Origin of the sequence: uncultured Eubacterium sp. (genome assembly GCF_945980375.1) — a bacterium.
Classification (GTDB): domain Bacteria; phylum Bacillota; class Clostridia; order Oscillospirales; family Acutalibacteraceae; genus Eubacterium_R.
On record NZ_CAMFQO010000001.1, the window covers coordinates 115,343 to 171,739 of the forward strand.

Annotated in this window: 61 protein-coding genes, 2 tRNA genes and 1 other annotated feature (1 of these 64 running past the window's edge); of the genes, 21 read left to right on the forward strand and 42 right to left on the reverse strand. The window is 42.8% G+C overall.

The window, feature by feature from the left end; translation table 11 throughout:
* Positions 1-511, reverse strand: the 5' portion of a protein-coding gene (locus Q0P34_RS00500) for a leucine-rich repeat protein (protein ID WP_294951416.1). 3,194 nt of this gene lie to the left of the window's left edge; only the first 511 of its 3,705 coding nucleotides appear in the window; its start codon is at positions 509-511; its stop codon lies off the left edge, out of view.
* 332 nt (positions 512-843) lie between these two features.
* Between Q0P34_RS00500 and Q0P34_RS00505 the strand changes: the two genes are divergently transcribed.
* On the forward strand, positions 844-2,478 hold the full coding sequence (locus Q0P34_RS00505) for a right-handed parallel beta-helix repeat-containing protein (RefSeq protein WP_294951418.1): 1,635 nt from the start codon (positions 844-846) through the stop codon (positions 2,476-2,478).
* Positions 2,479-2,519: 41 nt separating this feature from the next.
* Here the strand turns inward: Q0P34_RS00505 and Q0P34_RS00510 are convergent, their stop codons facing one another.
* From Q0P34_RS00510 to Q0P34_RS00525, 4 genes are all read right to left on the reverse strand, one after another.
* The gene (locus Q0P34_RS00510; RefSeq protein WP_294951420.1) at positions 2,520-2,723 is read right to left on the reverse strand and encodes a hypothetical protein; all 204 of its coding nucleotides are present in this window, start codon (positions 2,721-2,723) and stop codon (positions 2,520-2,522) included.
* Between the two features lie 344 nt (positions 2,724-3,067).
* Positions 3,068-3,733: a prolipoprotein diacylglyceryl transferase family protein gene (locus tag Q0P34_RS00515; protein ID WP_294951422.1), complete on the reverse strand. Its 666-nt coding sequence runs from the start codon at positions 3,731-3,733 to the stop codon at positions 3,068-3,070.
* A gap of 1 nt (position 3,734) precedes the next feature.
* Positions 3,735-4,322 carry a hypothetical protein gene (locus Q0P34_RS00520; RefSeq protein WP_294951424.1) on the reverse strand — a complete coding sequence of 196 codons (588 nt, stop codon included), beginning with the start codon at positions 4,320-4,322 and terminating at the stop codon, positions 3,735-3,737.
* 36 nt (positions 4,323-4,358) lie between these two features.
* Complete coding sequence (locus Q0P34_RS00525) at positions 4,359-5,564, reverse strand: DUF2130 domain-containing protein (RefSeq protein WP_294951426.1); 1,206 nt, start codon at positions 5,562-5,564, stop codon at positions 4,359-4,361.
* A 301-nt stretch (positions 5,565-5,865) separates the two neighbouring features.
* On the opposite strand from Q0P34_RS00525, the gene Q0P34_RS00530 reads away from it, so the two are divergent.
* From Q0P34_RS00530 to Q0P34_RS00545, 4 genes are read left to right on the forward strand one after another with little or no spacing between them, the layout of a single operon-like run.
* Positions 5,866-8,283, forward strand: coding sequence for a CDP-glycerol glycerophosphotransferase family protein (locus Q0P34_RS00530; RefSeq protein WP_294951428.1), 2,418 nt, complete (start codon positions 5,866-5,868; stop codon positions 8,281-8,283).
* Between the two features lie 15 nt (positions 8,284-8,298).
* Complete coding sequence (gene ispD, locus Q0P34_RS00535; RefSeq protein ID WP_294951430.1) at positions 8,299-9,012, forward strand: 2-C-methyl-D-erythritol 4-phosphate cytidylyltransferase; 714 nt, start codon at positions 8,299-8,301, stop codon at positions 9,010-9,012.
* Complete coding sequence (locus Q0P34_RS00540) at positions 9,005-10,030, forward strand: alcohol dehydrogenase catalytic domain-containing protein (RefSeq protein WP_294951432.1); 1,026 nt, start codon at positions 9,005-9,007, stop codon at positions 10,028-10,030. Before ispD ends, Q0P34_RS00540 begins: the two co-directional genes overlap by 8 nt.
* Before the next feature lie 3 nt (positions 10,031-10,033).
* Positions 10,034-10,192, forward strand: a complete 159-nt coding sequence (locus tag Q0P34_RS00545) for a hypothetical protein (RefSeq protein ID WP_294951434.1) — start codon at positions 10,034-10,036, stop codon at positions 10,190-10,192.
* 116 nt (positions 10,193-10,308) lie between these two features.
* On the opposite strand, the gene Q0P34_RS00550 is transcribed toward Q0P34_RS00545, so the two are convergent.
* The 12 genes from Q0P34_RS00550 to rpmG all read right to left on the reverse strand — a co-directional run bounded on the left by Q0P34_RS00550 (position 10,309) and on the right by rpmG (position 20,135).
* On the reverse strand, positions 10,309-12,678 hold the full coding sequence (locus Q0P34_RS00550; protein ID WP_294951436.1) for a HAMP domain-containing sensor histidine kinase: 2,370 nt from the start codon (positions 12,676-12,678) through the stop codon (positions 10,309-10,311).
* A complete protein-coding gene (locus Q0P34_RS00555) occupies positions 12,653-13,342 on the reverse strand; it encodes a response regulator transcription factor (RefSeq protein ID WP_294951438.1) in 690 nt (229 codons plus the stop codon). Before Q0P34_RS00555 ends, Q0P34_RS00550 begins: the two co-directional genes overlap by 26 nt.
* A 71-nt stretch (positions 13,343-13,413) precedes the next feature.
* Positions 13,414-14,769, reverse strand: coding sequence for an MATE family efflux transporter (locus Q0P34_RS00560; RefSeq protein ID WP_294951440.1), 1,356 nt, complete (start codon positions 14,767-14,769; stop codon positions 13,414-13,416).
* A 119-nt stretch (positions 14,770-14,888) separates the two neighbouring features.
* Complete coding sequence (locus tag Q0P34_RS00565; RefSeq protein WP_294951441.1) at positions 14,889-15,812, reverse strand: SPFH domain-containing protein; 924 nt, start codon at positions 15,810-15,812, stop codon at positions 14,889-14,891.
* A gap of 36 nt (positions 15,813-15,848) precedes the next feature.
* Positions 15,849-16,286, reverse strand: a complete 438-nt coding sequence (locus Q0P34_RS00570; protein ID WP_294951443.1) for an NfeD family protein — start codon at positions 16,284-16,286, stop codon at positions 15,849-15,851.
* Between the two features lie 238 nt (positions 16,287-16,524).
* On the reverse strand, positions 16,525-16,902 hold the full coding sequence (gene rplL / locus Q0P34_RS00575) for a 50S ribosomal protein L7/L12 (protein ID WP_178669402.1): 378 nt from the start codon (positions 16,900-16,902) through the stop codon (positions 16,525-16,527).
* 39 nt (positions 16,903-16,941) lie between these two features.
* Complete coding sequence (gene rplJ / locus Q0P34_RS00580; protein ID WP_294951445.1) at positions 16,942-17,550, reverse strand: 50S ribosomal protein L10; 609 nt, start codon at positions 17,548-17,550, stop codon at positions 16,942-16,944.
* Between the two features lie 53 nt (positions 17,551-17,603).
* Positions 17,604-17,755, reverse strand: a sequence feature (ribosomal protein L10 leader region).
* Between the two features lie 34 nt (positions 17,756-17,789).
* Positions 17,790-18,497 carry a 50S ribosomal protein L1 gene (gene rplA / locus Q0P34_RS00585; RefSeq protein ID WP_294951447.1) on the reverse strand — a complete coding sequence of 236 codons (708 nt, stop codon included), beginning with the start codon at positions 18,495-18,497 and terminating at the stop codon, positions 17,790-17,792.
* Positions 18,498-18,546: 49 nt separating this feature from the next.
* Positions 18,547-18,972, reverse strand: a complete 426-nt coding sequence (gene rplK / locus Q0P34_RS00590; protein WP_178669408.1) for a 50S ribosomal protein L11 — start codon at positions 18,970-18,972, stop codon at positions 18,547-18,549.
* 118 nt (positions 18,973-19,090) lie between these two features.
* The gene (nusG, locus tag Q0P34_RS00595; protein ID WP_178669410.1) at positions 19,091-19,618 is read right to left on the reverse strand and encodes a transcription termination/antitermination protein NusG; all 528 of its coding nucleotides are present in this window, start codon (positions 19,616-19,618) and stop codon (positions 19,091-19,093) included.
* Between the two features lie 12 nt (positions 19,619-19,630).
* On the reverse strand, positions 19,631-19,972 hold the full coding sequence (gene secE, locus Q0P34_RS00600) for a preprotein translocase subunit SecE (protein ID WP_294951451.1): 342 nt from the start codon (positions 19,970-19,972) through the stop codon (positions 19,631-19,633).
* 13 nt (positions 19,973-19,985) lie between these two features.
* Complete coding sequence (gene rpmG / locus Q0P34_RS00605) at positions 19,986-20,135, reverse strand: 50S ribosomal protein L33 (RefSeq protein ID WP_022194415.1); 150 nt, start codon at positions 20,133-20,135, stop codon at positions 19,986-19,988.
* Between the two features lie 244 nt (positions 20,136-20,379).
* Between rpmG and Q0P34_RS00610 the strand changes: the two genes are divergently transcribed.
* From Q0P34_RS00610 to Q0P34_RS00620, 3 genes are read left to right on the forward strand one after another with little or no spacing between them, the layout of a single operon-like run.
* On the forward strand, positions 20,380-21,495 hold the full coding sequence (locus tag Q0P34_RS00610; RefSeq protein WP_294951456.1) for an aminoacetone oxidase family FAD-binding enzyme: 1,116 nt from the start codon (positions 20,380-20,382) through the stop codon (positions 21,493-21,495).
* A 1-nt stretch (position 21,496) separates the two neighbouring features.
* A complete protein-coding gene (locus tag Q0P34_RS00615) occupies positions 21,497-23,104 on the forward strand; it encodes an FAD-dependent protein (RefSeq protein ID WP_294951458.1) in 1,608 nt (535 codons plus the stop codon).
* Between the two features lie 55 nt (positions 23,105-23,159).
* The gene (locus tag Q0P34_RS00620; RefSeq protein ID WP_178669418.1) at positions 23,160-24,542 is read left to right on the forward strand and encodes a glycine--tRNA ligase; all 1,383 of its coding nucleotides are present in this window, start codon (positions 23,160-23,162) and stop codon (positions 24,540-24,542) included.
* A 52-nt stretch (positions 24,543-24,594) separates the two neighbouring features.
* Here the strand turns inward: Q0P34_RS00620 and Q0P34_RS00625 are convergent, their stop codons facing one another.
* From Q0P34_RS00625 to rpsO, 3 genes are all read right to left on the reverse strand, one after another.
* Complete coding sequence (locus tag Q0P34_RS00625; RefSeq protein WP_294951461.1) at positions 24,595-26,445, reverse strand: CvpA family protein; 1,851 nt, start codon at positions 26,443-26,445, stop codon at positions 24,595-24,597.
* Between the two features lie 165 nt (positions 26,446-26,610).
* Positions 26,611-28,797 (reverse strand): polyribonucleotide nucleotidyltransferase, encoded by a 2,187-nt coding sequence (locus Q0P34_RS00630; protein WP_294951463.1) that lies wholly within the window; start codon positions 28,795-28,797, stop codon positions 26,611-26,613.
* A gap of 179 nt (positions 28,798-28,976) precedes the next feature.
* The gene (gene rpsO / locus Q0P34_RS00635) at positions 28,977-29,273 is read right to left on the reverse strand and encodes a 30S ribosomal protein S15 (protein ID WP_294951465.1); all 297 of its coding nucleotides are present in this window, start codon (positions 29,271-29,273) and stop codon (positions 28,977-28,979) included.
* Positions 29,274-29,597: 324 nt separating this feature from the next.
* Here rpsO and rplU point away from each other — a divergent pair, with 324 nt between their 5' ends.
* From rplU to Q0P34_RS00665, 6 genes are all read left to right on the forward strand, one after another.
* Positions 29,598-29,906, forward strand: coding sequence for a 50S ribosomal protein L21 (gene rplU, locus Q0P34_RS00640; protein WP_178666645.1), 309 nt, complete (start codon positions 29,598-29,600; stop codon positions 29,904-29,906).
* Between the two features lie 15 nt (positions 29,907-29,921).
* Complete coding sequence (locus Q0P34_RS00645; protein WP_294951468.1) at positions 29,922-30,236, forward strand: ribosomal-processing cysteine protease Prp; 315 nt, start codon at positions 29,922-29,924, stop codon at positions 30,234-30,236.
* A gap of 2 nt (positions 30,237-30,238) precedes the next feature.
* Positions 30,239-30,523, forward strand: a complete 285-nt coding sequence (gene rpmA / locus Q0P34_RS00650) for a 50S ribosomal protein L27 (RefSeq protein ID WP_178666639.1) — start codon at positions 30,239-30,241, stop codon at positions 30,521-30,523.
* 106 nt (positions 30,524-30,629) lie between these two features.
* Positions 30,630-30,706, forward strand: a tRNA-Arg gene (locus tag Q0P34_RS00655).
* Positions 30,707-31,037: 331 nt separating this feature from the next.
* Positions 31,038-32,312, forward strand: a complete 1,275-nt coding sequence (gene obgE / locus Q0P34_RS00660; protein ID WP_294951470.1) for a GTPase ObgE — start codon at positions 31,038-31,040, stop codon at positions 32,310-32,312.
* Entirely contained in the window at positions 32,312-32,710 is a 399-nt protein-coding gene (locus Q0P34_RS00665; RefSeq protein ID WP_294951472.1) for a ribonuclease III domain-containing protein, read from the forward strand. The genes obgE and Q0P34_RS00665 overlap by 1 nt, the downstream gene beginning before the upstream one ends.
* Before the next feature lie 273 nt (positions 32,711-32,983).
* Here the strand turns inward: Q0P34_RS00665 and Q0P34_RS00670 are convergent.
* Positions 32,984-33,059: transfer RNA gene (locus tag Q0P34_RS00670), tRNA-Val, on the reverse strand.
* Positions 33,060-33,186: 127 nt separating this feature from the next.
* Between Q0P34_RS00670 and Q0P34_RS00675 the strand changes: the two genes are divergently transcribed.
* The 4 genes from Q0P34_RS00675 to Q0P34_RS00690 are packed head-to-tail and all read left to right on the forward strand — an operon-like array spanning position 33,187 to position 35,760.
* On the forward strand, positions 33,187-33,945 hold the full coding sequence (locus Q0P34_RS00675; RefSeq protein WP_294951474.1) for a type III pantothenate kinase: 759 nt from the start codon (positions 33,187-33,189) through the stop codon (positions 33,943-33,945).
* 11 nt (positions 33,946-33,956) lie between these two features.
* Positions 33,957-35,225, forward strand: coding sequence for an O-acetylhomoserine aminocarboxypropyltransferase/cysteine synthase family protein (locus tag Q0P34_RS00680; RefSeq protein WP_294951475.1), 1,269 nt, complete (start codon positions 33,957-33,959; stop codon positions 35,223-35,225).
* A gap of 17 nt (positions 35,226-35,242) precedes the next feature.
* Positions 35,243-35,494 carry a kinase to dihydroxyacetone kinase gene (locus Q0P34_RS00685; protein ID WP_294951477.1) on the forward strand — a complete coding sequence of 84 codons (252 nt, stop codon included), beginning with the start codon at positions 35,243-35,245 and terminating at the stop codon, positions 35,492-35,494.
* Positions 35,494-35,760: a PqqD family protein gene (locus tag Q0P34_RS00690; RefSeq protein ID WP_294951479.1), complete on the forward strand. Its 267-nt coding sequence runs from the start codon at positions 35,494-35,496 to the stop codon at positions 35,758-35,760. Before Q0P34_RS00685 ends, Q0P34_RS00690 begins: the two co-directional genes overlap by 1 nt.
* Before the next feature lie 40 nt (positions 35,761-35,800).
* Here the strand turns inward: Q0P34_RS00690 and Q0P34_RS00695 are convergent, their stop codons facing one another.
* From Q0P34_RS00695 to Q0P34_RS00755, 13 genes are all read right to left on the reverse strand, one after another.
* Positions 35,801-36,421, reverse strand: coding sequence for a CHAP domain-containing protein (locus Q0P34_RS00695; RefSeq protein ID WP_294951481.1), 621 nt, complete (start codon positions 36,419-36,421; stop codon positions 35,801-35,803).
* Positions 36,411-36,620, reverse strand: a complete 210-nt coding sequence (locus Q0P34_RS00700) for a hypothetical protein (protein ID WP_178667993.1) — start codon at positions 36,618-36,620, stop codon at positions 36,411-36,413. The genes Q0P34_RS00695 and Q0P34_RS00700 overlap by 11 nt, the downstream gene beginning before the upstream one ends.
* Positions 36,621-36,631: 11 nt before the next feature.
* Positions 36,632-36,934 (reverse strand): branched-chain amino acid ABC transporter permease, encoded by a 303-nt coding sequence (locus Q0P34_RS00705; RefSeq protein WP_294951484.1) that lies wholly within the window; start codon positions 36,932-36,934, stop codon positions 36,632-36,634.
* A gap of 183 nt (positions 36,935-37,117) precedes the next feature.
* Positions 37,118-38,263 (reverse strand): molecular chaperone DnaJ, encoded by a 1,146-nt coding sequence (dnaJ, locus tag Q0P34_RS00710; protein ID WP_294951485.1) that lies wholly within the window; start codon positions 38,261-38,263, stop codon positions 37,118-37,120.
* A gap of 65 nt (positions 38,264-38,328) precedes the next feature.
* A complete protein-coding gene (dnaK, locus tag Q0P34_RS00715) occupies positions 38,329-40,167 on the reverse strand; it encodes a molecular chaperone DnaK (protein ID WP_294951487.1) in 1,839 nt (612 codons plus the stop codon).
* 39 nt (positions 40,168-40,206) lie between these two features.
* Entirely contained in the window at positions 40,207-40,734 is a 528-nt protein-coding gene (gene grpE / locus Q0P34_RS00720) for a nucleotide exchange factor GrpE (protein WP_294951489.1), read from the reverse strand.
* Positions 40,735-40,774: 40 nt separating this feature from the next.
* Positions 40,775-41,794, reverse strand: coding sequence for a heat-inducible transcriptional repressor HrcA (hrcA, locus tag Q0P34_RS00725; RefSeq protein WP_294951491.1), 1,020 nt, complete (start codon positions 41,792-41,794; stop codon positions 40,775-40,777).
* 183 nt (positions 41,795-41,977) lie between these two features.
* Positions 41,978-42,691, reverse strand: a complete 714-nt coding sequence (gene pflA / locus Q0P34_RS00730; protein ID WP_294951493.1) for a pyruvate formate-lyase-activating protein — start codon at positions 42,689-42,691, stop codon at positions 41,978-41,980.
* Positions 42,684-43,244, reverse strand: coding sequence for a prolyl-tRNA synthetase associated domain-containing protein (locus Q0P34_RS00735; protein WP_294951495.1), 561 nt, complete (start codon positions 43,242-43,244; stop codon positions 42,684-42,686). Before Q0P34_RS00735 ends, pflA begins: the two co-directional genes overlap by 8 nt.
* 90 nt (positions 43,245-43,334) lie before the next feature.
* Complete coding sequence (pflB, locus tag Q0P34_RS00740; protein WP_294951496.1) at positions 43,335-45,566, reverse strand: formate C-acetyltransferase; 2,232 nt, start codon at positions 45,564-45,566, stop codon at positions 43,335-43,337.
* A 28-nt stretch (positions 45,567-45,594) separates the two neighbouring features.
* Positions 45,595-45,975, reverse strand: coding sequence for a DUF134 domain-containing protein (locus tag Q0P34_RS00745; protein WP_294951498.1), 381 nt, complete (start codon positions 45,973-45,975; stop codon positions 45,595-45,597).
* A gap of 160 nt (positions 45,976-46,135) precedes the next feature.
* Positions 46,136-46,738 carry an AAA family ATPase gene (locus tag Q0P34_RS00750; protein ID WP_294951500.1) on the reverse strand — a complete coding sequence of 201 codons (603 nt, stop codon included), beginning with the start codon at positions 46,736-46,738 and terminating at the stop codon, positions 46,136-46,138.
* A 16-nt stretch (positions 46,739-46,754) separates the two neighbouring features.
* Positions 46,755-47,336, reverse strand: a complete 582-nt coding sequence (locus tag Q0P34_RS00755; protein ID WP_294951502.1) for a TIGR00730 family Rossman fold protein — start codon at positions 47,334-47,336, stop codon at positions 46,755-46,757.
* 174 nt (positions 47,337-47,510) lie between these two features.
* Between Q0P34_RS00755 and galT the strand changes: the two genes are divergently transcribed.
* Genes galT through Q0P34_RS00770 form a run of 3 tightly spaced genes read left to right on the forward strand, consistent with a single transcriptional unit; the run spans position 47,511 to position 51,065 of the window.
* On the forward strand, positions 47,511-49,007 hold the full coding sequence (gene galT / locus Q0P34_RS00760; RefSeq protein WP_294951504.1) for a UDP-glucose--hexose-1-phosphate uridylyltransferase: 1,497 nt from the start codon (positions 47,511-47,513) through the stop codon (positions 49,005-49,007).
* On the forward strand, positions 49,007-49,807 hold the full coding sequence (locus Q0P34_RS00765; protein ID WP_294951506.1) for a histidinol-phosphatase: 801 nt from the start codon (positions 49,007-49,009) through the stop codon (positions 49,805-49,807). Before galT ends, Q0P34_RS00765 begins: the two co-directional genes overlap by 1 nt.
* Positions 49,794-51,065, forward strand: a complete 1,272-nt coding sequence (locus Q0P34_RS00770) for a glycoside hydrolase family 27 protein (RefSeq protein WP_294951508.1) — start codon at positions 49,794-49,796, stop codon at positions 51,063-51,065. Before Q0P34_RS00765 ends, Q0P34_RS00770 begins: the two co-directional genes overlap by 14 nt.
* A 47-nt stretch (positions 51,066-51,112) precedes the next feature.
* Here the strand turns inward: Q0P34_RS00770 and Q0P34_RS00775 are convergent, their stop codons facing one another.
* The 8 genes from Q0P34_RS00775 to Q0P34_RS00810 form a co-directional block, all read right to left on the reverse strand.
* On the reverse strand, positions 51,113-52,456 hold the full coding sequence (locus Q0P34_RS00775) for a M28 family peptidase (protein ID WP_294951510.1): 1,344 nt from the start codon (positions 52,454-52,456) through the stop codon (positions 51,113-51,115).
* A gap of 170 nt (positions 52,457-52,626) precedes the next feature.
* Positions 52,627-53,100, reverse strand: a complete 474-nt coding sequence (locus tag Q0P34_RS00780) for a hypothetical protein (protein ID WP_294951512.1) — start codon at positions 53,098-53,100, stop codon at positions 52,627-52,629.
* Between the two features lie 4 nt (positions 53,101-53,104).
* Positions 53,105-53,518: a hypothetical protein gene (locus Q0P34_RS00785; RefSeq protein WP_294951514.1), complete on the reverse strand. Its 414-nt coding sequence runs from the start codon at positions 53,516-53,518 to the stop codon at positions 53,105-53,107.
* A complete protein-coding gene (locus Q0P34_RS00790) occupies positions 53,502-54,272 on the reverse strand; it encodes a baseplate J/gp47 family protein (protein ID WP_294951516.1) in 771 nt (256 codons plus the stop codon). Before Q0P34_RS00790 ends, Q0P34_RS00785 begins: the two co-directional genes overlap by 17 nt.
* A 16-nt stretch (positions 54,273-54,288) precedes the next feature.
* Complete coding sequence (locus Q0P34_RS00795) at positions 54,289-54,567, reverse strand: hypothetical protein (protein ID WP_294951517.1); 279 nt, start codon at positions 54,565-54,567, stop codon at positions 54,289-54,291.
* The gene (locus Q0P34_RS00800) at positions 54,560-54,907 is read right to left on the reverse strand and encodes a hypothetical protein (protein ID WP_294951519.1); all 348 of its coding nucleotides are present in this window, start codon (positions 54,905-54,907) and stop codon (positions 54,560-54,562) included. Before Q0P34_RS00800 ends, Q0P34_RS00795 begins: the two co-directional genes overlap by 8 nt.
* A complete protein-coding gene (locus tag Q0P34_RS00805) occupies positions 54,900-55,853 on the reverse strand; it encodes a hypothetical protein (protein WP_294951521.1) in 954 nt (317 codons plus the stop codon). The genes Q0P34_RS00800 and Q0P34_RS00805 overlap by 8 nt, the downstream gene beginning before the upstream one ends.
* Complete coding sequence (locus Q0P34_RS00810; RefSeq protein ID WP_294951523.1) at positions 55,841-56,356, reverse strand: LysM domain-containing protein; 516 nt, start codon at positions 56,354-56,356, stop codon at positions 55,841-55,843. The genes Q0P34_RS00805 and Q0P34_RS00810 overlap by 13 nt, the downstream gene beginning before the upstream one ends.
* Between the last annotated feature and the right edge of the window lie 41 nt (positions 56,357-56,397).

Genomic DNA, 56,397 nt, shown 5'->3' on the forward strand with positions numbered 1-56,397 from the left:
TTTCACTGCCTGAATTCTTTGTGATTTCAAGCTTGAAATATTTGTACTCAACATTTGTCATGTCACAGGCAAATGAAAATGTTGTTTTATTTTCACTTTGAAGAACTGTATCGCCGATAACCTTATGGATTACATCCCATTTACCTGCCTTTGTTTCGGCATTATAGTCGTTACTGCCGTAAAGAACCCAATCCTTAGGATTTCTTGATGGCTCTGATGCTGTATCGTTACCGGTAGACATTTGGTAACCGCTGACCTTAACGGCACTTGAAGCCTCAATAACCACGTAAGCCGATGAAAAACTTGTAACACACCATTTTGTGTTCAAATCACTGTCAAAAAGCTTATCGTAGTTTTCCGTTCCACCGGCAGTGCTTGCACCGCGTGTTCCGTCAATTGCCTTAAAGGTTACACCTTCGTATGCAGATGCGGTGATAGGACACACCGACACAAGCATAAGAACGCTTAACAATACGCACAACATTTTTTTGATTCCTGATTTTTGTTGCATATTATCGTCCTCCTTTGTAATTGTGCAACATCATATATACCAAAGGTACACACTGCAACTATACAATAGCCAAAATAAAATTGCAATAGACTTGGCGTAAAACGACATTAAAACGGCGTGAAACGACATAAGCAACACCAAAATAGAATATACACGGCTACCCTTGAGGTAAGAGGAGCTGTTGAGCGAAGCAAAACTGAGGGGATAAAAAAGATTGAACATCAAGTCTAATCCGCTTTTGGTGATTTTATAAATAATCGAGCAATATTCCTTAACAAATCACGTTGTTATATGCTATAATAGACTACAAAGCTTAAAAGAGGGGTTAAAATATGAAAGCTATTTACGCAAGGGATTTTGGCATTTGCACAGATGAGGATGTAACAAAAAAGCTGATAGGGCTTTTTGATTATTTGAAAACCGTTGATGATGAAAAAACAGTTATATTTGATAAAGGCACATATTACATAGACAGTGAAAAATGCAAAAAATATATGCTTTACATCACTAATACCGTTGGCGATGATGAGTTTTCAAAGGACGAAACACCACATCTCAACGCAGTTCCCTTTTACCTTAACGGTATTGACAACATCACTGTTGACGGCTGTGATTCAGTTTTTGTAATTGACGGCAAGGTGACAAATATTGCAATTGAAAACTGTAAAAACATTACCCTCAAGAACATTGAAATTCGCCACAGCCACCCCGACATGCACGAATTTAAGGTTGTGCGCAAGGGATTGTTCGGCGTTGATTTTGAAATTGACAAAGATACACAGCTTGAATTTGTTGACGGTAAAGCCTATATCTTTTCAAAGGATTACCGCTACGCTATTGACCATAAAGCAAAAAACGCATGGTGGATAGGACAAATCAGAAAGAATACACCCGATAAAATAAAAAGAGTTTGTCATCCGCTTCTTGCCGCAGGTAAGATACAAGATTTGGGGAACAGAAAAATTCGTGTTACGTACCCTAATACCTTTAGATTCAAAACGGGTGACTGCTACTATGTTTTTGATGTTCGCCGTCAGTTTGCGGGAATATTTGTTAACAAATGCAAAAATGTAATGCTTGAAAATATTAAGCAAAGGTTTAGTTACTCGCTTGCCCTCGTTGCACAGGACAGCGAGGACATAACCGTTGAAGGCGTTGAATTTGCACCCGAAAAGGACTCGGCAAGGAAGGTAGCATCGGTTGCCGATTTTATACAAATCTGTATGTGCAGAGGAAACGTATCAATTAAAAACAGTTATTTTGACGGTGCTGGTGACGACAGCCTGAATGTCCACGGCGTTCATTTTAAGATTACGGATATTAACGACAATCAGCTAACCGTTCGCTTTATGCACCCGCAATCGCACGGATACAATCCTTTAAGAGAGGGCGACACCATCGCATACATCAACACCGACACCTTGCTTGAGGAGGGCACGGCGGTTATTGAAAAATCGGAGCTTGTTGATGAGTATAACATCAGGCTCACCGTCAGCAATACGGACAAAGCAAAGGTGGGCAATGTTATTGAAGACATAAGTGCCTGTCCTGACCTCGATTTTGAAAATAATTATATGACAAGGATTATCACAAGAGGTCTGCTGATTACCACAAGAGGCAGGGTGAATGTTAAGAACAATCATTTCGTCAGCACAACTATGAGCGGTATTCTGCTGTCCGACGATGCAAAAAGCTGGTACGAAAGCGGAATGTGCAGAGATGTTACGATAGAAAACAACACCTTTGATTACTGCGGTCAAACGCCTATTTTGATAAAGCCCGAAAACAAGGTGTATGCAGGTGCGGTGCACAGGAACATTAAGATAATCGGCAACACCTTTAGGAATTACAGCGGTTATTGTATAAGCGCAAAGGATACCGACGGAGTTTTAATCAAGAATAACAATTTTTCAGGAAAGAAAATCAAAACTAAAAACTGTAACAATATTTCTTGGGAACAATTATAAAAAACACATTGCCTGCAATCATAGGCAATGTGTTTTTATGTTTATTTCAGTATAACCAAATATGCAATTTGTTCGGGGTTATTTATATGAAGCTTGTTGTTCTTAATTGGAATTTCTCTGATATATTCATTTCCGTTTTCGGTAATTCTGTATATTTCGGCTGTTGATTTATCGGCTTCAAAAATATCCCAATCACGACAGTCACCGTTTTTGCTGTATGCAATATAGGTGCTTTCATTATGCACAAACGGAAGAAACAGAGCATAAAGCACCGTGCAGATTGCTTTGATTATCTCAACGACAAGGGCTTTATTATGTCCTCGGAGGAGCCGGCAATGTAGCTTCTAAATCACCTTGCACTTGTTCATAACGGACCTTTTACACTGCGACCGCAGGAAAACGGTCAGGCACGAATTTTTAGGCTCATACCGCCGTCAGAAAGCCATATATTCCGACGGCACAACAGTTACTGTTGATTTAGACAGAAGCACATACGAAATCGGTAATAATTCGAGTTATCACAATTAAGACAGCTGTACCGAAAATAATAAGCATTAAGTCTATCAGCATAAAAACACCGCTTGCAAGCTCATCGGCTTACAAACGGTGTTTTATTGTTAGGTCTATTTTTATTCTTACCGTATACAAGCAAAAATACAGAAATAATAACACAGAAAAGGCACAGCCATTGGTGACTGCCAAACGGATTGCCTACGGATTCCTGCCTTAAATAGTACAACATGCCCTTTATAATTGCACAGGCAAGCACCTCTGAATATATGTAATTAACAGTGACCTGTCTTGTTTTGTAAAAATAATAAAACAGCATAAACACAAGCAAAAACGACACAGCCTCTAAAAGCTGAACCGGAACCGTTGTACCGTTTATTGCAATACCCTTACAGCATCCTGCGATAAAGCAACCTATTTTCCCTACCCCATAAACAAGAGGGACGGGCATTAACGACACAATAAGGATTTGCCGTGCAGGAACAGATGTCAGCTTAATGAACAAAAGCGTGCTGACAATAATACCGATAAGCCCACCGTAAGAGGAAAATCCTGTTTTCAACACATCCAACGAATGCTCCTGTGCCATTGCCAAAAGCTTTGCCCCAAGCAAAACAAATGCAAAATCCATTACTATCAATATAACAGATTTATACATCTCCATTCTGTATTTTCTTGCTTGCAAAAACACAAACAAAAAATACAAAAGCAAGCCCGACAGCAGAAAGAATGCATACCAATTCATATCAGCCGCAATCCTCGCACATCTTGATAAAAGCAAACATAAACACTATTACCGCAACAACAGCAATTAAGAACAGCACAATATCCACCGTAAATATTGTGGACAGGGTTTTGTTGTTTGGATATTTAACCTTGCCAATTATGGCAATAGCATGCTTTGCCAGCGCAAGCACACTGGCAACGCTGTTAACTATGTAAGATATTATTGATAAAAGAGTTCCTGAAAAGGCGAAATTACCGCCGAGATACTCTATGATAAGCATTGGAAATCTTCCTACTCCTGCAAAAAGAATAGGCATTATTAAGCAGATAACATAAGCCTTTACAAGCTTATCCGCTTCCTTTTGCTCTTGGTTATCATAATTATAATACGGAAAGTCCTGCCAATCTTGGTTGTAATACTGATTATCGTTAGGATTCCCCGGCTGATAGTACTGACCGTCCTGCTGATAATACTGATTATCCTGCGCAACATTTTGATTATTAGGTTGGTAATATTGGTTTTCCTGCGGAATATTCTGGTTATCAGGTTGATAATACTGATTATTCTGCTGATTTTCAAAATTAAAATTCTGATTGAAATCGTCCATAAGAACCTCCCGGTGTAACGGTAATAATTCGTTGTCTTAACCGTTTTTCAGCTCATCAAATTTGGCGGCCATTGTCGGATTGCCCTTGGTGAGCTTTTTTATTGATACGGCTTCCACCTTATTGTTTGCCCTGCGGAGCTGGTCATCCGACTTTGTGAGGGCGTCACGGATTTTTTGAAGCTTGTTCATTGTGTCGTCAATACCCTTAATTGCTTCGTCAAACCTTTTATGTGCTTGGTCTACATTATAGGCAAAATCGTTTTTGAAATCGTTTAGGCTTGCTTCAAAATTGGTTATGTCTATATTTTGATTACGCATAACCTCCATTTGTTGCTTGTATTTGAGCGAATTGAGTGAAGCATTACGAAGCAGAGTGATAATGGGAATAAAGCATTGCGGACGAACGACATACATCTTTTCGTACTGATACGATACATCAACAATACCCGCATTATAGTAATCGCTGTCAGCCTCCAAAAGAGACACAAGCACGGCATATTCACAATTCTTTTCCCTGCGGTCCTTATCAAGCTCCTTAAAGAAATCCTCGTTTTTATGCTTGGTGGCTGTGGTTTCCATCTCATTTTTCATTTCGAACATAATGGAAATAATTTCAACGCCGTTTTCGTCACACTCGCGATAAATAAAGTCACCCTTACTGCCGGAGCGTGCGTCGTTATCCTTTTCAAAATACGCCGTCGGGAATGCAGTCATACGGATTTTATTAAACTCATCAAAGCAAAACTGCTCAAGGCTTTCGCCCACCATTTTTGTGGACTGCTTTGCCTTAAAGTCCTTTAGCCTTTCAATCTCCTCGTCACGCAAACGAAGCTGAGTTTCAAAGCCCTCCTTGATTGTTCGCTCCTGAAGGGCATATTGATTTTTACTGCTTTCAATAGCGGAGGACAGGCGTGAAATTTCAAGCTGCTTTTCACCAAGCTGTGCGTCCTTTTGAGCAACTGCCTTTGTAATGGCAAGCTCCCTTTCGGAGTCCTTTTGCTCAAGCCTTGACCGAAGCTCCTGAATTAAAAAATCCTTTTTTGAAAGCTGTTCCTGCAGCTCTTTGTCACTTTCCGCCTTTGCAATACGCAGGGCATTTTCCTTATCTCTGCCGAAGTCAAGCTCTTTACTCCTTATCTCTGCATTAAATTCGTTATCCCTAACCTGCTTTACGATAGAGGCATAGCTCGCCTCATCAATAGTAAAAACCTCGCCGCATTTTGGGCACTTAATCTCGTTCATAGCAACACCATTCCTAATTTTTTTACAAGCTAATTATAACACATATCGTCTAAAGAATAAACAAAATATTTACACAAGCTGATAAATGGTAAAATTGATACATAAACAATCAAAGGAGAGCAGCTTATGCTAAAGGATTCTTTAATTGCAAAAACACAGGGCAAGGCAGGCTTGCCTTTGGAATTATCGTCATTTTTTATATACAAAATTATTCCGGTTGATTTATTAGCATTATTATGATATAATTCTTACAAAATACTTTATTTAGATTGGCGGCAGCCTAAGCAATATGGAGTACAAAATGAACGAAAACAATAAAAAAAATGCGGAGCTAAGGTCTATCCAGACAGAGGATAAAAGCACAAATCACAAGGTGAAAAAGGCAATACTTGACAATTTTTTAAGTCTTAACAGCAACATAATTAAAACCATACACAGAGCAGGCAGATATGCGTTTATGTGCAAGCTTATGGACAGGGAAATTCCAAAGGCTTACAGGGAGGCGGCAAAGGCTCCTGTTGACGAAAAAAAGGTTGTGTTTGTTGAGGTTAGGCACCCTCATGTTACAAACAGCATGCAGGTTATGTTTGACGAGCTTGCAAACAATTACGACTACAACATTCACACACACTTTTTGCTTACCAACGGCACAATCAGAGCAGATTTCAGAAAGCGTTGCCTTGATGCCGTTAGGGATATTGCAACCGCAAAGTATGTGTTTATGAACGAAGCATCAAATACAATGTCCGCTATGCCGCTACGCCACGAGACAAAGATTATTCAGCTGTGGCACGGTTGCGGTGCGTTTAAGAAATTCGGCTTTTCCACCGCCGACCTTTTGTTCGGCGCCTCAAGAAAGGAACAGCTAAGGCATCCGTTTAACAAGAATTACAGCCTTGTTACGGTAAGCTCACCCGAGGTTATCTGGGCATACAACGAGGCTATGAATATTGATGAAAGCACAGGCATTGTTCAGGCAACCGGCTCGAGCAGAACAGACATCTTTTACGACAAGGAATTCCTGAACGAAGCAAGAGAGCATGTTTACGAGCTTGTTCCTCAGGCAAAGGGCAAAAAGATTATACTTTATGCCCCGACCTTCAGAGGCAGAGTTGCAAAGGCAGAAACTCCCGATATGCTCAACATCAAAATGTTTTACGAGGCTCTCGGCGAGGAGTATGTTCTTCTTATCAAGCATCATCCTGTTGTTAAAAATCCCCCTGCCGTACCCGAGGCATACAAGGATTTTGCAATGGATGTCGGCAACATATTAAGCATAGAAGAATTGCTTTCTGTGTCTGACATTTGTATTTCCGACTACTCATCACTTGTATTCGAATACAGCTTGTTTGAAAAGCCGCTGATTTTCTTTGCATATGACCTTGACGAGTACTTTGACTGGAGAGGCTTTTACTACGACTACTACGAGCTTGCTCCGGGCTTGATTGCAAAAACAAATCTTGAAATGATTGACTACATTCAACACATCGACGAAAGATTTGACAAAAAGGCTATTCAAGAGTTTAGATACAAATTTATGCGCTCGTGCGACGGTCACGCAACGCAAAGAATAATCGACACGGCTTTTGAAAACCCACAGGCGCATAGAAAGGAATGTGAAAAATTTGAGCATTTCTATTCCGTGCCTAAGGTTGAAAGCAGTAAAACACCATACTTCAAAAGAGTTGAAAAGGTTAAAAGGCAAAAGGAAGCTGCGACAAGCCTTTATGCTTCCCTTAAAAGCAGTAAGCTGAAAAAGGGCAGCGTCATTGCACTTGACATCAAGTCAAAGGAAATCAAGCTTCTTGCAAAGCAGGCAGGCATTAAGCTTGTAAAATCGGGTAATCTTGACGAGGCTATGCCAATCATTGCACAGTCACAGTTCATAATAATTGACAAGCCGAGCACATTGCTTGACAGCATTGAGCTTAGAAGCGAAACAAAGGTAATCTATCTGCCGTCTAACGCGTTCCCTCTTTCTGCATTTGGATACGCAACGAAAAAATACAGAAGCGGTCTGCGCAGAGAGATATACGAAAACGCACCGCTGTTCAGCAGTGTTACCGCTGTTACTGCACCGAGCAAGGCAACCGGTGAATTGCTCAAAAAAGGCTTTAACAAAGATGTTGAGGTGCTTGAAATCGGTGATGTTAAAAGCGACATCCTATTCAACGAGGAAAACAGGCAGAAGCTCCTTAACAAGCTTTACGAAAAGTATCCGAAGCTAAAGGGCAGAAAAATTATTGCATACATCAGCACAAACGGTGAGCCTATTGATGACTCTGCAATGTATGAATATCTTTACAAGGATTATGTGCTCCTAAAGTGCTACACAAATCCTGCAAATATGACAGAAACCTCAATATACTATGCAGACAGCATTGTTGACGTAAGCGAAAGCTTTAAGCCATACGAGCTACTCTCTATTGCAGACATCGCGATAGGCAACATCAATGCACCGATACTTTCATTTACAGCTACGGGCAAGCCTATATTCCTTTATACCGGCAACACGGCAAAGGCATTGTCTGAAATTGAACCTCTTATTGATTTTGAAAACGAGGTTAAGCTTCCTGTATTCAACAGCATTTATGATGTCATTAACGGCATTTTGGATATTGAAAAATACGATTATACAGGTTATAATCAAACCAAGGAAAAGTACCTTGCACTTTGCAACGGCAACAGCCTTGAAAATCTACTAAACCAACTTAAATAAGGAGATAATAATATTATGACATACGGTGTAATTCTTGCGGGCGGTATAGGCTCAAGAATGGGCGGTGACAAGCCAAAGCAGTATCTCACTGTTAAGGGCAAGCCAATCATTATCTATACTATTGAAAAGTTTTTGATCGTTCCCGAATTTGAAAAGGTTATCGTGCTTTGCCCGAGCCAATGGGTTGAGCATACAAAAAACCTGATTGAAAAGCACATTGCTCCCGCAAAGGACAAGGTTGCCGTTATTCAGGGCGGTACCACAAGAAACGAAACTATTATGAACGCAATCAAATTTATCGACGGCGAGGGCAACCTTAACGACGACACAATCATCGTTACCCACGACTCTGTTCGTCCGTTTGTTACCCACAGAATTATTGAAGAAAACATCAAGGCTGCCGAGGAGTTCGGTGCCTGTGATACAGTTGTGCCTGCAACCGATACAATCGTAGAGGCTGTGGATAACACAACCATTTCCAACATCCCCGACAGAAGCAAAATGTATCAGGGACAAACACCGCAATCATTTAAGGCACTTAAGCTAAAAAATATGTATGAAAGCCTGACCGACGAAGAAAAGAACATCCTTACCGATGCTGCAAAAATCTTTGTCATCAAGGGCGAAAAGGTTGCTCTTGTGCAGGGCGAAACCTACAATATGAAGATAACCTACCCTTATGATTTAAGGGTGGCAAAGTCTTTGCTGGAGGACGAATCCGATGATTAACACAATATATCGCTTGGTTGCACCAAGACGATTTGAAATTGCATTTGACGACATCAGTATGTACGGTGAAAATGCGATAGTAAGACCGACTAACCTTTCCATATGCAATGCGGATATGAGATATTATCTCGGCACCCGTGATGCAAAGGTGCTTGCCGAAAAGCTGCCTATGGCGCTTATTCACGAGGGCATAGGTAAGGTTATGCACGACCCTTCCGGCAAATTCAAGCCGGGTGACCTTGTGGTTATGGTGCCTAACTGTCCGACAGAAGAGGACGAATACATCGCAGAAAACTATTTGCGTTCGTCAAAATTCTGTGGCTCATCAATGGACGGTCTTTTGCAGGAGTTTGTTGAAATTTCACCGAAAAGATTGGTAAAGCTCCCCGATGACATTGACAGAAATGTTGCGGCATTTACCGAAATTGTATCGGTATCGGTTCACGCAATTTCACGATTTGACAAAATTGCTCACAACCGCAGAGAAACTATCGGTGTATGGGGCGACGGCAATTTGGGCTACATCACCTCGCTTTTCCTAAAATACACCTTCCCGCAATCAAAAATCGTTGTTTTCGGTACCAATTACGAAAAGCTTTCGGACTTTACATTTGCAGACGAAACCTATCTTGTAAACGATGTTCCCGACGGCTTTACAATGGACCACGCATTTGAATGTGTGGGCGGAAACGGAAGCCCTGTTGCTATTGAACAAATAATAGGACTTATCAAGCCGGAGGCTACCATCTCCATTTTAGGTGTAAGCGAATACCCTGTGCCTATCAACACAAGAATGATTTTGGAAAAGGGTATACGTATGTTCGGCTCATCAAGAAGCGGTGTTGAGGATTTTCAAAAAACCGTTAATATGTATGTTGAGCACCCTGAAATTATTGATTACCTCGGAAACCTTGTGAGCTCTGTAAATGTTGTTAGGACAACAACAGATATTAAAAACGCATTTGAAAAGGACACTCACAAGTCATTCGGCAAAACAATAATGGTTTGGGAAGAATAGGCTGTGATAGTGCTTGATCATTTTGGAGTGTCAAGCAGGCACAAATACATCTTCCTTATCGCATCATTTGCCATAACAATAGCTATGGCGCTGTTGTTTGACCTTGTAACCGGCAAGCTGTCGGCATTGATATGGAAGCCAAAAAAAGAAATTAAACAGTAAGAATACTAAAGCGGATTGAACATCAAAATTCAATCCGCTTTTTTATCCCCTCAGTCGTCTAAATGACGACAGCTCCCCTTGATTGCAAACAAAGGGAGCCAAGTATTAGTGCTTTTTTATTGCTTAGGTAAAATTACCTTGACCTTGAAAAGATCGCCGTCGATGGTTATTTCCATATTTCCGTGCATTGCCTTGCACAAGCTGTCGGCAATGGACAACCCAAGTCCGTTGCCCTCTTGATTACGCGATTTGTCACCGCGCACAAAGCGTTCCTTAAGTTCCTCTTCTGAAATATCAAGAGGTTGGGCAGATACATTTTTTATTTCGAACACAGCGGTGTTGCCCTGCTCGTAAACATCTGCGTAAACCCTTGAGCCCTTTGCCGAATACTTGCGGGCATTTGACATCAGGTTTTCTATTACCCTAAAGGTTTTTGTGCCGTCGGCAACTGCCGTCAGGCTCTTTTTGTCGCCCTTAAAGATCAGCTCAAGGCCGTTGTCGGCAAATTCCTGCTGATGCTCCACCACCGCCTGAGTAGCAAGCTCTCCCAAATCAAGCTGTACCAAATTAAGAGTGATAACTCCGCTGGTAATTTTTGACGCCTCTACAAGATCATCAATAAGTCGCTTCAGCCTGCTACCCTTTTCATCAAGAACGGAGATGTACTCCTTTGCTCTTTCGTCCTCTATGTTACAATCCTTAAGCAGCTTGACATAGCTGATAATAGAGGTTAACGGTGTTTTAAGATCGTGAGAAACGTTTGTAATAAGCTCGCTTCTCATTCGTTCATCCTTAATTGCCTTTTCAACTGCGCGGTTAAGCTCCTCGCTCGTATACCTTTGTGCATACACAAGCATTTTCAGGCTTTGAGGCAGAGTGTTAAAGTTTACCCTCGGCGGACGCCTTTCGTTATATGCTCTTATTATTTCGTCAAGACTTACAACATATTTTACAACAAACACAAGGCTTGCCGCATTGATGCCGAACCAAGCAAATGCAATCAACAGGCGCGGACCGGTTGCGTCACACACAGCAACAAAAAACAGCAGTAACACGTTAACCAATCCGTAGCCGATTAAAAATCCTATCAGCTGCTTTTTGAAGGCTACGGGACGGTATTTTATTAAGCCGATGCCCTTCTTTGCAGGCTTAATAATAATCGTCTTAAACAGCCTTACACAAAGCCTTGCCAGCATATAAACAATGGTGTTTTTGAAAAATTTGCTATGCGTTTTTACCTGACGTGCAACAGATGTCAGCCATTCACAGAAAAGCAGATATATGCCACAGGCAAGTGCGCATATTGCCGGTACATACCACCTTGAGCCTGCAAGCATAGTCAACAGACGATGATAAGAAGAATTTTCATTATATACAACAATGTTTATATAAAGATAAACTGCAATTAATCCAAGGTACAATCCTCCTGCAACAAGACCGCCGTTAAGTAAAAAATGCAAATCGTTAGGCATTTTGTCTATTGATATATTACTGTATTCGGCTTGCCTTCTGCCTGCCATACAACAGGAAACAATAAGCATGGCAATCATCACGGCAATGCATACAAGACAAAGTGTAATGTTTTTGCTTATATCGTGGCTGACAGAATCAAATCGATTGTTGATAAGTGCATATTTACTGCCTGCCTTGTAGTTATCGGTAAGCAAAAAATATGCCTGCTTTGTATTTCCCGTGTAAAAGGTATCGGTGTCCTTACAAATGCCGTAAAGCTTGTTTTCGGACAAATCCGAGTCCGTAAGACTAAAGCCGTTATGAGCATTAATGCTTTGCTTAAGCACATTCAAATCCTTAACATTTGTGTAAACCACACCGTCCTTTGATTCAACATAAAAGCTCACTATTTCGGGCACGTTCGGCTCCTGATAATATTCGTAGCTTTGCTCCTTTGCCAGGTTGTAAAACTTATTTTCAATTTCGGTCTGTGCCTCCTCCTTTGAATAAGAAAGCGGGAGCTCGAAGCTGAAATAAAAATATCTTCCGTCGGGGAAGTTATATGAAAAATCGTAGGAATAATAGAATTCATGCACACCGTATTCATTGTAGCGGTCGTTAATGTGCAGGGCTTCCATTCTGTCGATTACATAATTGTACGGCCCATAATCTTCTCCGTATGTATAATACTTGTATATCTCCTGATAATTACTGTCGTAAAAATCCTTTGCGTAAACATAACCGGCAAGCACGGAATCAACACAGCTTTGCTGTGCCTTTTTAATTTGCTTTTCATTATAATCACGGTTGGACCATGCAATAATGTTGCTAACATCGCTTCTGATTTCTCTTTGAAAATCGGGGCAATCATACAGGGTTGCATTTTTATCAAGAACGGCAGGTCCTAAAACAGAAGCAGAGCTGACAATAGTTATTCCGTTAAAAACGCCGATAACAATAGCGATAATTGCAATTACAACGGTAAGGGCTCTTACAAGCCTTTGCGAATTAGAGCTTTTCAATTTTGTATCCAAGTCCATACACCACCTTCAAATATTTCGGCTCCTTGGGGTTTATCTCGATTTTTTCTCGGATATTTCTTATATGTACGGTAACGGTTTTTTCTATGCCGAACGATGCCTCGTTCCACACAGCCTCGTATATCTGCGATGACGACAAAACAACATTCATATTCTGCATAAGATATTCAAGAATTTTGTATTCACGGGCAGTTAGGTGAACCTGCTCACCGTCAACGGTTACCTGCTTTGACCTTGTGTCAAGCACAAGTCCGCCGGTGATTATTTGGCTATCTGTTTTTTCCATAGAGCCAAGTGTTGAATATCTTCTGATTTGACTGTTAACCCTTGCCACAAGCTCCAACGGATTAAACGGCTTTGTAACGTAATCATCTGCGCCGAATGAAAGACCGGTGATTTTGTCTGTGTCCTCACTTTTAGCCGACAGCAATATTATAGGGAAATTCTGACTTTCCCTAATTTTAAGCATTGCGCTCAAGCCGTCCATCCTCGGCATCATAATATCAAGCACCAGGCAATGTATTTCGTTAGAGTCAATTACACTTATGCACTCTTCCCCATCGGATGCAGTCAAAACATTATATCCGTTGTTTTCAAGAAATATCTTTATTGAATTTTGGATTGCCGTGTCATCGTCGCACACAAGCACCGTATACATATGAATCCCCTCCGATGATGTAATTTAACCATATCAAGTTAAATATGAAAAAAAGAAAAAGTTAAAATTTATCAAAGATTGCTGTCGCTTTTGGATTTGATGTAATGATACCTCTTGTTTTTGCTAACAATAAAGGCTACCGATACAACCAATGCAAATGTCTCCGCTACCGTGATTGACAGCCATATTGCACCCTTGCCGAAAATTGCAGGCAGTACAAAAACACAAACAATTTGGAACAGCAATGTTCTTGCAAAGGATATTACAGCGCTGACAAAGCCGTTGTTAAGGGCGGTGAAAAATGCAGATGCATAAATGTTATACCCTGCAATCAAATACGACAGCGAAAACAGCCTAAATGCCATAACAGTCAGCTCAAACAGGTCCTGATCGTAACCAACGTAAATTTTTGATATTGGCCCTGCAAAAACAACCGATGCCACCGTGATAAACAACGAAAACATAAACAGCACACCAATGCTTTTTTTGAAAATGTTTTGAAGCTCTGCTTTGTTTTTTGCTCCGTAATTATATCCCACAATAGGAGCCGAGCCGATAGAATATCCTAAGAACGTTGACAAAAACAAAAAGTTGACATACATAATTGTTCCGTATGCCGCAACACCGTCCTCGCCGTAATATTTCATAAGCTGATAATTGTAAATCATACTTACCAGATTCATTGACAAATTACTCATAAGCTCGGACGAGCCGTTTGTGCAAGCCTTGAGCAAATCCTTTGCGTAAAAATGAGTTTTGCAAAGACGCAAAGAGCTTGTATTCTTGCGCATAAAATATATAAGAGGAATAATTCCGCCGAGGCTTTCACCCGTTACCGTTGCGGCGGCGGCACCCACAATGCCCCATTTGAAGAACCCTACAAAAACAAAATCCAAAATAATATTTGTTATTCCTGCCGTAAGTGTTACTGCGAGTCCTATTTGAGGCTTGCCCGCAGTTGCCATAAAGCTTTGAAAAAACACCTGAAGCATAAACGGAGCAACACTTATCGTTATAATTCTGCCGTACAAAATGCAGTAAGGAAGCATTTCGCCGTCTGCACCGAGAAGCCTTGCTATCTGTGGCATAGTGATTTCACCAAGCACAAAAATCACCATTCCGAAAGCAATGGTGACATACACAAGCATTGAGAATATTTCGTTAGCCTTTTTCTTTTTGCCCTCACCTAATGCTTTGGAAACAATAGCGTTTCCGCCTGTACCGAGCATAAAGCCTGCAACGCTGAGCATCAGCAAAAAAGGCATAATCAAATTGACTGCGGCAAACTGTGTTTTGCCTGTATAATTTGACACAAAATATCCGTCAACCACGTTATATACTGATGAAAAAACGATCATTACTATTGATGGCACGGTAAACCTAATCAGCCTATTATAATTAAAATGGTCGGAAATTTGTATTTTCATATCTACCTCTATAATGTTTAATACTCAATAGACTATACCATATATATTTTTATATTTCAAGCCATACAAAAAGACTCCTCTTATTATTAGAATAACAAGAGGAGCCGCAATTTTATATGTTATTTTTTAACCGATTCTACAATACCCTCGGCAAGTCCTGCAACGGACTGAATTTCCGACGGAATGATAATCTTTGTTGCCTGGCCGTCAGCAGCCTTTGCAAATGCTTCAAGTGCCTTTAGCTTAATTACGGCATCATTTGCATTTGCCTCGTTAAGAAGCTTAATAGCCTCTGCGCTTGCCTGCTGAACTGTTGCAATAGCCTGTGCCTCACCTTCAGCCTCTCTGATTTTTGCTTCCTTAACAGCCTCGGCACGAAGGATTGCAGATTGCTTTTCTGCCTCTGCCTCAAGAATCTTTGATTCCTTATGTCCCTCTGCAACAAGAATTCTCGACTGCTTTTCACCTTCGGCACGAAGGATTGCCTCACGGCGCTCACGCTCTGCCTTCATTTGCTTTTCCATTGCGTCCTGAATTTCACGAGGCGGAATAATGTTCTTAAGCTCTACTCTGTTTACCTTAATGCCCCATGGGTCAGTTGCTTCATCAAGAATTACTCTGATTTTTGCATTGATAGTATCACGGGATGTAAGTGTGGAGTCAAGCTCAAGCTCACCGATGATATTACGCAAGGTTGTTGCCGATAAATTTTCGATAGCGGAAATCGGGCTTTCAACACCGTAGCAATAAAGCTTTGGGTCTGTGATTTGATAGAACACAACGGTATCTATCTGCATTGTAACGTTATCCTTAGTGATAACGGGCTGTGGCTTAAAGTCTACTACCTGCTCCTTTAGGGACACAATTTTTGCAATTCTGTCAATAAACGGAACCTTTACGTGCAAGCCTGTCTCCCAGGTGGAAAAATATGTTCCGAGTCTTTCAATTACATATGCCTTTGATTGCGGCACAACCCTGATGTTTGCAAAAACAAGTGCCATAATTGCAACAATAAGCACAATAATTACAATAAATAGTTTCATAGTATTTCTCCTTTATGGTTATTAATTATTATATGTTTATTTTTTGTTTACTATTAGCTTTACGCCCTCAATTTTTTCTACCACAACAATGCTGTTTGGCGGAATAATCTCGTTATCTGAGCTGCGAGCTGTCCAAATCTTACCGTCAATTTTTACCTGACCGGTGGATTTAATGTTATCTATTTCCTCTACAACAACGGCATCGGAATTAATTACCCTGTCAGCATTTGTCGGCTGTATTTCGGTTTGTAGCCTTTTACTAACTATCGGTCGGGTAATTATTAATGCCAAAATACTGACCGCAATTCCGATAAGAAACTGAAGGTAAATCGGAGCATCGCATAGTGCCGACACAAGCCCCGCAATCGAGCCCACAACAAACCAAATTGACACAAGCTGAGCCGTTACTGTCTCAAGCACAGCAAATCCGATAATAGCCGCCGCCCAAATAATATACATCATTGCATCTGACATATCAGCTACCTCCATTATTTTTTAACATAAAAACAGCTGTTCTATATGTTGTGCTAATTATACCATATTTCGCCCAAAAAATCAATATATTGTGAATATGGCAAAATGAGATTTACAATTTATTCATAAATTGATACAACAGGAATAACACGATATATCCGCAAATACAACCTATTGTGTATAAAAAAAGAGGCTACATTTTGCAGCCTCTGAAATTATGGATTTAATTAAACTAAAATTACTTAAGTTCAACTGTTGCGCCTGCTGCAGCAAGAGCTTCCTTAAGAGCCTCTGCGTCAGCTGCAGGAACAGCTTCCTTAATTGTTGAAGGAGCACCGTCAACGATCTCCTTTGCTTCCTTAAGGCCAAGACCTGTTGCCTCACGAACAGCCTTGATAACCTGAATCTTGTTTGCACCAACGTCTGTCAATACAACGTCGAAATCTGACTTTGCTTCAGCTGCTGCTGCGCCGCCCTCTGCAGGAGCTGCTGCTACTGCTACTGCTGCTGCAGTTACGCCGAATGTTTCCTCGATTGTTTCCTTAAGCTCTTTAAGCTCAAGAACTGTAAGCTCTGCGATTGAATCTACAATTGCTGTAATCTTTTCTGATGCCATAATATTTTCCTCCGTAAAAATTAGAATTTAAGTTTATAATTATTCTGCTGATTCTTCAGCCGGTGCCTCTGCCGGAGCTTCCTCCGCAGGTGCCTCTTCTGCTGCAGGTGCTTCCTCTACCGGAGCTTCCTGTGCAGGAGCCTCAACAGGTGTTGCGCCACCCTTTTCCTCAAGTGCATTAACTGCACGAGCGATACAAGCGATAGGCTCTACAACAACGCTTGCGATAGTAGCAAGGAGTGTCTCTCTTGATGGGAGCTTTGCAAGAGCAACAACCTCTGCGTTGTCGATAACTGCTCCGTCAAGATAACCTGTCTTGATGTTGAAGCTTTCGTTTGCTTCTGCATACTTGTTCAAGATGCGTGCTGCTGCAACATAATCATCAACTGATGTTGCAACGGCTGTTGTGCCTTCTACGACAGATGCGTCAATGTTCAATCCAACTTCTTCAGCTGCGCGCTTGAGGATAGAGTTCTTAACTACTGTGTAAGTAACGCCTGCTTCACGAAGCTCTTTTCTGAGCTTGGTGTCATCCTCAACGTTGATACCCTTGTAGTCAACAACTACACCTGCACATGAACCCTTGATACGCTCTGCAAGATCGGCAACCTGTTGCTTTTTCTTTTCAAGAACTACTGTACTTGGCATTTTAGTTTACCTCCATAATTATTTTGCCGCAGGTGCGGACTTTAGGAGCTATCCAAACAAATATAAAAGTGCATCCCCAAAATTCGAGGATGCACGACATTACATAATTACGCACCTAAGTGCTACATAATGCTCATTCCTCGGTAGGCGACAATGCTTATGTCACAGGGACACCTACTGTCTTTGGTTGAACAGCTTGTATATTGTATCACAAGGAACTAACCTTGTCAACACCTTTTTTAGTCAGCGTTTGCTGCTGAACCAACCTTTGCAGGATTGATACGAACACCCGGACCCATTGTTGATGCAACTGCACATGACTTAATGTACTGACCCTTTGCAGCCTCAGGCTTTGCCTTGATAACTGCGTCAAGGAGTGCGTTAAAGTTTTCAAGAAGCTTTTCTGTGCCAAATGATACCTTGCCGATTGGGCAGTGGATAATATTTGACTTGTCAAGACGGTATTCAATCTTACCTGCCTTTGCTTCCTGAACAGCCTTTGCTACGTCCATGGTAACTGTGCCTGCCTTTGGTGACGGCATCAAGCCACGAGGACCGAGAACCTTACCCAAACGACCTACAACGCCCATCATATCAGGAGATGCGATACATACATCGAACTCCATCCAGCCGCCTTGAATCTTTTGCATAAGATCCATGTCGCCAACGATGTCTGCGCCTGCTTCCTGAGCTGCCTTTGCAAGATCACCCTTTGCGAATACTGCTACCTTAACATCCTTACCTGTACCGTTTGGCAATACTACGGCACCACGAACCTGCTGGTCTGCGTGACGTGAGTCTACACCCAAACGAATGTGTACTTCTACTGTTTCATCAAACTTTGCTGTTGCAGTCTTTGCTACAAGATCCAAAGCCTCTGTTGATGTGTATAAATTAGCGCGATCAATTAATTTTGCGCCTTCTGTATATTTCTTTCCGTGTTTCATTAAAAATTACCTCCAGTGGTTAATCGGATTTTTCCTCCCACATAGGGAATTAGTCTTCTACTACTACACCCATGCTGCGAGCTGTACCTGCGATCATTGACATAGCTGCCTCGAGCGATGCTGCGTTAAGGTCAGGCATCTTCTGCTCGGCAATCTTCTGAATATCAGCCTTTGAGATTGTAGCAACCTTTGTCTTGTTAGGCACACCTGATGCCTTGTCAATGCCGCATGCCTTCTTGATAAGAACTGCTGCAGGCGGTGTCTTTGTGATGAATGTGAATGTACGGTCTTCATATACAGTAATTACTACAGGAATGATAAGACCTGCGTCATTCTTTGTTCTTTCGTTAAAATCTTTTGTAAAAGCAACAATGTTTACACCGTGCTGACCGAGAGCCGGACCTACAGGTGGTGCCGGAGTTGCTTTACCGGCAGGAATTTGAAGTTTAATTAAACCTACTACCTTTTGAGCCATAATTATTTTCCTCCTAAAAAATGTGGTTGTTGGCGGAGAAGCTGTATCTCCTCCCACTCATAAATCCGTTATAAATAACGGCTTATGGTAATGCGGACTAAGCCGCTTATTACTAAAATTAATCTTTGACCTTTTCTAATTGGTCAAGTTCAAAATCAACTGAAGTTTCACGACCGAACATTGATACAACAGCCTGTACGCTGTTATTAGCTGTGTCGATAGATTCTACCGTACCGGTGAAGCCCTCAAGCGGACCGTCGATAACGGTTACCATATCGCCAACCTCGTACTGAACCTCTACCGTAACCTTTTCTACGCCGAGATTTCTAACCTCTTCCTCGGTCAAAGCAACAGGCTTGCCCTCGGGGCCAACAAAGCCTGCACAGCCTCTTGTGTTACGAACGATGTACCAAGTGTCGTCTGTCATAACCATTTTGACCATGATATATGAAGGAAAAATCTTCCTTTCGATTTCCTTCTTTGTACCATCGTCCTTAACCTCAACAACAGTTTCGGTAGGAATGACAATTTCTTGAATCATATCAGTAAGATTTAGGTTTTCGACCTTATTTTTAAGGTCGGTTGCCACCTTGTTTTCATAGCCTGAAAATGTGTGGGCAACATACCATTTTGCTTCTTCCATCATTTGCCTCCTTAATTATTCGGCAGTGGTGGCTTCTGTTGTTAATTCGGTAAGAGCCTCAGTAGTTGTTTCTGCTGTTGTCTCTTCTGCCTGGCTTGTTGTTGTTTGAGCCAACTGCTTAATACCCTTCATACCGCTTGTAAGACCAAGGTCGATAACATAGATAACCGCACTGACAATAGCGATTACTACTATAACGACAACGGTATTTTTAAGTACTTCCTTTGCCTTAGGCCATGTAACCTTCTTACCCTCACTGTTAACACTCTTGAAGAAACTTGCGATTGACTTGAACGGATTTTTCTTAGACTTTGACTTTTTGCTGTCTGTCTTCTTAGCCTTCTTATCTTCAGCCATCGTTATTCCTCCGTTACTTTGTTTCTCTGTGAAGTGTGTGCTTCTTACAGAAACGACAATACTTGTTCATTTCAAGTCTGTCAGGTGTGTTTTTCTTGTTTTTCATTGTGTTGTAATTGCGTTGTTTGCATTCAGTGCAAGCTAATGTAATCTTAACTCTCATTTTGGCACCTCCTAATTAATTTCGATAACAATCTCCCTCGTGTTGCCACGCCCGCAACGCTTACGAGCTTAAATCAGGGCACAAAAAATAAACCCTTTTTGACGAGGTACAAAGACTATACCACATTTGTCAACATATGTCAAGGATTAAATTATTAAAAACATTGCAAAATTACAATTGATTTTTTGCTTCTTATAATATATTATATATCTGTATTTATTACAATATATATTGGGTGAAAGAGATGAAGGTTGTAATTATCGGCGGCGGTGCCTCGGGCATTACTGCAGCGATTAGTTTAAAACAGAATAACCCCAAAATTGATGTTACGGTGCTGGAGCATCTTGACGAGATACTGAAAAAGATACACGCAACCGGCAACGGCAGATGCAACATTGCAAACAAAAACGCAGAGCATTACCGCGAGGTTGAGGAGCTTTTGACGTCACTCGGCTTAATGCTTCGAGAGGACGAAGACGGCAGAATGTACCCATACTCGTTGCAGGCAGGAACAGTTGTACAGGTGATGAGGTCTGCGTGTGACAGGCTTGGAATAAAAATAATTACAGGATGTACGGTAAAAAAAGCAGAGCACCGCGACAACACCTATTACATACACACCGACAAGGGAGAATTTGAGGCTGACGCGCTTGTACTTGCAACAGGAGGCAAGGCGCAAGGTGCACTTGGCTCTGACGGGAGCGGATACGCATACGCAAGAGCATTCGGTCACACGGTAACAGAGCTGTCCCCTGCTCTTGTTCAGATGACATCGTCAAACAAAACCTGTCGCATACTTAAAGGAACAAGAACAAAATGTAATGTTAAGATTGAAACAAACGGAGAAATCGTCGGTGAAGAGTACGGCGAGCTACTGTTTACGGATTACGGCCTATCGGGTATTGTGATAATGAATCTTTCTCACCTAATAAGCGACAGAAGGCTTGCATCAGGTGAGGACAAATCGGTTGCCGTAATTGATTTTGTACCGGAGGTAAGCGAGGAGGCTCTGGCAGAGCATTACAACCGCTTCGGCACATTTGAGGGAATACTCGGGCAAAAGCTTTGCAGGGTGCTCGAAAAGCAATCGGGCGGTGATGTAGAAAAAGTAGTAAAATGTATTAAGCATCAGCGTATCATTATTACAGGCACAAAGGGCTATGACTTTGCACAAATCACAAACGGCGGTGTGCCGAACAGCGAGCTTACAGAAGGTAATGAATCAACAATAAATAAAAACCTTTATATTATAGGTGAGTTAACCGACAATCAATTTGAATGCGGAGGATACAATTTGACCTACGCACTATACAGCGGAATTAATGCCGCAAACAGTATTACCGCGAGGGTACAAGGCTAATATGATAAGAATAAACGAAATTAAGCTTTCGCTTGACGACGGCGAGGATTTGCTGAAGAAGAAAGCGGCAAAGATATTAAAGATAAACGAAAAATACATAACGAGCCTTACCATATTCAAAAAGAGTGTGGATGCAAGGCACAGGGACGATGTGCACTTTACATACAGTGTTGACGTCACTATTTCCCTTGACGAAAACCAGATTGCAGGCAAATGCAAATCAAACAAGGTGTCATTGGTAAAGCCATATGTATACAACATACCTGTGAACAGAAGAAAATCAAAATTCCGTCCTATTGTTGTGGGCTTCGGTCCCGCAGGTATGCTTGCAGGATTGATACTTGCCCAGGCAGGCGCAGAGCCTATCATTTTGGAGCGTGGTAAGGACATTGATGCAAGGCAACGTGACGTAAACGAATTTTGGACAAAACGCAGGCTTGACGAGGAAAGCAATGTTCAGTTCGGTGAGGGAGGAGCAGGCACATTTTCCGACGGAAAACTGACAACCGGAATAAAAAGTCCTTTTATACGCAAGGTACTTGAGGAGCTGTACGAGGCAGGTGCACCTGAGGAAATACTGTATTCTTCAAAGCCGCACATCGGCACGGACAGGCTTGCAATAGTTGTAAAAAATATACGAAAAAAAATAGAACGACTCGGCGGCGAGGTAAGGCTTGAGTGCAGGCTTGACAAGCTGTTAATCGCAAACGGTGCCGTGCAGGGAGTGTCGTACATTCACCACGGCGAAAGGTACGATATGGAAACCGACAGCGTAATAATGGCAATAGGTCACAGCGCAAGAGATACGGTGGAAATGCTGTACAACCTCGGTGTAGAAATAATACAAAAGCCGTTTTCCGTAGGTGCAAGAATAGAGCACCCGCAAAGCCTTATAAACAAGGCACAGTACGGCAAATTTGCAAATCACCCAAAGCTCGGTGCTGCTGATTACAAGCTTGCCTGCCACGGCTTGCACGAGCGCGGAGCATACACATTCTGTATGTGCCCGGGCGGTACGGTTGTTGCCGCCGCAAGCGAAAAGGAGGGCGTAATTGTAAACGGAATGAGCTCACTTGCAAGAGACGGAGAAAATGCAAATTCCGCACTTTTGGTCGGAATAGAGCCAAAGGATTTTCCGTCAGACCATCCGCTTGCAGGCATATATTACCAAAGAGAGATTGAGCACAAAGCCTTTGTGCTCGGTGGCGGCGACTACAAGGCACCCGCCCAGCTTGTGGGCGACTTTCTTGCCGGAAAGGAAAGCAAGGGGCTCGGTGATGTTCATCCGACCTGCCCTACCGGAGTTACGCTGACTGACATAGAAGAATGTCTGCCTGCAAAGGTGTGTGCAACAATGAAGGACGCCATTGTGCAAATGGACAACAAGCTGCACGGCTTTAATCTGTACGACGCGGTGCTGACTGCACCTGAAACAAGAAGCTCAAGCAGTGTGCGTATTCTGCGTGATGAATTTATGGAATGTAACATTCAGGGTGTGTATCCCTGCGGTGAGGGTGCGGGATATGCCGGAGGCATTGTGTCTGCCGCAGTTGACGGCATAAAATGTGCCGAGGCTGTATTGGCAGACGAGCACTACAAAATAGGTTGACTAAAGCAAATATTAATAGTATAATATATAACATCAATTTTTGGAGGATATATCAATGTTAAATTCTGAAAAAACACTTGATCAAATCGTAGCTCTTTGCAAGGGCAGAGGCTTTGTTTATCCGGGTAGCGAAATTTACGGCGGTCTTGCAAACACTTGGGATTACGGACCGTTGGGTGTTGAGCTTAAAACCAACATCAAAAACGCTTGGAGAAAAAAATTCATACAGGAAAACAAATACAATGTTGGGCTTGATTCTGCAATTTTGATGAATCCGCAGACATGGGTTGCCTCGGGACATTTGGGTGGATTTTCAGATCCTCTTATGGATTGCTGTGAATGCAAAACCCGTCACAGAGCAGACCAGCTTATCGAAGACTTTGACGGCACAAACGTTGCAGGCTGGAGCAACGAGCAGCTCAGCGAATACATCAAGGAAAAGAATATTCCGTGTCCAAACTGCGGTGCTCACAACTTTACGGACATCCGTCAGTTTAACCTTATGTTCAAAACATTCCAGGGTGTAACCGAGGACAGCAAGGACGAAATTTATCTTCGTCCCGAAACTGCACAGGGCATCTTTGTAAACTTTGCAAATATCCAAAGAACAACAAGAAGAAAGGTTCCTTTCGGTGTTGCTCAAATCGGTAAATCATTTAGAAACGAAATCACTCCGGGTAAGTTCATCTTCCGTGTACGCGAATTTGAGCAAATGGAGCTTGAGTTCTTCTGCAAGCCGGGCACAGACCTTGAGTGGTTTGAATATTGGAGAGGCTTCTGCAGAGATTGGCTTTACTCACTCAACATCAAGCCTGAAAACCTAAGGCTTCGTGACCACGACCCCGAGGAGCTTTGCTTCTACTCAAAGGCTACAACAGACTTTGAATATAACTTCCCGTTCGGCTGGGGTGAGCTTTGGGGCGTAGCAGACAGAACAGACTACGACCTCACACAGCACATCAACACATCGGGCAAAAACCTTGAATACTTTGACGGTACGACAAACGAAAGGTACATTCCATATGTTATCGAGCCGTCGCTCGGTGTTGAAAGATTGTTCCTTGCAGTTCTTTGCGAGGCATATGACGAGGAGGTTTTGGATGCTGAAAAGAACGATACAAGAATCGTTATGCATTTCCATCCGACACTGGCTCCGTACAAGTGTGCCGTGCTTCCTCTTTCAAAGAAGCTCAACGAGCAGGCAGAGGAAGTATTCCAAAGCCTTTCAAAGAAATTTATGGTTGATTACGATGACGCAGGCTCAATCGGTAAGAGATACCGCAGACAAGACGAAATCGGTACACCGTACTGCATCACATACGACTTTGACTCTGTTGAGGACGGCTGTGTAACAGTACGTGACAGAGATACTATGGAGCAGGTTAGATTGCCTATCTCCGAGCTTGAAGCATTTATTGAAGAAAAAATTGCTTTCTAAATAACAAATAATAAAAACACGGGTTGAGTTTGAAATTCTCAACCCGTTTTTATTACTTTATTTCTACATTATCTGCCTTTATGAATTTATCCGAATCCTTTGTGTAGGTAACAGTAACCTTGTCGCCCTTTTTCATCAAAAGAACATCCATACAATCCGTAACCTTAATGTAGTAATACTTTTCCTTTACCTGAAGATAATATACTGTGTTGCCGTCGTTTACAGATGTCTTAATATCCGTAATTTCACCTGTTACGGTAAGCTTTTCAGGCTCAACTGCATCGGTATCGCCGTCAACATTCTCACCTGCCACAGTGCTTGCGCTTGCATCAACCTTATAGTCGTCGGCATCCGCATTTTCGTCAACCACATTTTTATCCTTGAGTGCTGAAATATAGTTTTCAACAGCGGCATTAAGGGCATTTGTGTGTGATTTTTCAATATCAAGAAGACCTGTGCCTACGATAGTTTTGTCATCAAGGTTTACAAGTGCATAGCCCTTAACGGTGTAGCCGGAGCCGTAAAGCGACATAAAGTAGGTTGGCTGATCCTCAATATCAAGAAGAATCGGGAAGGTTGCCATATATCCGTAGTTTTGAACAAGGTCAACAGCCGACGCCTGTGCCGAGCTTTCCTGTGCACCGCCGTTCTTATAGTAACGCAATTCCTTTGTACGCTGATTGCAAAGAATGAAGCCGAAGTTTGATGTGTCAGCCTCTGATGAGGTTACGCCTGTATATACCCAAACGTCGTCATCCATAGCAATAACACCGTTACCGCTTGATGTTACGTTAACATCATTTTGGAAAATAATTGAGTTCCAGAAGCCGTTGGACAGTCTGCCGTGATAATTGTACTGCTGAATAACAAGTGCTTCGCTGTAAACAACGTCAATCCAGTTAAGAGAGTTATCCGTACGGATTTGTCCCATACTGTAATACTCGCTTTCACCGGTAAGAGCATCGGTAATGATAGCACCCTTAACATCTGTACCGCCGAACAAGCCGATAGTTTTGTCAAGCACAGGAGTAATCCAATACGGATGAGCATCATCATCAATCTCGAAATTCGGAGTGTCAAGAATTTCGGTAGGATATTGGAATCTCAAGTGACGAATAAGCCTTTCGTTAAACAGCTCGGTAGGTGAATACTTGATACCGCTGCCGAATTTTTCAACACAGTTAACAACGGCAACCTTTTGGCTGACAAGGTCAGTCATCATATATGCAGGCAAGCCGTTCTTTGTATTGTTAAACCATTTGAAAACATTTGCATATTCCAAATATGCAACTCTGACAGGGTGGTTCTTATAATTGATTTGGGTAGAAACATTTGATACAACATACTGGCTCTTGTATTCCGAAAGAGAGCCCAACTGCTGATCGGCAAGCACCTTTGATGTAGCGGCATCAAGACGTGGAACATCGGTATAATTTATATCCTTAAAATCCTCTGTAAAGCTGCTTTCCTTAACATCAACAAGCTCGCTGTAGCTTTTTGCCCTAAGCAATGTGCAGCCCGAAATGTAGCCGACAACCATAACCAAAAGCATCATTGCCACAAGAACTATCGGGAATACGGAACGCTTTTTGCAATACTCTCTGCGTTCTATTTTTGTCCTTGCACCGCAAAGCACGTAAAAGACTCCGCAGAACACCGCAATAATTACAAACCAGAATGTATAAAAATCGGTTGATTTGAAATTCATTGCAGGAAGCATCATATAGTAAGCGCCTGCACCGATAACTGCCGTAATGATAAACGACAGCAAAAGCTTTAGCGCAACCTTTGGAGGTCTTACTACAACCTCAACCTCGTTGCTTGAAGGCCATTTGAATTTTGACTTGAAGTCCTCAATTACCTCATCTGCGTCAAAATCCATATTAGGAATTTTATCACTCATAGAATATCTCCTTAAAATATAGTAATGATATTATACTATATATAAGCCCTTTAATCAAGACAATAAATTTTACCTCATTGTAAACAAAGGGCAAAGCTGTAATTGCCTACATCTGCTCAAATGCGACGGCTCCCCTTGCAACAAGAGGAGCCGTAATAATTTTTATTATCTTCTGTCGCCGCGACGGTTATCTCTTCTCGGCTTACGAGGTGCCTCGTCAATATCGTTTTCAGGTGTCATACCCTCAAGCTCAATCAACGCATCTCTTCTTGAAAGGTTAATTCTGCCCTGGTCATCAATCTCTATGCACTTAACGATGATTGAATCGCCAACGTTAACAACATCCTCTACCTTTTCCGTTCTCTTAACATCAAGGCGAGAAATGTGAACAAGTCCTTCCTTGCCCGGTGCAATCTCTACAAATGCACCAAAGTTCATAAGCCTTGTTACAACACCGTTGTAGAAAGCACCAACCTCAGGATCGGTAGCAATAAGCTTAACAACATTTACTGCGCCCTCGCACTTGTCTGCGTCAACACCGGAAATGTATACTCTGCCGTCCTCTTCAATGTTAATCTTAACATCGTATTCTGCCTGAATTTCCTGAATAACCTTGCCGCCCTTGCCGATAACATCGCCGATCTTTTCAGGATCAATCTGCAATGTGTACATCTTCGGAGCATACTTTGAAAGCTCCTTACGAGGCTCGCTGATAACAGGAAGCATAATTTCATCAAGTATATAATTTCTTGCCTTGTGAGTTTTTGCAAATGCCTCCTTGATAATTTCAGGAGTAAGGCCGTGTACCTTAAGGTCCATTTGAATAGCAGTAATACCCTTCTTTGTACCTGCAACCTTAAAGTCCATATCACCGTAGAAATCCTCAAGACCCTGAATGTCAACCATAGTCATAAAGTCGCCGTAAACACCCTCATCACCTGTGATAAGACCGCAGGAAATACCTGCAACAGGAGCCTTAATAGGTACACCTGCTGCCATAAGAGCAAGTGTTGAGCCGCAAATTGAGCCCTGTGATGTTGAACCGTTTGAGGAAAGAACCTCTGATACAACACGGATTGCATATGGGAACTCGTCAACAGTAGGAAGAACAGGAACAAGTGCCTTTTCTGCCAATGCACCGTGACCGATTTCTCTTCTGCCCGGACCTCTTGATGGCTTTGTTTCGCCAACAGAGTATGACGGGAAGTTGTAGTGGTGGATATATCTCTTTTCGGTTTGCTCATCCAAGCCGTCAAGAAGCTGTGCATCGTTCATAGGGCCGAGTGTTGCAACTGAAAGAACCTGTGTCTGTCCTCTTGTGAACATACCTGAGCCGTGAACTCTTGAAAGAAGGTCAACCTCTGCATTAAGCGGACGGATTTCGTCGATACCTCTGCCGTCAACTCTCTTGTGCTCGTCCTTAAGCCAAGCACGAACAACGTGCTTTTGAACAAGATACATAATCTCGTCAATCTTGCCCTCGTTGCCCTCAAATCTTTCGTCAAACTTTTCGTGAACTGCATCATAAATAGGAAGCAATGCCTCGTCACGAACATTCTTATCATCGGTATCGAGTGCCTTTTTAACATCCTCGATACAGAACTCTTCGATTTCTGCAAGAATTTCAGGATCCGGATCGGATGACTCATAAGCAAACTTTGGCTTACCTATCTCATCAACAATACCCTGAATAAACTTAACAATCTTCTTGTTTTCCTCGTGACCTGCCATAATAGCGTCAAACATCAAATCGTCATCGATTTCGTTACCGCCTGCTTCAATCATGGCAATAAGGTCTGCGGTAGATGCAACTGTAAGAACAAGATCGCTCTTTGCTCTGTCCTCAAGGCCCGGATTGATAACGATATTGCCGTCAACAAGGCCTACGTTTACGCCTGAGATAGGACCGTCCCACGGAATATCCGAAATTGCGATTGCAGCAGATACGCCGATCATTGCTGTAATTTCGGGTGAGCAATCGGGGTCAACAGACATTACTGTTGCAACAACCGAGCAATCGTTACGCAAATCCTTTGGGAACAAAGGACGGATAGGACGGTCGATGCAACGTGAGGTCAAAATTGCCTTTTCGGATGCTCTGCCCTCTCTTCTCTGGAATGAGCCGGGGATACGACCTACCGAATACATTTTTTCTTCATAGTCTACGCTGAGTGGAAAGAAATCCACGCCCTCTCTTGGCTTTGCAGAAGCTGTTACGTTACACAAAACCTCTGTTTCGCCGTAGCGAGCAAGGATTGACGCATTTGCAAGACCTGCCATCTTACCTGTTTCAAGGGTAAGCTTTCTGCCTGCAAGCTCGGTTTCCCACACTTTGAAATTCTTGAAAAACATTACTTTTACCTCTCTTTTTATTTTAATTATTATATCAAAAGGAGGGCAATAGTAATAAGCTCAAGGTGCAAAGCATTGAACATTTGTACCCTCAATTTACTACTATTGTTTGCTCCTCCTTTGGTATCAAAAACAAACAGGCAAGCGATACCAAGCAGATATCACTTGCCATTGGATTATTAATCCTCGTTGTCAGCCATGTTACGCTCGATTGTGTTACGGATACCAAGCTTTGCAATAAGTGCACGGTATTCGTTAACATCCTTCTTGTAGATGTAAGCAAGAAGATTTCTTCTGTGACCTACCATCTTGAGAAGACCTCTGCGAGAGTGATGGTCCTTCTTGTGAACCTTAAGGTGCTCGGTAAGCTCGTTGATTCTCTTTGTAAGAACAGCAACCTGAACCTGAGCAGAGCCTGTATCGCCCTCATGAGTAGCGTATTCAGCCATAATAGCCTGCTTTTCTGCCTGTGTCATAATTAATCACCTTTCTAAATAATATTTGCATTGCGAAAAACACAGAAATGGGCCGGTGTGTGTCGTACCCGACTTGCCCCCAAAACCGAGTCATTCGCATAAAGCAATAGAATTATAGCACAAACAATATCATTTGTAAAGCATTATTTTTATAATTTCCAAAACTATATTGTAGTGCTACACCGAAATTAACAAATAATGATTTTTTCTCTTGACAATATTGTTTTTTCTGTTATAATAATTAAGCCGCATATTATGGGCAGCAAGAAATACACACGATGTATTCGCCTATCGTAGCGAGACTTATGAAGGAGAATTTTTACTATGTACGCAGTTATCGTAACAGGCGGAAAGCAGTACAAGGTATCTGAGGGTGACGTTCTTTACATCGAAAAGCTTGATGTTGAGGCTGACTCAAAGGTTACATTTGACAACGTACTTGCAGTTGGCACAGACAAGGGTCTAAAGGCCGGCAAGGATTGCGCAAAGGCTACTGTTGATGCCACTGTTGTTAAGAACGGCAAGGGTAAGAAGATTACCGTTTTCACCTACAAGCCAAAGAAGAACGAAAAGCGTAAGATGGGTCACAGACAGCCTTACACAAAGGTTGAAATCACAAAGATCAACGCTTAATTGTTTTAACTATCAATGATTAGAATTGAATTTTATAAAAACGGTGATATGCTGACAGGCTTTGAGTGCAAAGGTCACGCAGGCTTTGCCGACAGCGGCGAGGACGTTGTGTGCGCATTCATCAGCAGTGCGTGTTATCTTGCGGCAAACACTGTAACGGACATCATCAAGCTTGACGCCCGTTCAAGTGATGCCGACGGATATATGTCGCTGAAAATCAACTCTTCACCGGAAAAGGCACAGGATATTCTGATCGGCTTGGTGCTTCACTTAACCGAGCTTGAAAAGGATTATCCAAAAAACATTAAAGTAACTATAACGGAGGTGTAATTATGCTTAAGCTTAATGTACAACTTTTTGCTCATAAAAAAGGTATGGGTTCTACAAAGAACGGCAGAGACAGCGAATCAAAGCGTCTCGGCGCAAAGAGAGCTGACGGTCAGTTCGTTCTTGCAGGCAACATCCTTTACCGTCAAAGAGGAACACACATCCATCCGGGTACTAACGTAGGTATCGGTAAGGACGACACTCTTTTTGCTCTTGTTGACGGCACAGTAAAGTTTGAAAGAATGGGCAAGGACAGAAAAAAGGTTTCTGTTTACCCGGTAGAGCAGTAATTAAAAACACAATCCGTAGTCTTGCGATTACGGATTGTTTGCTTTTTATGTTTAGTTTGTTGACAATTTAATAATCAACAATTATAATACTAATAATATATCATATGTCTCCGTAGCTCAGTAGGATAGAGCGACTGCCTCCTAAGCAGTAGGCCATCGGTTCGATTCCGGTCGGGGATGCCACACCTGCGGTGAGCAATCCGTCCACCGCATATAAAACTTTTTATGTTATTGCCGAGGCGGTAGTATTCCCTCATCGGAATAACATCTGCGGTGAGCAATCCGCCCATCGCATATAAAACTTTTTATGTTATTGCCGAGGCGGTAGTATTCCTTATCGGAATAACATCTGCGGTGAGCAATCCGTCCACCGCATATAAAACTTTTTATGTTATTGCCGAGGCGGTAGTATTTCCTCATCGGAATAACATATGCGGTGAGCAATCCGCCCACCGCATATACACACAAATCAGGGTTGTCTTTACGACAACCCTCTATTAAAATGGTGAGAAGTATGTTTGTAGATATAGCAAAGATAAAAATAAAAGGCGGTGACGGTGGAGCAGGAGCCGTTGCCTTTCACAGAGAAAAATACGTTGCCGCAGGCGGACCCGACGGTGGCGACGGCGGAAAAGGCGGCGACGTAGTTTTTGTTGTTGATGACAATTTGGCTACCCTTGCCGATTTTAGATACAAGCGCAAATATTCCGCTCCTAACGGTGAGGGCGGAAAAGGCGGAAGATGCAACGGCAAAAAGGGACAGGACCTTGAAATAAAGGTCCCCCGCGGTACAATAATCAGAGAAGCAAACAGCAAGGCAGTTATGGCAGATATGAGCAAAACAGAGCGCTTTATTGCCGCAAAGGGCGGTAAGGGCGGCTGGGGTAATATGCACTTTGCCACCTCCACCCGTCAGGTGCCTCGCTTTGCAAAGCCCGGCGTTCCCGGTGAAGAATGGGAGGTTAACCTTGAGCTTAAGCTTCTTGCAGACGTTGGGCTTGTCGGCTATCCGTCGGTAGGCAAAAGCAGTCTTATATCCGTTGTATCACAGGCAAAGCCAAAAATCGGCGACTATCACTTTACTACCCTTGTGCCAAACCTTGGTGTTGTAAGCATGGGCGAGGGCAACAGCTTTGTGCTTGCAGACATTCCGGGATTAATTGAGGGTGCAAGCGAGGGCGTTGGACTCGGTCATCAGTTCCTACGACACGTTGAACGCTGCAGAATGTTAATCCACATTGTTGACGTTAGCGGCAGTGAGGGCAGAAACCCTATCGACGATTTTGAAAAAATCAACGAGGAGCTTGCAAAATTCAATCCCGAGCTTGCTCAAAGACCAATGATTGTTGCAGGCAACAAAATTGATATGGCAGAGCCGGAGCAAATCGAAAGCTTCAAAAAATACGTAAACGACAAGGGCTACGAATATTACTCAATTTGTGCACCGATTATGGAGGGCACAAAGGAGCTTATGAACGTAACGTGGAATATGCTTAAGGATTTGCCTCCTATCAAGGAGTACGAAGCAGAGGAAATCCCGCTTGATGCATTACTTCCGGAAAATGATATGAGCTTTAAGATTACCCAAGAGGACGAGGGCTACTATCTTGTTGAGGCAAAATGGTTCCCGAGAGTTCTTAAAGGCATTGATGTTACCGACTACGAGGCATTGCAATATATGCAAAGGGTTCTTGAAAAGAGCGGTGTATTTGACGCATTAAGAGAGAAAGGAATTCAGGAGGGCGACATTGTAAGCCTTTATGACATTGAATTTGAGTATATTCCGTAATGAGATTTACCGACAAAGAAGCGCACCCAAACGAACTAAGTCCGCTTAATCTTGCATTTATCGGAGACTGTGTGTACGAAATGCTTGTAAGAGAAAGCCTTGTGCTAAATGCCAACAGACCGGTAAACGATTTGCACAGGGAAAGCGTTAAATATGTATCGGCAAAGGCGCAGACCTTGGCATATGACAAAATTAAAGACATGCTGACCGAGCAGGAAATTGCCGTTTACAAGAGAGGCAGAAACGCAAAGGTTGGGCACAATCCCAAATCCGCGAGCCAAGGCGAATACCATATTGCGACAGGCGTTGAGGCTTTGTTTGGATACCTGTACTTAACAGAGCAGATTGAACGAATTAAAGAATTATTCAACATAATAACAAAGGACAGCGTTTTTTAATTGCTGTCCTTTTAGTCAAGTAATATTAGGCAGTTGAGAAATGGAGCTGAATTTCGCATTTTGCGAGGGAAGATGTACGAGGGTACCTCGACCGAGCAAAAGGCGAAAAACGCCAAAAACAGATTGAACTCGATGTTCAATCTGTTTTTTATCCCCTCAGTTTCACTTCGTTCAACAGCTCCCCTTACAATAAGGGGAGCCAATTATATTTTTTGGCGTGGTTCAGACCATTTATCGACAGCATAAAGAAAAAGACATCCGATTGGATGTCTTTGGTGGGAACAACAGGGCTCGAACCTGTGACCCTCTGCTTGTAAGGCAGATGCTCTCCCAGCTGAGCTATGCTCCCGAGTCAACATCACATATTATATCATAAAAAAACATTTTGTCAATACCAAAATTAAAATTATTATATTTTACAAATTGCATTATATGTGCTAAAATAGAAAAGATATATAACAAATCGAGGTGTAACAATGCTACTTGCCATTGACGTTGGAAACACTAACATTGTGTTGGGCCTGATTGACGATGAACATCTTATCAAATCAGGCAGGTTTTCCACAAACATAAATGAAACCGACGAAGAATATGCGATGAAAATTCATTCGTTTTTGAGCATACATAAGGCATTAAAAATTGACGGTGCAATTATTTCATCCGTAGTGCCTGCTTTAATCAGCACACTGAAAAATGCCGTAAAAATGATTTGCGATATTGATGCTGTAATTGTCGGTCCGGGAATAAAAACAGGGCTTTCAATAAAAATTGACGACCCTGCACAGCTTGGTGCTGACCTTGTTGTTGCTGCGGTGGCGGCAAAGGAAAAATACCCTATGCCTGCCATAATCTTTGATTTAGGCACGGCCACAACAGGCTCGGTGCTTGACAAAAACGGTAATTTTCTCGGCGGTATCATTACCACAGGCGTTAAAACATCACTTAACGCCTTAACCGCAGGAGCTGCCCTTTTGCCGCAAATTGACATTACATCTCCGAAAAAGGTCATCGGTACAAACTCCATAGAGAGTATGAAATCAGGCAGCGTTATAGGTACAGCCTGTATGCTTGACGGACTTGTTGACAGGTTTGAGGCAGAGCTTGGCGAAAAGGCAACCGTCATTGTTACAGGCGGGCTTGGCAAGTCTATCGCGGAAAACTGCAAGCACGATATGATTATTGATGAGAATCTTTTAATTGACGGTCTAAGAATTATATACAACAAAAACATTTAGGAGGAAAAGAAATGAAGCTTGATACAATTTGTGTGCAAGGCACATACAAGCCAAAAAACGGCGAGCCGAGAGTTATGCCGATTATTCAATCAACAACATTTAAGTACGACAGCAGTGATGAAATGGGTGATTTGTTCGATCTTAAAAAGAGCGGATATTTCTATTCAAGACTGCAAAATCCCACCTGTGATAATGCGGCATCTAAAATTGCTGCACTTGAGGGCGGCGTTGCAGGAATGTTAACCGGCTCCGGTCAGGCGGCAAACTTTTATGCAATATTCAACATTGCACAGGCAGGAGACCACATCGTATCATCATCTGCAATCTACGGCGGAACATTTAATCTTTTCAATGTTACAATGAAAAAGCTCGGAATAGACTTTACCTTTGTTTCTCCGACAGCTACCGAGGAAGAAATCGAAGCTGCTATTCAGCCAAACACAAAGGCTATCTTCGGCGAAACCATTTCTAACCCAAGCCTTGATTTGCTTGATATTGAGGTTTTTGCAAAGGTTGCACACAGAAACGGTATTCCGCTTATTGTTGACAACACCTTTGCAACACCGATAAACTGTCGTGTGTTTGACTACGGAGTTGACATTGTTACACATTCAACAACAAAGTATATGGAGGGACACGCATCAACCATCGGCGGTGCTATCGTAGACAGCGGTAACTTTGACTGGACTCAAAACGACAAGTTCCCCGGTCTTACAACTCCTGACGACAGCTATCATGGAATTGTATACGCAGACACCTTTGGCAAGGGTGCATACATCACAAAGGCTACCGTACAGCTTATGAGAGATTTGGGCTCTGTTCAGTCCCCTAACGACGCATTTTTGCTTAATGTAGGTCTTGAAACCCTGCACTTAAGAATGCAAAGACATTGCGAAAACGCAAAGGCAGTTGCTCAGTATCTAAAGAATCACCCAAAAATCGAATGGGTAAAATGTGCTATGCTCCCTGATGACGAGCAAAATCACCTTGCACAAAAGTATATGCCAAACGGCACCTGCGGTGTTGTGTCATTTGGCGTAAAGGGTGGCAGACAGGCTGCAACCGTATTTATGGACAGTCTTAAGCTTGCTGCTGTTGTTACCCATGTTGCAGATGCAAGAACCTGTTGCCTGCATCCTGCTTCCACAACTCACCGTCAGCTGACAGACGAACAGCTTGCAGAATGCGGTGTAACACCTGACCTTGTAAGATTTTCCTGCGGTATTGAGGCGGCAGAGGATATTATTGCAGACATTGAGCAGGCACTTGAAAAAATTTAACAAAAGAGGTAAAGACTATGCTTGAATACAGATATGACACACAGCTTCTTATCGAAGGCACAGACCTTGATGAAGATGCAATTAACGATTATTTTGTAAAAAACTTTAAGGGCAACTGCCTTATTGCCGTAGGTGATGAGGACTTAATCAAAATTCATTACCACACCAACGAGCCGTGGAAGGTATTGGAATATTGCAGAAGCCTCGGCGAAATCTTTGACATTGTTGTTGAGGATATGGACAGGCAGGAAAGAGGTCTGAAGGGCTGATGAAGATAAAGGACGGCTTTACACTACGAAACATTGCAGACTCTGACATTGTTGTACCTGTCGGCAACGCAAGCAAGACATTTAACGGAATGATTACCCTAAACGACAGCGGTGCATTCCTTTGGAAGGCTATGCAAAAGGACACAACAATTAACGAGGTTGTCGCAAGGCTGACAAGTGAATACGAGGTAAGCACCGAGCAGGCAACGGCAGATGTGCAAAAATTTGTTGCTATGCTCAGGGAAAATGATTTAATAGATGAATAGAAAAAGAGAGGGAGCTTTCGAAAAAGTTCCCTCTCATTTTTTACGGCTTAAGCAGCTTGCCCTGCTTTAGCAAATCAAGCATTTTCAGGTTTTGTCGCGGTGTTCCCGTGTAGCTTGCAATCCTGTTTTTCTCTGCAATTTTTTTGCGGTTAGCAAACGATGAATCAATTTTTAACGACTCAAGTGCATCAACAATGCTGTCCCCTGCACCCTTGTATGCCTTGTAGTATTTTGATGCGGATTTGCTCTTTTTCTTTGGGCGAAGCACACCCAAAAGCGATTTGTAGCTATGCTTGATTTTTGTCATAGGCTCGTGCTGTGACTTTGGATAATTTTGGTCGTAGGAATAAAAATACGAGGTTGTGCCCTCACCTGTTGCAACCGAAACGTGCCCATTTCCGCTTTTTGAGGTGAACACACAAATATCTCCCTTTTTGGGAATAAAATCAGTAGTGTTTTTGTGCCAACTGAAATTATCCTTAAGGTATGCTACCTTATTTCGCTTGTTGTAATACTCTATTGCATTGCCAATGCTTTGAGGAGATATACCAAGCACGTTTTTGACATAATGCTTTACAAGGTCTACACACTGAACACCGTAGGTTCCGTCGTAATCAATAGCCTTGCCCGAATACTTTTTCACCCATTCATCAAACGTCATTGCAATCCTTCCTTTCCAAATTCATAACTGCAGAAATTCCTGCCGACACTGCTGCTACAAGCAAGCCTGTTACAGCAGATTTTACCGTTGCCTTATCATCGGTAAAATTAATATACATTATATTCACTGTTACATAAGCAATAGCGGATTGAAAAAATGTTCTTAATGCCCGCATAACAGTATTTTTTGTTATCATCATACCCATTCCTCCTATCTGTGTGCCTGTTTGTTAAGATACTTTTGCAGCTTGTTTTTTGCAACGGGTACAGAGTGGTTTGCACCCAACTGCTCCAAGCCGTCCAATGCTGCCGAAAGTCCATAGCATATAAGCTGATTTTCTTCCTTGAGTCTTTCTATATCCTTATCCTGTGCAATGTTGCGTTCTGCTTGCAGCCTTGCCCTCTCTTTAGCAGAGCTCAAATGCCCTGCCACCGATTTGAAAATACCGAAAACCGTTAGGCAAGCCGTAGCAACACCGCCGACAGTAATAATGATTTGTGCCAGACCGTTCAAAGTTTTGCTCCTTTCCTTTCGGGGACAGGTATTATATTACACACCATACTATGCCGTCACAAGCCAAGGTGTCAAAAACCGTATTGCAATTATTCACTATATTTAGCAACAAACAAAAAACTGATTGAACTTGATTGTTCAATCAGCTTTTTGACGGGTTCGGATTATTACCGTTACCCTATGTTATTTCTTTTTGAATTTGTCGAAGAAGCCTTCCTTGCCGCCCTTGTTATGAACATAGGTTTTGTCAAACTCCTTGAGCAAATGCTTTTGCTCTTCGGTGAGTGATTTAGGAATATCAACAACAATATGAACGTAAAGGTCGCCCTTAGCAACACTGTTGAGCCTTTGGATGCCCTTGCCTTTAAGGCGGAACACCTCATTTGGCTGAGTGCCTGCGGGGACAGAGTATTCAACATCGCCGTCAAGCGTCGGAATACGCACCTTAACACCCAAGCAAGCCTCAACAATGCTGATGTGCTTTTCGTAATGAATGTCGTATCCGTCACGAACAAAATCCTTATGGTCGTTAACCATGACCCCAACTCGAAGGTCGCCCGCCGGTCCGCCGTTTACGCCTGCATCACCGAGGCCTCGTGCCGTAACAACCTGACCGTTATCAATACCGGCAGGAATATTGATGTCAACCTTTGTCTTTTTACGCACCTTACCTCTGCCTGCACATTTGGTACAAGGCTTTTCGATAACCTTGCCTGTGCCGTTACAGGTAGGACACGGTCTTTGAGTATTAATCTGGAAAAAGCCGGAGCCCTGCTGAACGGTAATGTATCCCCTGCCTCCGCACTGAGTACAGGTTTTTGGGCTTGTGCCCTCTGCCGCACCAGTGCCGTGACACTGCGAGCAATCCTCAACCTTGGAAATCTCTACCGTCTTTTTACAGCCCTTAGCCGCCTCCTCAAACGAAATGTTAACAGTAGTTTGAATATCTCTTCCGCGTTGCGGAGCATTTGGATTTCTGCCTCCAAATCCTCCGCCTCCTCCGCCGAAGAAGCTGCTGAAAATGTCGCCGAGGTCTATATCGCCGTCAAAGCCGAAGCCTGAGCCGCCGTAGCCGCCCTGTCCTGCCGCATAATTAGGGTCGACTCCCGCAAAGCCGAACTGGTCATATTTTGCTCTTTTGTCAGGGTCTGACAAAACAGAATATGCCTCATTACATTCCTTAAATTTTTCTGCGGCAGTAGGGTCATCCTTATTCAAATCGGGATGATACTTCTTTGCCGCCTGACGAAATGCTTTTTTTATCTCGTCATTTGTGGCACCCTTTTGTACGCCGAGCACCTCATAATAATCTCTCTTTTGTTCAGGCATATTGCCCTCCTGTGAATATCATAGAACGGGCGACCGAAGTCGCCCCTGCTATTTAGTATTTATAATTAGTTGTCGTCTACCTCTGTGTAGTCGGCATCTGTATAGCCTGCGTTACCGCCTGCCTGTGCATTTGGGTCTGCCTGAGGGCCTGCCTGTGCATTTTGAGCAGCCTGTGCAGCCTCGTAAAGCTTTTGTGAAACCTCGTAGAACTTGTTTGTCAAATCCTCTTGAGTAGATTTAATTGCCTCAAGGTCCTCGCCCTTAAGAGCCTCCTTAAGCGCATTTACCTTTGTTTCAAGCTCTGCCTTGTCGTCAGCAGAGAACTTGTCGGCATCCTCGGAAAGCATCTTTTCTGTTTGATATACCATCTGGTCTGCGTTGTTACGAAGGTCTACTGCCTCTCTCTTCTTCTTGTCCTCCTCGGCAAACTGCTCTGCCTCTCTTACAGCCTTTTCAATATCTTCCTTTGACATATTTGACGAAGCTGTGATAGAGATGTTTTGCTCCTTGCCTGTGCCAAGGTCCTTTGCACTTACGTGAACAATACCGTTTTCGTCAATATCAAAGGTTACCTCAATCTGCGGAACACCGCGGCGTGCAGGCAAAATACCGTCAAGGTGGAACATACCGAGAGTCTTATTATCCCTTGCAAATTCTCTTTCACCCTGCAATACATGAACCTCAACTGATGTTTGGTTATCTGCAGCGGTAGAGAAAATCTGTGATTTCTTTGTAGGGATAGTTGTATTACGCTCAATGATTACTGTGTTTACACCGCCCATTGTTTCAATACCCAATGAAAGCGGAGTTACATCAAGAAGTACAAGACCGTCTACATCGTTGTTAAGAACACCGCCCTGGATTGCAGCGCCCATAGCAACACACTCGTCAGGGTTAATGCCCTTGAACGGCTCCTTGCCGGAGAATGACTTGATAGCCTCCTGAACAGCAGGAATACGGGTTGAACCGCCGACAAGAAGGATCTTGTCAATTTCGTTCATTGAAAGGCCTGAATCCTTCATAGCCTGACGAACAGGTCCCATTGTTGCTTCAACAAGGTCTGCTGTCATTTCGTTAAACTTTGCTCTTGTAAGAGTTGCCTCAAGATGCTTTGGACCTGTTGCATCTGCTGTTATAAACGGAAGTGAAATCTGTGCCTGTGTCATACCTGAAAGGTCAATCTTTGCCTTTTCTGCTGCTTCCTTAACACGTTGCATAGCCATCTTATCTGTTGAAAGGTCAATACCGTTTTGTGCCTTAAAGTCTGCAACAAGCCAGTCCATAATCTTCTTATCAAAGTCGTCACCGCCGAGGTGGTTGTTACCTGCTGTTGCAAGCACCTCCTGAACGCCGTCGCCCATCTCGATAATTGATACATCGAATGTACCGCCGCCAAGGTCGTAAACCATAACCTTTTGGTCGTCCTCCTTGTCAATACCGAATGCCAAGGCAGCAGCTGTAGGCTCGTTGATAATTCTCTTTACTTCAAGGCCCGCAATTTTACCGGCATCCTTTGTTGCCTGACGCTGTGAGTCTGTGAAGTAAGCAGGAACAGTGATGACAGCCTCTGTTACCTTTTGACCGAGATAAGCCTCTGCATCACCCTTAAGCTTTTGAAGAATGATTGATGAAATCTCCTGCGGAGTGTAATCCTTGCCGTCAATGTTTACCTTGTAATCAGAGCCCATATGTCTTTTGATTGATGAAATTGTTTTGTCCGGATTAGTGATAGCCTGACGCTTTGCAACTGCGCCTACCATTCTTTCGCCGTCCTTTGTGAATGCAACAACCGAAGGGGTTGTTCTTGCACCCTCTGCGTTTGCGATTACAACAGGCTCACCGCCTTCAATAACCGATACACAGCTGTTTGTTGTACCCAAATCAATACCAATAATTTTTCCCATAATAAATATCTCCTTTACTTGTTTTAGATTTTTTTGTTATCAGTTTGCTGTTTTAACCATAGCCGGTCTGATAACTCTGTCACCTATTTTATAGCCCTTTTGGAAAACGTCGGTGATAACATTTTCGCCAAGCTCCTCATCCTCAACGTGCATTACTGCATTATGAAAATTAGGATCAAAGCTGTCACCGTTTTCGCCGTAGGCTTCTACGCCGATTTTTGAAAGTGCATTCATCAAGCCGTCAAGTGTCATTTCAACACCCTTTTTGAGTGCCTCATAATCATTTGTGTCCTGTGCGATTGCTCTTTCAAGATTATCAATAACAGGCAGGATTTCGGCAACAACGTTGCCCTTTGCATTGGAATAGGTTTGCTCCTTTTCCTTTGCCGACCTTGCTCTGAAATTTGCATATTCCGCCGCTGTGTATGCAAGCTGTTTTTTTGCATCTGCAAGCTGATCCTCCAAGGTTGGCTCTGTCTTTTCCTCGGTTGCTTCTTCGTTAGCCTCCTCGGTCACGTCAACAGCAGCATCCTTGATTTCTTCTGTTTCCTTTTCTTTTTTACTCATATATTACTCCACCCTCCTAAATCCAAGTTCTGATTACTCTTTACTGCCTAAGCAATTTAGAACAGGTTTTTACTATATAATCTATCCTCGGGAGGATAGAACTATAATCAATTCTTAACGAGCCTATGATGCCGAGGGTTGCAAGCTGATCGTCGTAATACTTAAACTTTGCAACAGCCGTAGCGGTATTTTTAAGCTCGTACACCGGGTTTTCCTCGCCCAAGAAAAGAACGTTGTTGACTTTGCTTTTTGCAAATTGCGTAAGCATTTTTTCAAGCTTTGTTTTTTCAGCAAGAAATGTCAACAGCCCAAATACGCTGTCACCAAGCTCCTCCTGCGACAAAAGATTGTTTTGACCGAAAACCTGCAAGGTACCGTCGCTTGCCTCCTTACAAAGAGAGCAAAACGATGATAACGCAGGAAGCATATCAAACAACCTGTCGCGAAGCACGGGAGCAGTTGACTGAATGAGCGACATATTTATCTCATTTACGGGAACACCGATGAAGAATTCCCTTGCTATTGCATAAAACAATCGCCTGAAGCCGTCGTCAATTCTGCACGGCATTTGGATAACAGATGATTTGATTTTACCGCCAACGGTAAGCATAACAAGCATTGCCTTATTTTCACCGGCAGGGATTAAATCAACACCCTGCACACAATCGTATTCATCCTTAACAGTGCTGAAAAACGAGGTGCATCCCGTTACATCCGACAAAAGCCTTGCCGCATCCGAAAGTAATCGTTCGGGGTCTGCCGCATTTACGCTGAGCAGTTGATTTATCCTTTGCTTTTCAAATGGGGTGAGAGGCTCCGGCACAATCAAGTTGTCAACATAATACCTGTACGACGCCTTTGTGGGAACTCTGCCTCCCGAGGTATGGCGTTGCTGCAAAAATCCCATCTCGCCGAGGGCAGCCATCTCGTTTCTTATGGTTGCGGAGGAAACTGAATAAGGAAGAAGCTGGCACAGGGTTTTTGAGCCCATAGGCTCGCCGGTTTGAATATAATGATTAATAATCAGATTAAGTATATCCGAACGCCTGTTGCCGATCATATCCTTTCCTCCTTTTCTACAATTAGCACTCTGCATATGTGAGTGCTAACTCTATGTACTTATATTATAACCGACATATCGATTTGTCAACACTTTTTTGGTAAAAAATTTGAAAATTCACAATTTATTAGCAATTTAAGGCATAAAGTGCTAACCGTTATGTATAAAAAAGAACCTGCCGTCTCAAGCAGATTCTATTTTACTGTTAAGATATTCCTGCAATTCCCTGAGTCTGTCTCGGTCAAGCGGCTTTGTATCCTTAAGGGGATTTTTAATGCCCGCCTCCTCATACTTGAAAAAGCCCATGGTATGAAAGCCGAGAAGCTCATATTTTTCAAATTTGAATTGCTTTGCAAATTCTGCATAGGCATCCATATCAGCCTCCGTGTCGTTAATGCCCGGCACAACAACGGTGCGAAGCCACATACGCTTGCCTTTTTTTGTTGCGTATTTTCCAACTGCCAACGGAAGCTCAAAATTACCCTTGGTCCACTTGGCATAATCATCTGCGTTGTAAAACTTAATATCAAGAATAATCATATCGGCGTTGTCAATCGCCTGCGTAACCTCATCAGTCAGTTCAACCGAGCCGGAGGTGTCAAGGCAATAGCCGATTCCCTCGCTCTTTAGCATAGGATAAATCTCGTTGATAAATTTTGCATTAAGCAACGGCTCACCGCCGGAAAATGTTACGCCGCCCCCGTTTTTGAAATACGGCTTATATCTCCTTGCCTTTTCAAAAACCTCACGTGCCGACATTTCTATATCACCTTTATGCCAGGTGTCCGGATTATGACAGTAGGCACATCGCAACGGACAGCCCGTAAAGAAAACATCAAAGCGAATGCCCTCGCCGTCAACCGCCGCAAGAGATTCAAACGAATGAATATTAGCCATTATCATCCTCCTCGTAATCGGGCATATCAACTATGATAGGCTCGTGATGAACGGCAGGGAGGAATTTTTGCAAAATGTCCTTTGTTTGAAATTTCAATGACGATGTACACACACAGGGATGACATCCCAAGGTTTCGCTTTGGGCAACAGGACGATCAATCACAAGCTGAACACGATTGTTTTTATCGTTCATCAATCCCATAATAGAAACAGCTCCCGGCTTAATATCCAAAAACTCCTCCATAAATTCAGGTGATGCAAACGACAGCCTTGAGCAGCCGAGTTGTTTGGTAATATCCTTTGTTTTGAACGGCTTGTCACCCGGCATCATAAGCATATAAAAATCCGTTTTTTGACGGTTACACAAAAACAGGTTTTTGCATATTATTGTATCCAAAATCTTGTCAATCTCATTGCACTTTTCCATAGTGTTTGCTTCCTCGTGGTCGGTGCGGTAATATTCAATTCCCAGCTCGTCCAAAAGGTCGTACACCCTTATTTCCTTTTCTTCTCTGCCGTTTGTATCGGCAGGTCTGCCCTTAACCAATTCCATTTTTAACTCCGATATATAAAATGTATATAAATACAGTATCACACAGTATAAAACTATACTGTGTGATGCTTGTTAATATTTCTTATTCCATTACATTGACTGATGGAATGTACGCGCAATAACCTCTTCCTGCTTATCCCTTGTAAGCTTATTAAAGTTTACTGCGTATCCTGATACACGGATTGTAAGCGACGGATAAAGGGTTGGGTCCTCCATTGCAGCAATAAGCTTTTCGCGGTTCAAAACGTTTACATTAAGATGATGAGCGTCCTGCTCAAAGTAACCGTCAAGCATTGTTGTAAGGTGGTCGATTTGATTATCCTTATCACTGCCGAGAGCATCCGGAGTGATTGAGAAGGTATTTGAAATACCGTCCTGACAGCAAGCATAGTTAAGCTTTGCAACAGAGTTAAGAGAAGCCAAAGCGCCCTCGCAATCTCTGCCGTGCATTGGGTTTGCACCCGGAGCAAAAGGCTCGCCTGCTTTTCTGCCGTCAGGTGTTGAGCCTGTCTTTCTGCCGTACATAACATTTGATGTAATTGTAAGGATTGACAAGGTGTGCTTTGCACCGCGATAGCAAGGAGTCTTGCAAAGCTCGTGATAGAAGTACTCAATCAAATCCTTGCCGATAAGGTCTGCTCTGTCGTCATCATTACCGTACTTAGGGAACTTGCCCTCTACCTTAAAGTCGGTGATAATGCCACGCTCGTCCTTAACAGGAGTAACCTTTGCATACTTAATTGCAGAAAGTGAGTCAACTGCAACAGAGAAGCCTGATACACCAAAAGCCATAAGTCTTTCAACATCTGTATCGTGCAGTGACATCATAAGTCTTTCATACGCATACTTGTCGTGCATATAGTGAATGATGTTCATTGTATTTACATACAAACGAGCCATCCAAGAAAGATACTTCTTGTATGCAGTGTAAACCTCCTCGTATGAAAGCTCCTTTTCATCGAAGACATCGCCCTGAGGAGCAATTTGATGTCCCTCGATTTCATCCTTACCGCCGTTAAGAGCCATAAGAAGAATTTTTGCAAGGTTACATCTTGCACCGAAGAACTGCATTTGCTTGCCCATTTTCATAGCAGATACACAGCAAGCAATAGCGTAATCGTCGCCGTACATTCTTCTCATAACATCATCGTTTTCGTACTGGATAGAGTCGGTATCAATAGAAACCTGAGCGCAGAAGTTTTTGAAGCCCTGAGGGAGTCTGTCAGACCACAAAACAGTGATGTTAGGCTCTGCTGAAGGACCAAGGTTGTAAAGTGTTTGAAGTACACGGAATGATGTCTTTGACACCATATGCTTGCCCTCGCCTGTTACACCTGCCAAAGCCATTGTTACCCAAACAGGATCGCCTGCGAACAAATCGTTATATTCAGGAGTACGAAGGTGACGAACTAATCTAAGCTTTACAACAAGGTCATCAATAAGCTCCTGAGCGTGAGTTTCATCAAGCACGCCTTCTTCAAGGTCTCTTTGAATATAAATGTCCATAAACTCAGCAATTCTGCCGATTGAGTTTGCAGCACCGTTTTGCTCCTTGATAGCACCAAGGTAGCCGAAGTAGAGCCACTGGATTGCTTCTTTTGCATTTGTAGCAGGCTTTGAAATATCATAGCCGTAGCGAAGAGCCAAGCCCTTGAGCTGATTCATAAAGTCAAGCTGCTTTGACAAATCCTCAAGGCAGTGGATTGTTTCTTCATCAAGAACCTCTTTTTCGCCCATCTTTTGCTTGTCAAGCTTCTTTTGCTCAATAAGATAATCCATACCGTAAAGAGCAATGCGGCGATAGTCACCGATAATTCTGCCGCGTGCATATGCATCGGGAAGGCCTGTAAGAATACCTGCATGACGTGCAGCCTTCATTGTATCTGTATACGCACGGAATACACCTGTGTTATGAGTTGTTCTGTATGTGAACTCATCCTTGATTTTTTCTGAAAGCTCGTAGCCGTATGCGTTGCAAGCCTGAACTGCATTTCTAAAGCCGGCAAACGGTGAAACGCCTCTCTTAAGAGGAGCATCTGTCTGCAAGCCTACAATAATGTCTGTATCCTTATCAACTACATAACCTGCATCATGTGACAAAATTGAAAGAACTCGCTCTGTGCATACATCAAGCACGCCGCCCTTTTCATTTTCTGCAATAAGGAGCTCATTTACTCTTTGCATTGTCTTATTTGTTCTTTCTGTCGGTCCCTGCAAGAATGAGCCGTCTCCGTCATACGGTGTGTAGTTAAGCTTAATGAAGTTTGACACATCAATACCGTCACACCAAACACCCTTGTTAAAATTTCTCCACGCTTCCATTTCTTTTCCTCCGTAAAAATTTGTAATGTTATCGAGTCACATTGATTTTACACTGTGGGCTTGTACCGTGTTCACAGTCAACACATGCCTTTTGACCGCATCTGCGACAGCATGTACTGCTGCTCCTGCACAGCTCCACATCGCCGCCGTGAATAACAAGTGACTTTCCGTTAATTATAGCGTCAGCAGTTTTGAGCCTCGCCGATTCGTATATTGCAGCAACGGTCGACCTTGCAACATCCATTTGCTTTGCACACTCCTCTTGAGAATAACTAAGAGTGTCCATCAATCGCATAACCTCGTATTCATCAAGGGTTAAATCAACCACATCGGCATAGTCACCAAATGGCCTAAATCCCATAATATCAGGATAAGCGCAAATGCGTCTGGGCTTTCTTGGTCTCGCCATAAAACACCTCCGAGATGACAATACCTTTTCTTGCTTCATTGGTATTATACTACATTATTGACATATGTCAATAACTTTTTTCAACTTTTTCAAATTCTTACATATGTATAAAAAACCGCCCTGAATTTTCGTCAAATTCAAGGCGTTAAATTCTACCGTATTAAAGACCTTTTACATAATCGCAAATCACATCGCAAATCTTATCCTCGCTCATTTTTGAGGTTGAAAAGCACATTGCATAATTGCTTGCCTTGCCCCACTTTCCGTCGCCGAGGAAATTATAATACGAGGCACGCTCTCTGTCCCTTTGCTCAACAAACCTACGTGCGTTGCGAGGCTTATCGGAGGCATCACTCTTTAAGTAACGTTCAACTCTGTCCTCAATATCCGCACCGATAAACACAGGGATAACCTCCACACCGTCGGTATCCTCAAGTATTTTGTCAGCGCGTCTGCCGACTATTACACACGGTCCTTCATCGGCGGCATTTTCTATAACCCTTCGCTGTGCCTCAAGCACCTTGCCCGAGTTTACGGCATTGTCGATTGAGTAAGGGTCCATAACAACGGAAAACAAAAATGAGCGAGTAGGCTGTTCGTCAAACATCTCAAACAAGCCCTCGTCAACGCCAAGCTCACGCGAGCGTTCACGAAGCTCATCCTTGTCAAAATAAGCAATGCCCAGCCTCTCGGCAACCTTTTTGCCTATTTCCTTACCGCCCGAGCAATACTCTCTGCCGATAGCGATTACATATTTTTTCATATTGTACCTTGCACCCCTATTTCAAATCCTTAACGGTCATATTATCCATATTGTCGTTTTCAATATAATCAATCATACTGTCAAATTGAGTTTCATCAAACACAGCAAAAAGACGTTCGCAGTTTGGCTTAATGAACTCTGTGTCAATAGCGTACTTAATTGTATCAACAAGCAAATCATAATATCCGTCGATATTATAAATTGCGATAGGCTTTCTGTGTCTGCCGAGCTGCTTGAGCGTAAGCACCTCAAAAAGCTCCTCAAATGTACCCGAGCCACCCGGTGTGATTATAAAGGCATCAGACAAGTCCTCCATAATTCCCTTGCGCTCACGCATGGTTTGGGTAACAGTAAGCTCATCACAACCCCAATTTACAAATTCATCCAAGTCTTCCTTAAAAAATTCCGGAACAACTCCGTGAATTTTGCCTCCGCCCTTCTTAAAGCCTCTTGAAACAGCGCCCATTTCACCGGTAGCACCTGCACCGAATACAAGGTTATGGCCGTGCTTTGCAAGATATTCTCCCATTGCCTCAACAGGCTTTATGTATTTTTCATCTATTGTTTTGCTTGCCGCACCGAAAACACAAATATTCATATCATCACCCTATCTGTATTATATATTGTATTAACAGAATAACACGAAAATGCTATGCCGTAAAGCAAAATAAGCAAAAGTTAACAAAAAGTTATACAATTACCAAATATATATTGAAATCTCTTTTAATAACATTTATAATATTTTAGAACAAATTAGAAAAGGGGTCGCGTTATGAACATAAACACAGCAATCAAATCTTTGGTAAAATATGCTATTGACAATGATATGATAAAAAAAGAGGATGAAATTTGGGCAATTAATTCCGTTTGTCAGGCTCTTGAGATGGATGCCTTCGATGAATGTGAGGTGCAGGATGCCGAGCTTGAGGAAATACTCGCTTCAATCCTCGACTATGCGGTAGAAAACGGTCTTTGCGAGGACAGTGTTGTATACCGTGATTTATTTGATACAAAAATTATGGGACTTCTTACACCCAAGCCGAGCGAGGTTATCTGCAAGTTCAACGAGCTTTACAAGGCATCACCTAAGCAGGCAACAGATTATTACTACAAGCTAAGCTGTGACAGCGATTACATACGCACATACAGAATTAAAAACGATGTCAAATGGATAACAAAAACAGAGTACGGTGATATTGACATCACCATTAACCTTTCAAAACCGGAAAAGGACCCAAAGGCTATTGCGGCGGCTCTTAAAATGAAATCCACCTCATACCCAAAATGCCTTTTGTGCAAGGAAAACGAGGGCTATGCAGGCAGAGTAAACCACCCTGCACGCCAAAACCACCGTATCATTCCCATGGTGCTTGACGGCGAGGACTTCTTTATGCAGTATTCTCCGTATGTTTACTACAACGAGCATTGCATAGTATTTAACGCAAAGCACACCCCGATGAAAATTGACAAGGCTGCTATCGTAAAGCTCCTTTCGTTCCTCGAATTATTCCCGCACTATTTCATCGGCTCAAATGCAGGTCTGCCGATTGTAGGCGGCTCAATCCTCACCCACGAGCATTTTCAGGGAGGCAACTACGAATTTGCCATGGCAAAGGCTCCTATCGAAACTCCGTTTACATTTGAGGGCTACGAGGACGTTGAGGGCGGTATCGTAAAATGGCCCATGAGTGTTATCAGGCTCGCCTGCGAGGACAAGGACAGACTTGCCGACCTTGCCGGAATAATCTTTAACGCATGGGAGGGCTACACCGACGAGGAGGCATTTATCCTCGGAAAAGAATATGACGGCGAGCTTCACAATGCTATCACCCCTATAACAAGAATGAGAAACGGCAAATTCGAGATTGACCTTGTTTTGAGGAACAACATCACAACCGAGGAATATCCCGCAGGCTATTATCACCCACACCCGGAGCATCACCACATCAAAAAGGAAAACATCGGTCTTATCGAGGTTATGGGGCTTGCTGTTTTGCCGTCAAGGCTCAAGGGCGAAATGGAGGCTCTTGCAAAGGCTATGCTTAACGGCGACGATATTCGCAACGACGAGGTGCTTGCAAAGCACTACGAATGGTCTGAAATGATTAAGAATAAGCACAATATAAACGCAAATAATATTGACGATATTCTTAAGCAGGAGATTGGTCTTGTGTTTACCGAAATCCTTGAGCAATGCGGAGTTTACGACAGAACGCAAACGGGCAAGGCTCAGTTTATCAAATTCCTTGAAAGTGTTAAAACAAAGTAATGAGCTTTAATTTTCACACCCACACCGTAAGGTGCAATCACGCCTCGGGAGCAGACGAGGAATATGTCCTTTGTGCAATACAAAACGGCTACACCGTTATGGGCTTTTCCGACCATGCTCCGTATGCTTTTCCTAACGGACACAAAAGCGGATACAGGATTAGCCTTGAAGATACGCAGGACTATGTAAGCTCTGTAAGAGCTTTGCAGGAAAAATACAAAGGCATTATTGATATTAGGCTTGGATTTGAGCTTGAATATTTCCCTGATTTGTTCGACAAAGAGATTGAATACCTTAAAAGCTTCAAGTATGATTATTTAATTCTCGGTCAGCACTACACCGACAATGAATACGAGCCATATGCAAAGTATTCGGGAGTAGAAACAGACTCTGTTGCTGTTTTGGACAAATACATTTCGCAGGTTATTATGGGTGTAAAAACAGGTGCGTTCACCTATGTGGCTCATCCGGATTTAATTAATTTTACAGGCGACAAACAGGTTTACTTAAAGAAAATGGCTTATTTTGTTGAAAGGCTGAAGGAAACGGGAATACCGCTTGAATTTAATTTTTTGGGCTACACGTCAAAGCGAAACTACCCAAACAATGACTTTTGGCAAATTGTTGCAAAATCAGGCAACCCCGTTATCATAGGTCTTGATGCGCACAGCCCGAACGTGTACGGCGACAAAGAAAATCTTGGCAAGGCAAAGGAGCTTCTTAACACCCTTGGCATAACACCGATTGAGCTTAATGATTTAAGGCTTATTAATTGGGAGGGCAAGTATGAGCAATTTTAGACAATGGGCAAAAACTGCTCCGTGCGGTTGGAACAGCTGGGACTGCTTTGGTGCCGGAGTAACCGAAGAGGAGCTTATTGCAAACGCCGATTATATGGCAAAGAATCTTAAGCAGTACGGTTGGGAATACATCGTGTGCGACATACAATGGTACGAGCCAAAGGCAAGAAGCAACGATTATAATAATTTTACCGAGCTTTGTATGGACGAATACGGCAGGCTGATTCCTGCCGAAAACCGTTTTCCGTCAAGCGCCGGGGGCAAGGGCTTCAAGCCTATTGCAGATTATGTTCATTCACTCGGGCTGAAATTCGGCATACATATTATGCGCGGTATTCCGCGACAGGCAGTCCACCAAAACTGTCCTATTTACAACAGCGACAAAACCTGCAGAGAGGTTGCACATCATTTTTCCGTATGCTCCTGGAACACCGATATGTACGGTATGTACAACTGCGAGGGTGCACAGGAATACTATAATTCAATCATAAATATGTACGCTGATTGGGGCGTTGATTTCATTAAGTGCGACGACATCTGCGTAACCGAATTCAGAAAATGGGATAATCCGTACTCCGCAGATTACGAAATTGAAATGCTCCGTAAGGCAATAGACGGCTGTGGCAGAGAAATCGTGCTGTCGCTGTCGCCCGGTCCTGCACCGAGAGAAAAGGCGGAGCATCTTTGCAAAAACGCAAATATGTGGAGGATGACCGGCGATTTTTGGGATTTGTGGGAGCATCTTTATCCTATGTTTGACAAATGCAAGCAGTGGCAGGGCGTAACAAAGCAAGGCAATTATCCCGACTGTGATATGCTGCCGATAGGCAGAATATCAAAGCTTTGCTCGTATCACGGAGCACAAAACAGGATGTCCAATTTCACTAAAGCCGAGCATTATACACTTATGTCACTTTGGGGAATATTTGGCAGTCCGCTTATGATAGGCGGAAATATGCCTGAAAACGACGATTTCACTCTCTCGCTTTTACAAAACGAGGAATATATGCTGATGCACAAAACGGCTCAAAACGCAAAAGAAATCGAACGCAACGAGATTGACGGCAAGGGCTACATAATTTGGGCGGCGGAAAGCGAAAAACACAAATACACCGCCCTGTTCAACACCGACGACAAGCCTATAACAGTTAATTACAGCGTTCAAAACGCCTACGATATTTGGCAAAAAAATACAGTCTGTACCGACACGCTCACAATTGAAGCACACGGCGCAAGACTGCTGAAAACCGAAAAATAAAAAATCCCGATGCACAAAAAAGCATCGGGATTTTTTATTTTTATTTACTATTTTTGAGGACCGTTGTAGCCCTTTTCCTCTTGGAATTTTGCAATCTTGTCGATAACCGAAAGAACAACATCAAAGCCAAGACCTACTGTATCCTCACTGAAGCGCTCAGGCATATCTCTCCATGTGTGATAGTACCAGGTGAGCATTGGGTTTTGAGCAGCAAAGGTAACAGACTTAATGCCTGCCCTTGTCATAGGTGTTGAATCACAGCCTCCAACAGGATTGTGGATGCAACCGTTTGTTTTTGACTCAATTCCCATTTCAGCAAAGGTGTCCTTAAACATCTTTTCCATATCGGTGTCAAAGCGACAGCCCTGCCAATCGTCCTTAATAACTACCTCAAAGTAATCCTCGTCGGCAACAGAGTCGATATTAATGTTCCATGCATTCTTTGTCATATCGTCAAATCTGTGCTCCTGTGCAAAGAACATTGAGCCGCGAAGGCCTGCTTCCTCAGAGCCGATGTTCGCATCAATGATACGGCAGTTCTTTGGCATCTTATCCGGGTTTTCCTTAAAATATTTAAGAACAGCATAGCTAAGACCGATACCTGTTGCATTATCCATTGCACCGCGAGATGCATTTCTTGGGTTAGGGTCGCCCCACATAACAACAAACAACGAGCCGATAGCTGTTACGATAGGAACAAAATTCATGGCAAACATAATGTTTGTGTAAACCTGTGAGTTAAGAAACGTAGCTGCCCACTGTGCACCCGCAAAGCTTGCAATGTTTACAACTGCCATAAAGACTGAAAACAACGCCATTAAAATAACGCAAACTGCACCAAAGCCAACCTTACCGTAGGTTGCAATAAGACCCATAACAGGCTTTGTGTCCTTGTACTTATATGCATGCTCGCTGTGTCGCCAGCACCAAGATGTGTCTGTGTGGCCCGAAAGGATGATTGTGTAATCGTACTTGCCGTCCTCCGGCTCCAAAACGCCGAGGGTGTTACGGCTGATTTCCTGCGGGAAGAACATATCAAACCATGTTTTGTAGAAAAAGCAGCTGAACACAAGCCAAACAATTGTGATAATGCCGAGAGCCGCAAGTGCATACCAAAGATTGTTAAAGCCACAGGCAACAGCAATAATTGCACCGATGCTGATGATAACTCCTGCCCAGCCTGCATATGAAAGACCGCCGATTGATGAACGGGGAGATACTGCAAACTCCTCTGTCTTTGGCTCAATGCCAATCTCTCTCAGCTTGTCGCCCATATATTCGTGGAGCTTAATTTCGCCGTCTGTACCCGGCAGACGAGAGCCGATTTTATGTGCCGCGTGTTCAACAATACTCATTGCCTCACGGGCATATTTTCTGTTTTCTTCCTTCATAAAGAAAATCCCCCTTTTCCTAAAACTGCTTATATTTTAGCATATATCAAAAGGGCATTGCAATATATTTTTACATAATATGGCAAAAAGCGTATTGAACTTTATGTTCAATACGCTTTTACAATCCCCTTATTAGATATTAACAAGGGGAGCCAACCGGTTCAGACAATTTATCTAAAGCCGATAACCAAATAGGATTTACCTAACTGATTATAGCATTGCCTTTCAAAGACTGCAGTTGTGGCGCCCGTAGCAACCTCAAGATAATTGCCGTCAAGATTTAATCCAACCATACTGCCGTTTATTGTGGCAATACCAAAATAATTATAGTCCATGTTGTTGCCGAAGTCTGCCACACTCGGAGGCTGACTGACGGCAAATACAAAGCAAATTGAAGGTTCAAAGCCCAAATTAAGCTTAACTCTGCGTGTATCCGCACCGTCTCCGAGATAAACCGCACAGTTAATAGGATTGCTCCAAGCCTTTTTCTGCTCCATGGTAACATGGGCAGAGGCGCTCCAAATATGGTCGCTGATTGCCTTGTCAATTAAAGCATTATCGTTGTTAAAATCCTCCATTTTGGGCACATCCGTGCCTACCCATTGATTAAGTCCAAGCTCCTCTGTTTTGTTTGTACTGCTCAAATAATCACCTGCTTTCTGCCATAGTCCATCTTAATTCTCTGCCGTTAATCATTGTCCACGGCGTATTCTCATCATCAAGCTCATTCCAGCTTTTGCCGCTGCCTGCCAAATAAACATCATATCCTATGCCAAACCAGCTGTTTGAAATTTTACCGATAGTATCAATGTCATAACGTGATACTGTTATGCTTTTTCCGTCAACACAATATTCCGTATCACCAAGGGCGTAGGAGATAAGCTCTCTGCTTATGGGCTGAAAAATATTGATTGCTCCGCCGGCACAAATACCGTTCAGATAACAGGTCAAAGCATATATCTGTTGCGCAACAGCCGTCAGCTCTGCTTTTACAAGAGCATCCGATGTGTCTATCAAAGCCGTTGTGTAAAGCGCGTCAAGCCTGTTATATATCGCCTGCATCGTCTATTCTCACCTCAACGTTAATATCAAAAAGTGTAAACAGCGAAAGGATATCTAAAACCTTATCCCTCAAATTATCCGAAATTGTGTTATCTCTTGTTTTCAGCAAGCAAACGACAGACTCGTTTTCTCTGACAATTCTGCAACCGACTACCTCGTCAAGAGTCATAACCCTTCCGTTAAGAAATTCAACGTTTACACCGTTTGCCGGATATTTAAGAGCCGATTTAATTCTGCTGCGCAGTGCCTCGTCATCCTCGTCACTGCATCCACCCGTAAAGCTGACAAGATTTTGCACGCCCACAATACTGCTTGGCGGATTTACCATAACCGATATTTCGCCATAGCCTGCATTGTATTCATCACCGCAGCCAATCGACTGCGCCGCAACTGTACAGGATACCTCACCTATGCCGATAACAGCAGGCTCAAGGGTTATGTACTGAATATACTTGTATCCCTTTTTTGAGCAAATAATACCGGACGGAATGCTCACCTCAGCTTCTCTCGGGGCGTCTATATAAAAGGTCAATGTACCCGTTGCCCTGCTTGCAGTCTTTCGCTGAATACTGCATTCGGTTGCGATACGGTCAAGATAATCGCCGGTGGCGGTTTGCCAGCTTGATTGCCCAAGCAGATACTCGCCCTTAACATAAAGATTAAAAAGCTCGGTTGCCACCGCCTTAAGTCTTAATCCGGTCTCGCTGTACATATCAAGCACCTGACCCGATTGTTCAAAATAGGTTGATTTCATATTCTCCAAAATTTCATTAAAGCTTACCAAAATCAACAGTCACCTGCCTTTCCTCTGTGTTAATCAAAACATCAAAAGTAATTGCACTGTCAGATACAGCCCTTGCGGATTTTACAAAAACGCCGTCAAGCCCGGCAACGCTTTGCCTTGCATAAGCAAGAACCTCTGCCATAGACCTGCTTTGCCTAATCCTTGAGCCAAAATTTTTATCTGCGTAAAATTCTCCTCGCTTAACCGCAAAGCACCTTACGGCATCCTCAATAAGCTGTACCGTAAAATCCAATTCATCATTCATTTTCAATCACTCCCTGCCTGTTAATCACCAATCCGTTAATAACAACATCGCCGTTATTCTTAAGCAAAATATAAGCACCTCCCAACGAACGGAGTTCAACCTCTCCGCTTTCAATATTTTCGGGATTGTTCAAGGTGCCGAGCACTACCGTTCCATCACTCGACGGCACCATAATAACCTGCTCGTCAACAGGAGGCAGGCTGTTAAAGCCATACGGCGTGTAGCAATCTATATTTCTTCTTGTTACGGTTGCGCCTGCCTCTATCTGCTTGTCAGAAAGAGTAACCCTGCCCTTTTCGGCAGAATCACTTTTGACAGATTGTGATATTTTTTTACTCATCCACATAGCTAAGCTCCTCCAAATCCAAAGCACTGTATGCCTTAATTATCGTGTATTCACCCGAGGCATTACAGGTATGCCTTATACCGACCGCCACCACGTCACCGTAATCATCAAAGCCGTCAAGGTCTGTCCTGATTATGTCTGCCAAATCAATGTCGGCATATCCCGACAGCTTAAGCTCCCAACAGCAGTAGCCTGCATTTGCATTGCTTACAAATGAGGAAAGCCTTGTTTCTCTTTGCCAATCGGGAACATTGGACATATTTAACATTCGTGTTGCGGATATTCTTTTTTTCTGCATAAAACGGCTTACTCTGTGATACAGGTAATCATCCGAACTGTTCAGCTTGTAATCAACACCCATAACGGCATTACCTCGGTTGATTTCTCTTTTAACGCTAAGGATGCCGTCACGGTCAATTTTGATTACCCTTTCGGATTTCAGCATAACAATTTCATTTTTAGAATTAACCCTTATTCTGTTGCCTGTAACATTAAACACAAAATCATTAAGCAATCCGAATTTTGAAGTGCCCTTGCTTACCTGATATTGAATATCGCTGAATACATTATCCATACAAAGCCTAAAGCCGTCACAAATGTCTATTTCAAACAGTGCATTAACGCTTGGAGAATTGTATGTAAAAGGCTTTGCCTCGCTGTCAACAAGCAGGCAGGCACTCGACCGACAATACAAAAAGCAGGTCGAGCCGTTAGCATTTATACTTTCCCGTTGAGTGTCAACATAGCCGTTAAAGGCACATACCTTACCGTAAAACGCCTTTACCGTATAAAGCTCCGCACCTGCCTCATCAAGCAAAAGATTAAGCCTCAAGCCGTCACAAGCCGCATCTGCATCTCGGCTCAGCTCATACGACAAAACCGCCTTCGGTTTTATCTCGTTATCATCAAGGGCATAAAGCTTAAAGGTCAAATCAGCCATACTCTGTCACCCTCTTTAACTGCAAAAACATCACCGAAATCGTTGGCTTCAACAAGATTTTCTATTTGCATACCGGTACGGTGAGCAATGTCAAAAAGATTTTCGCCGTCGGCGGCAACAGTATAATCAGGGTTATGCTCCTCTTTCTTTTCCTTACACTCCTGCACAAATTCAAACGAATAATCCACCCTGTCATTGCCTGCAGAATAGCTGATGCTAAGCGAGGAAAAGCACGCCTTTATCGGCACGGAATTTGGCAAAAACAAATAATCACTGCCCTTTTTATTGTAGGCTCTGACAAGCTCAAAAGCCTTTTTTGCCGAATCCTCACCCACAAAGCAACCGTTACCGCTGACCGTGTATAGCCTGTTTGTACCTTGAACACAAAGCTCCTCGGCATATACGGTGTCGTACCTTGATATTTTTTTGTTCATGGAAATCTTTAGGCTTTTAGGATTTACATTAAACTCAAAGCCTCTGTATTTCATTTTCATATACTGCATATCAATCACCCCTCACCGTACTGTCATATCGCCTTGAATCA

Bases quoted from the DNA above. Each gene is read 5' to 3' on its own strand.
- Q0P34_RS00505 (WP_294951418.1), top strand. From the start codon at position 844: ATGAAAGCTATTTACGCAAGGGATTTTGGCATTTGCACAGATGAGGAT.
- Q0P34_RS00515 (WP_294951422.1), bottom strand. From the start codon at position 3,733: ATGAATTGGTATGCATTCTTTCTGCTGTCGGGCTTGCTTTTGTATTTT.
- Q0P34_RS00520 (WP_294951424.1), bottom strand. From the start codon at position 4,322: ATGGACGATTTCAATCAGAATTTTAATTTTGAAAATCAGCAGAATAAT.
- Q0P34_RS00525 (WP_294951426.1), bottom strand. From the start codon at position 5,564: ATGAACGAGATTAAGTGCCCAAAATGCGGCGAGGTTTTTACTATTGAT.
- Q0P34_RS00530 (WP_294951428.1), top strand. From the start codon at position 5,866: ATGAACGAAAACAATAAAAAAAATGCGGAGCTAAGGTCTATCCAGACA.
- ispD (WP_294951430.1), top strand. From the start codon at position 8,299: ATGACATACGGTGTAATTCTTGCGGGCGGTATAGGCTCAAGAATGGGC.
- Q0P34_RS00540 (WP_294951432.1), top strand. From the start codon at position 9,005: ATGATTAACACAATATATCGCTTGGTTGCACCAAGACGATTTGAAATT.
- Q0P34_RS00555 (WP_294951438.1), bottom strand. From the start codon at position 13,342: ATGTATACGGTGCTTGTGTGCGACGATGACACGGCAATCCAAAATTCA.
- Q0P34_RS00560 (WP_294951440.1), bottom strand. From the start codon at position 14,769: ATGAAAATACAAATTTCCGACCATTTTAATTATAATAGGCTGATTAGG.
- Q0P34_RS00565 (WP_294951441.1), bottom strand. From the start codon at position 15,812: ATGAAACTATTTATTGTAATTATTGTGCTTATTGTTGCAATTATGGCA.
- Q0P34_RS00570 (WP_294951443.1), bottom strand. From the start codon at position 16,286: ATGTCAGATGCAATGATGTATATTATTTGGGCGGCGGCTATTATCGGA.
- rplL (WP_178669402.1), bottom strand. From the start codon at position 16,902: ATGGCATCAGAAAAGATTACAGCAATTGTAGATTCAATCGCAGAGCTT.
- rplJ (WP_294951445.1), bottom strand. From the start codon at position 17,550: ATGCCAAGTACAGTAGTTCTTGAAAAGAAAAAGCAACAGGTTGCCGAT.
- rplA (WP_294951447.1), bottom strand. From the start codon at position 18,497: ATGAAACACGGAAAGAAATATACAGAAGGCGCAAAATTAATTGATCGC.
- rplK (WP_178669408.1), bottom strand. From the start codon at position 18,972: ATGGCTCAAAAGGTAGTAGGTTTAATTAAACTTCAAATTCCTGCCGGT.
- nusG (WP_178669410.1), bottom strand. From the start codon at position 19,618: ATGATGGAAGAAGCAAAATGGTATGTTGCCCACACATTTTCAGGCTAT.
- secE (WP_294951451.1), bottom strand. From the start codon at position 19,972: ATGGCTGAAGATAAGAAGGCTAAGAAGACAGACAGCAAAAAGTCAAAG.
- rpmG (WP_022194415.1), bottom strand. From the start codon at position 20,135: ATGAGAGTTAAGATTACATTAGCTTGCACTGAATGCAAACAACGCAAT.
- Q0P34_RS00610 (WP_294951456.1), top strand. From the start codon at position 20,380: ATGAAGGTTGTAATTATCGGCGGCGGTGCCTCGGGCATTACTGCAGCG.
- Q0P34_RS00615 (WP_294951458.1), top strand. From the start codon at position 21,497: ATGATAAGAATAAACGAAATTAAGCTTTCGCTTGACGACGGCGAGGAT.
- Q0P34_RS00620 (WP_178669418.1), top strand. From the start codon at position 23,160: ATGTTAAATTCTGAAAAAACACTTGATCAAATCGTAGCTCTTTGCAAG.
- Q0P34_RS00625 (WP_294951461.1), bottom strand. From the start codon at position 26,445: ATGAGTGATAAAATTCCTAATATGGATTTTGACGCAGATGAGGTAATT.
- Q0P34_RS00630 (WP_294951463.1), bottom strand. From the start codon at position 28,797: ATGTTTTTCAAGAATTTCAAAGTGTGGGAAACCGAGCTTGCAGGCAGA.
- rpsO (WP_294951465.1), bottom strand. From the start codon at position 29,273: ATGACACAGGCAGAAAAGCAGGCTATTATGGCTGAATACGCTACTCAT.
- rplU (WP_178666645.1), top strand. From the start codon at position 29,598: ATGTACGCAGTTATCGTAACAGGCGGAAAGCAGTACAAGGTATCTGAG.
- Q0P34_RS00645 (WP_294951468.1), top strand. From the start codon at position 29,922: ATGATTAGAATTGAATTTTATAAAAACGGTGATATGCTGACAGGCTTT.
- rpmA (WP_178666639.1), top strand. From the start codon at position 30,239: ATGCTTAAGCTTAATGTACAACTTTTTGCTCATAAAAAAGGTATGGGT.
- obgE (WP_294951470.1), top strand. From the start codon at position 31,038: ATGTTTGTAGATATAGCAAAGATAAAAATAAAAGGCGGTGACGGTGGA.
- Q0P34_RS00665 (WP_294951472.1), top strand. From the start codon at position 32,312: ATGAGATTTACCGACAAAGAAGCGCACCCAAACGAACTAAGTCCGCTT.
- Q0P34_RS00675 (WP_294951474.1), top strand. From the start codon at position 33,187: ATGCTACTTGCCATTGACGTTGGAAACACTAACATTGTGTTGGGCCTG.
- Q0P34_RS00680 (WP_294951475.1), top strand. From the start codon at position 33,957: ATGAAGCTTGATACAATTTGTGTGCAAGGCACATACAAGCCAAAAAAC.
- Q0P34_RS00685 (WP_294951477.1), top strand. From the start codon at position 35,243: ATGCTTGAATACAGATATGACACACAGCTTCTTATCGAAGGCACAGAC.
- Q0P34_RS00690 (WP_294951479.1), top strand. From the start codon at position 35,494: ATGAAGATAAAGGACGGCTTTACACTACGAAACATTGCAGACTCTGAC.
- Q0P34_RS00695 (WP_294951481.1), bottom strand. From the start codon at position 36,421: ATGACGTTTGATGAATGGGTGAAAAAGTATTCGGGCAAGGCTATTGAT.
- Q0P34_RS00700 (WP_178667993.1), bottom strand. From the start codon at position 36,620: ATGATGATAACAAAAAATACTGTTATGCGGGCATTAAGAACATTTTTT.
- dnaJ (WP_294951485.1), bottom strand. From the start codon at position 38,263: ATGCCTGAACAAAAGAGAGATTATTATGAGGTGCTCGGCGTACAAAAG.
- dnaK (WP_294951487.1), bottom strand. From the start codon at position 40,167: ATGGGAAAAATTATTGGTATTGATTTGGGTACAACAAACAGCTGTGTA.
- grpE (WP_294951489.1), bottom strand. From the start codon at position 40,734: ATGAGTAAAAAAGAAAAGGAAACAGAAGAAATCAAGGATGCTGCTGTT.
- hrcA (WP_294951491.1), bottom strand. From the start codon at position 41,794: ATGATCGGCAACAGGCGTTCGGATATACTTAATCTGATTATTAATCAT.
- pflA (WP_294951493.1), bottom strand. From the start codon at position 42,691: ATGGCTAATATTCATTCGTTTGAATCTCTTGCGGCGGTTGACGGCGAG.
- Q0P34_RS00735 (WP_294951495.1), bottom strand. From the start codon at position 43,244: ATGGAATTGGTTAAGGGCAGACCTGCCGATACAAACGGCAGAGAAGAA.
- pflB (WP_294951496.1), bottom strand. From the start codon at position 45,566: ATGGAAGCGTGGAGAAATTTTAACAAGGGTGTTTGGTGTGACGGTATT.
- Q0P34_RS00745 (WP_294951498.1), bottom strand. From the start codon at position 45,975: ATGGCGAGACCAAGAAAGCCCAGACGCATTTGCGCTTATCCTGATATT.
- Q0P34_RS00750 (WP_294951500.1), bottom strand. From the start codon at position 46,738: ATGAAAAAATATGTAATCGCTATCGGCAGAGAGTATTGCTCGGGCGGT.
- Q0P34_RS00755 (WP_294951502.1), bottom strand. From the start codon at position 47,336: ATGAATATTTGTGTTTTCGGTGCGGCAAGCAAAACAATAGATGAAAAA.
- galT (WP_294951504.1), top strand. From the start codon at position 47,511: ATGAACATAAACACAGCAATCAAATCTTTGGTAAAATATGCTATTGAC.
- Q0P34_RS00765 (WP_294951506.1), top strand. From the start codon at position 49,007: ATGAGCTTTAATTTTCACACCCACACCGTAAGGTGCAATCACGCCTCG.
- Q0P34_RS00770 (WP_294951508.1), top strand. From the start codon at position 49,794: ATGAGCAATTTTAGACAATGGGCAAAAACTGCTCCGTGCGGTTGGAAC.
- Q0P34_RS00775 (WP_294951510.1), bottom strand. From the start codon at position 52,456: ATGAAGGAAGAAAACAGAAAATATGCCCGTGAGGCAATGAGTATTGTT.
- Q0P34_RS00785 (WP_294951514.1), bottom strand. From the start codon at position 53,518: ATGCAGGCGATATATAACAGGCTTGACGCGCTTTACACAACGGCTTTG.
- Q0P34_RS00790 (WP_294951516.1), bottom strand. From the start codon at position 54,272: ATGAAATCAACCTATTTTGAACAATCGGGTCAGGTGCTTGATATGTAC.
- Q0P34_RS00795 (WP_294951517.1), bottom strand. From the start codon at position 54,567: ATGAATGATGAATTGGATTTTACGGTACAGCTTATTGAGGATGCCGTA.
- Q0P34_RS00800 (WP_294951519.1), bottom strand. From the start codon at position 54,907: ATGAGTAAAAAAATATCACAATCTGTCAAAAGTGATTCTGCCGAAAAG.
- Q0P34_RS00805 (WP_294951521.1), bottom strand. From the start codon at position 55,853: ATGGCTGATTTGACCTTTAAGCTTTATGCCCTTGATGATAACGAGATA.
- Q0P34_RS00810 (WP_294951523.1), bottom strand. From the start codon at position 56,356: ATGCAGTATATGAAAATGAAATACAGAGGCTTTGAGTTTAATGTAAAT.